The 55,104-nt window shown below is 70.6% G+C and carries 57 protein-coding genes and 2 pseudogenes (1 of these 59 running past the window's edge); 22 read left to right on the top strand and 37 right to left on the bottom strand.

Translation table 11 applies throughout. From position 1 onward, the window contains the following. Positions 1–259 carry the final stretch of a TetR/AcrR family transcriptional regulator gene (locus ACIRP7_RS38710; protein ID WP_403669500.1) on the top strand. The gene continues 338 nt to the left of window position 1, outside the view, so 259 of the gene's 597 nt are visible here — the last part of the coding sequence; its start codon lies beyond the left edge, outside the window; its stop codon occupies positions 257–259. A gap of 794 nt (positions 260–1,053) precedes the next feature. Here ACIRP7_RS38710 and ACIRP7_RS38705 read toward each other — a convergent pair. Next, positions 1,054–1,602, bottom strand: a complete 549-nt coding sequence (locus ACIRP7_RS38705; protein ID WP_403669587.1) for a M23 family metallopeptidase — start codon at positions 1,600–1,602, stop codon at positions 1,054–1,056. A 391-nt stretch (positions 1,603–1,993) separates the two neighbouring features. Between ACIRP7_RS38705 and ACIRP7_RS38700 the strand changes: the two genes are divergently transcribed. Next, entirely contained in the window at positions 1,994–2,626 is a 633-nt protein-coding gene (locus tag ACIRP7_RS38700; RefSeq protein ID WP_403669497.1) for an HAD family acid phosphatase, read from the top strand. 72 nt (positions 2,627–2,698) lie between these two features. Here the strand turns inward: ACIRP7_RS38700 and ACIRP7_RS38695 are convergent, their stop codons facing one another. Further along, entirely contained in the window at positions 2,699–5,224 is a 2,526-nt protein-coding gene (locus tag ACIRP7_RS38695) for an ATP-dependent Clp protease ATP-binding subunit (protein WP_352387958.1), read from the bottom strand. 430 nt (positions 5,225–5,654) lie between these two features. Here ACIRP7_RS38695 and ACIRP7_RS38690 point away from each other — a divergent pair, with 430 nt between their 5' ends. Next, positions 5,655–6,422 (top strand): SCO3374 family protein, encoded by a 768-nt coding sequence (locus ACIRP7_RS38690; RefSeq protein ID WP_403669495.1) that lies wholly within the window; start codon positions 5,655–5,657, stop codon positions 6,420–6,422. A 34-nt stretch (positions 6,423–6,456) separates the two neighbouring features. On the opposite strand, the gene ACIRP7_RS38685 is transcribed toward ACIRP7_RS38690, so the two are convergent. The 11 genes and pseudogenes from ACIRP7_RS38685 to ACIRP7_RS38635 form a co-directional block, all read right to left on the bottom strand. Next, complete coding sequence (locus tag ACIRP7_RS38685; protein ID WP_007383771.1) at positions 6,457–6,792, bottom strand: Lsr2 family protein; 336 nt, start codon at positions 6,790–6,792, stop codon at positions 6,457–6,459. A 222-nt stretch (positions 6,793–7,014) separates the two neighbouring features. Next, positions 7,015–7,563 (bottom strand): amino-acid N-acetyltransferase, encoded by a 549-nt coding sequence (locus ACIRP7_RS38680; protein ID WP_403669493.1) that lies wholly within the window; start codon positions 7,561–7,563, stop codon positions 7,015–7,017. Between the two features lie 9 nt (positions 7,564–7,572). Next, positions 7,573–7,965: a BlaI/MecI/CopY family transcriptional regulator gene (locus ACIRP7_RS38675; protein ID WP_403669491.1), complete on the bottom strand. Its 393-nt coding sequence runs from the start codon at positions 7,963–7,965 to the stop codon at positions 7,573–7,575. Positions 7,966–8,114: 149 nt separating this feature from the next. Continuing rightward, positions 8,115–8,288, bottom strand: a complete 174-nt coding sequence (locus ACIRP7_RS38670) for a hypothetical protein (RefSeq protein WP_403669488.1) — start codon at positions 8,286–8,288, stop codon at positions 8,115–8,117. A gap of 58 nt (positions 8,289–8,346) precedes the next feature. Continuing rightward, positions 8,347–9,039 (bottom strand): hypothetical protein, encoded by a 693-nt coding sequence (locus ACIRP7_RS38665; RefSeq protein WP_403669584.1) that lies wholly within the window; start codon positions 9,037–9,039, stop codon positions 8,347–8,349. Positions 9,040–9,186: 147 nt separating this feature from the next. Next, positions 9,187–9,300 (bottom strand): annotated as a pseudogene (locus ACIRP7_RS38660) (pantothenate kinase); the annotation flags it as partial. A gap of 106 nt (positions 9,301–9,406) precedes the next feature. Continuing rightward, on the bottom strand, positions 9,407–10,204 hold the full coding sequence (locus tag ACIRP7_RS38655; RefSeq protein WP_352387948.1) for a type III pantothenate kinase: 798 nt from the start codon (positions 10,202–10,204) through the stop codon (positions 9,407–9,409). 5 nt (positions 10,205–10,209) lie between these two features. Beyond that, a complete protein-coding gene (nadC, locus tag ACIRP7_RS38650) occupies positions 10,210–11,193 on the bottom strand; it encodes a carboxylating nicotinate-nucleotide diphosphorylase (RefSeq protein WP_403669485.1) in 984 nt (327 codons plus the stop codon). Between the two features lie 5 nt (positions 11,194–11,198). Further along, complete coding sequence (locus tag ACIRP7_RS38645; RefSeq protein ID WP_403669482.1) at positions 11,199–12,908, bottom strand: L-aspartate oxidase; 1,710 nt, start codon at positions 12,906–12,908, stop codon at positions 11,199–11,201. Continuing rightward, a complete protein-coding gene (panC, locus tag ACIRP7_RS38640; protein WP_403669479.1) occupies positions 12,905–13,897 on the bottom strand; it encodes a pantoate--beta-alanine ligase in 993 nt (330 codons plus the stop codon). The genes ACIRP7_RS38645 and panC overlap by 4 nt, the downstream gene beginning before the upstream one ends. Continuing rightward, the gene (locus ACIRP7_RS38635; RefSeq protein ID WP_403669476.1) at positions 13,894–14,823 is read right to left on the bottom strand and encodes a Rossmann-like and DUF2520 domain-containing protein; all 930 of its coding nucleotides are present in this window, start codon (positions 14,821–14,823) and stop codon (positions 13,894–13,896) included. Before ACIRP7_RS38635 ends, panC begins: the two co-directional genes overlap by 4 nt. 174 nt (positions 14,824–14,997) lie before the next feature. On the opposite strand from ACIRP7_RS38635, the gene ACIRP7_RS38630 reads away from it, so the two are divergent. Beyond that, positions 14,998–16,224 carry a threonine aldolase family protein gene (locus ACIRP7_RS38630; protein WP_403669473.1) on the top strand — a complete coding sequence of 409 codons (1,227 nt, stop codon included), beginning with the start codon at positions 14,998–15,000 and terminating at the stop codon, positions 16,222–16,224. A 30-nt stretch (positions 16,225–16,254) separates the two neighbouring features. On the opposite strand, the gene ACIRP7_RS38625 is transcribed toward ACIRP7_RS38630, so the two are convergent. Together ACIRP7_RS38625 and ACIRP7_RS38620 are read right to left on the bottom strand one after the other, a co-directional pair. Continuing rightward, positions 16,255–16,926 carry a response regulator gene (locus ACIRP7_RS38625; RefSeq protein ID WP_403669471.1) on the bottom strand — a complete coding sequence of 224 codons (672 nt, stop codon included), beginning with the start codon at positions 16,924–16,926 and terminating at the stop codon, positions 16,255–16,257. A gap of 81 nt (positions 16,927–17,007) precedes the next feature. Beyond that, positions 17,008–18,210 (bottom strand): sensor histidine kinase, encoded by a 1,203-nt coding sequence (locus ACIRP7_RS38620; RefSeq protein ID WP_403669469.1) that lies wholly within the window; start codon positions 18,208–18,210, stop codon positions 17,008–17,010. A 118-nt stretch (positions 18,211–18,328) separates the two neighbouring features. On the opposite strand from ACIRP7_RS38620, the gene ACIRP7_RS38615 reads away from it, so the two are divergent. Continuing rightward, positions 18,329–19,381: an SAM-dependent methyltransferase gene (locus ACIRP7_RS38615; RefSeq protein WP_403669467.1), complete on the top strand. Its 1,053-nt coding sequence runs from the start codon at positions 18,329–18,331 to the stop codon at positions 19,379–19,381. Here ACIRP7_RS38615 and ACIRP7_RS38610 read toward each other — a convergent pair. Beyond that, positions 19,346–20,497 carry an NADH-quinone oxidoreductase subunit D gene (locus ACIRP7_RS38610; protein ID WP_403669464.1) on the bottom strand — a complete coding sequence of 384 codons (1,152 nt, stop codon included), beginning with the start codon at positions 20,495–20,497 and terminating at the stop codon, positions 19,346–19,348. The two genes, ACIRP7_RS38615 and ACIRP7_RS38610, sit on opposite strands and share 36 nt — an antisense overlap. Before the next feature lie 31 nt (positions 20,498–20,528). Between ACIRP7_RS38610 and ACIRP7_RS38605 the strand changes: the two genes are divergently transcribed. Both ACIRP7_RS38605 and ACIRP7_RS38600 read left to right on the top strand, forming a co-directional pair. After that, positions 20,529–21,032, top strand: a complete 504-nt coding sequence (locus tag ACIRP7_RS38605; RefSeq protein WP_352387928.1) for a PH domain-containing protein — start codon at positions 20,529–20,531, stop codon at positions 21,030–21,032. Next, the gene (locus ACIRP7_RS38600) at positions 21,029–22,372 is read left to right on the top strand and encodes a PH domain-containing protein (protein ID WP_403669460.1); all 1,344 of its coding nucleotides are present in this window, start codon (positions 21,029–21,031) and stop codon (positions 22,370–22,372) included. Before ACIRP7_RS38605 ends, ACIRP7_RS38600 begins: the two co-directional genes overlap by 4 nt. 45 nt (positions 22,373–22,417) lie before the next feature. Here ACIRP7_RS38600 and ACIRP7_RS38595 read toward each other — a convergent pair whose 3' ends face one another. After that, positions 22,418–23,662 (bottom strand): hypothetical protein, encoded by a 1,245-nt coding sequence (locus ACIRP7_RS38595; protein WP_403669457.1) that lies wholly within the window; start codon positions 23,660–23,662, stop codon positions 22,418–22,420. 129 nt (positions 23,663–23,791) lie between these two features. Beyond that, positions 23,792–24,934: an alpha/beta hydrolase gene (locus tag ACIRP7_RS38590; RefSeq protein WP_403669454.1), complete on the bottom strand. Its 1,143-nt coding sequence runs from the start codon at positions 24,932–24,934 to the stop codon at positions 23,792–23,794. Between the two features lie 174 nt (positions 24,935–25,108). Here ACIRP7_RS38590 and ACIRP7_RS38585 point away from each other — a divergent pair, with 174 nt between their 5' ends. The 6 genes from ACIRP7_RS38585 (at position 25,109) to ACIRP7_RS38560 (ending at position 30,034) form a co-directional block, all read left to right on the top strand. Further along, positions 25,109–26,920 carry a phosphatidylglycerol lysyltransferase domain-containing protein gene (locus tag ACIRP7_RS38585; protein ID WP_403669581.1) on the top strand — a complete coding sequence of 604 codons (1,812 nt, stop codon included), beginning with the start codon at positions 25,109–25,111 and terminating at the stop codon, positions 26,918–26,920. A gap of 50 nt (positions 26,921–26,970) precedes the next feature. Beyond that, a complete protein-coding gene (folP, locus tag ACIRP7_RS38580; RefSeq protein WP_403669451.1) occupies positions 26,971–27,831 on the top strand; it encodes a dihydropteroate synthase in 861 nt (286 codons plus the stop codon). Next, the gene (locus ACIRP7_RS38575) at positions 27,828–28,331 is read left to right on the top strand and encodes a nuclear transport factor 2 family protein (RefSeq protein WP_403669448.1); all 504 of its coding nucleotides are present in this window, start codon (positions 27,828–27,830) and stop codon (positions 28,329–28,331) included. The genes folP and ACIRP7_RS38575 overlap by 4 nt, the downstream gene beginning before the upstream one ends. A 181-nt stretch (positions 28,332–28,512) precedes the next feature. Next, the gene (folB, locus tag ACIRP7_RS38570; protein WP_403669445.1) at positions 28,513–28,872 is read left to right on the top strand and encodes a dihydroneopterin aldolase; all 360 of its coding nucleotides are present in this window, start codon (positions 28,513–28,515) and stop codon (positions 28,870–28,872) included. Continuing rightward, positions 28,869–29,480 (top strand): 2-amino-4-hydroxy-6-hydroxymethyldihydropteridine diphosphokinase, encoded by a 612-nt coding sequence (gene folK / locus ACIRP7_RS38565; RefSeq protein WP_352387914.1) that lies wholly within the window; start codon positions 28,869–28,871, stop codon positions 29,478–29,480. Before folB ends, folK begins: the two co-directional genes overlap by 4 nt. Positions 29,481–29,548: 68 nt before the next feature. Next, positions 29,549–30,034, top strand: a complete 486-nt coding sequence (locus ACIRP7_RS38560) for a DUF3180 domain-containing protein (protein WP_403669442.1) — start codon at positions 29,549–29,551, stop codon at positions 30,032–30,034. Between the two features lie 12 nt (positions 30,035–30,046). On the opposite strand, the gene folE is transcribed toward ACIRP7_RS38560, so the two are convergent. From folE to dacB, 6 genes are all read right to left on the bottom strand, one after another. Further along, positions 30,047–30,652, bottom strand: coding sequence for a GTP cyclohydrolase I FolE (gene folE, locus ACIRP7_RS38555; RefSeq protein WP_403669439.1), 606 nt, complete (start codon positions 30,650–30,652; stop codon positions 30,047–30,049). 120 nt (positions 30,653–30,772) lie between these two features. Continuing rightward, a complete protein-coding gene (gene ftsH / locus ACIRP7_RS38550) occupies positions 30,773–32,806 on the bottom strand; it encodes an ATP-dependent zinc metalloprotease FtsH (protein ID WP_403669437.1) in 2,034 nt (677 codons plus the stop codon). A 185-nt stretch (positions 32,807–32,991) separates the two neighbouring features. Next, on the bottom strand, positions 32,992–33,552 hold the full coding sequence (gene hpt, locus ACIRP7_RS38545; protein ID WP_020122574.1) for a hypoxanthine phosphoribosyltransferase: 561 nt from the start codon (positions 33,550–33,552) through the stop codon (positions 32,992–32,994). A 52-nt stretch (positions 33,553–33,604) separates the two neighbouring features. Continuing rightward, entirely contained in the window at positions 33,605–34,654 is a 1,050-nt protein-coding gene (tilS, locus tag ACIRP7_RS38540; RefSeq protein ID WP_403669434.1) for a tRNA lysidine(34) synthetase TilS, read from the bottom strand. A gap of 193 nt (positions 34,655–34,847) precedes the next feature. Next, entirely contained in the window at positions 34,848–35,975 is a 1,128-nt protein-coding gene (locus tag ACIRP7_RS38535; protein ID WP_352387904.1) for a zinc-dependent metalloprotease, read from the bottom strand. Positions 35,976–36,040: 65 nt separating this feature from the next. Then, a complete protein-coding gene (dacB, locus tag ACIRP7_RS38530) occupies positions 36,041–37,681 on the bottom strand; it encodes a D-alanyl-D-alanine carboxypeptidase/D-alanyl-D-alanine-endopeptidase (RefSeq protein WP_403669430.1) in 1,641 nt (546 codons plus the stop codon). Positions 37,682–37,760: 79 nt separating this feature from the next. Between dacB and ACIRP7_RS38525 the strand changes: the two genes are divergently transcribed. Together ACIRP7_RS38525 and ACIRP7_RS38520 are read left to right on the top strand one after the other, a co-directional pair. Next, complete coding sequence (locus ACIRP7_RS38525; protein WP_059209164.1) at positions 37,761–38,252, top strand: inorganic diphosphatase; 492 nt, start codon at positions 37,761–37,763, stop codon at positions 38,250–38,252. Positions 38,253–38,352: 100 nt separating this feature from the next. Continuing rightward, complete coding sequence (locus tag ACIRP7_RS38520) at positions 38,353–40,023, top strand: threonine/serine exporter ThrE family protein (protein ID WP_403669427.1); 1,671 nt, start codon at positions 38,353–38,355, stop codon at positions 40,021–40,023. A 61-nt stretch (positions 40,024–40,084) separates the two neighbouring features. Here ACIRP7_RS38520 and ACIRP7_RS38515 read toward each other — a convergent pair whose 3' ends face one another. Then, positions 40,085–40,918 carry a DedA family protein gene (locus ACIRP7_RS38515; protein WP_403669424.1) on the bottom strand — a complete coding sequence of 278 codons (834 nt, stop codon included), beginning with the start codon at positions 40,916–40,918 and terminating at the stop codon, positions 40,085–40,087. A 134-nt stretch (positions 40,919–41,052) separates the two neighbouring features. On the opposite strand from ACIRP7_RS38515, the gene ACIRP7_RS38510 reads away from it, so the two are divergent. After that, the gene (locus tag ACIRP7_RS38510) at positions 41,053–41,418 is read left to right on the top strand and encodes a YbjQ family protein (protein WP_403669421.1); all 366 of its coding nucleotides are present in this window, start codon (positions 41,053–41,055) and stop codon (positions 41,416–41,418) included. A 27-nt stretch (positions 41,419–41,445) separates the two neighbouring features. On the opposite strand, the gene ACIRP7_RS38505 is transcribed toward ACIRP7_RS38510, so the two are convergent. Further along, a complete protein-coding gene (locus ACIRP7_RS38505) occupies positions 41,446–42,207 on the bottom strand; it encodes a MerR family transcriptional regulator (RefSeq protein WP_403669418.1) in 762 nt (253 codons plus the stop codon). Positions 42,208–42,323: 116 nt separating this feature from the next. Between ACIRP7_RS38505 and ACIRP7_RS38500 the strand changes: the two genes are divergently transcribed. Together ACIRP7_RS38500 and ACIRP7_RS38495 are read left to right on the top strand one after the other, a co-directional pair. Further along, positions 42,324–43,607, top strand: a complete 1,284-nt coding sequence (locus ACIRP7_RS38500; protein WP_403669415.1) for an ion channel protein — start codon at positions 42,324–42,326, stop codon at positions 43,605–43,607. 30 nt (positions 43,608–43,637) lie between these two features. Then, positions 43,638–45,044 (top strand): glutamate decarboxylase, encoded by a 1,407-nt coding sequence (locus tag ACIRP7_RS38495; protein ID WP_403669412.1) that lies wholly within the window; start codon positions 43,638–43,640, stop codon positions 45,042–45,044. Positions 45,045–45,107: 63 nt separating this feature from the next. Here the strand turns inward: ACIRP7_RS38495 and ACIRP7_RS38490 are convergent. From ACIRP7_RS38490 to ACIRP7_RS38470, 5 genes and pseudogenes are all read right to left on the bottom strand, one after another. After that, positions 45,108–45,802 (bottom strand): annotated as a pseudogene (locus ACIRP7_RS38490) (ATP-binding cassette domain-containing protein). An 80-nt stretch (positions 45,803–45,882) separates the two neighbouring features. Continuing rightward, entirely contained in the window at positions 45,883–46,524 is a 642-nt protein-coding gene (locus ACIRP7_RS38485) for a PadR family transcriptional regulator (protein ID WP_403669409.1), read from the bottom strand. Positions 46,525–46,542: 18 nt separating this feature from the next. Then, a complete protein-coding gene (locus tag ACIRP7_RS38480; protein WP_403669406.1) occupies positions 46,543–47,079 on the bottom strand; it encodes a DinB family protein in 537 nt (178 codons plus the stop codon). 113 nt (positions 47,080–47,192) lie between these two features. Beyond that, complete coding sequence (locus ACIRP7_RS38475) at positions 47,193–48,653, bottom strand: aldehyde dehydrogenase family protein (RefSeq protein WP_403669403.1); 1,461 nt, start codon at positions 48,651–48,653, stop codon at positions 47,193–47,195. A 141-nt stretch (positions 48,654–48,794) separates the two neighbouring features. Beyond that, positions 48,795–49,619: a helix-turn-helix domain-containing protein gene (locus ACIRP7_RS38470; protein ID WP_390000389.1), complete on the bottom strand. Its 825-nt coding sequence runs from the start codon at positions 49,617–49,619 to the stop codon at positions 48,795–48,797. Positions 49,620–49,984: 365 nt separating this feature from the next. Between ACIRP7_RS38470 and ACIRP7_RS38465 the strand changes: the two genes are divergently transcribed. After that, positions 49,985–50,485 (top strand): ATP-binding protein, encoded by a 501-nt coding sequence (locus ACIRP7_RS38465; protein ID WP_403669400.1) that lies wholly within the window; start codon positions 49,985–49,987, stop codon positions 50,483–50,485. A gap of 91 nt (positions 50,486–50,576) precedes the next feature. Here the strand turns inward: ACIRP7_RS38465 and ACIRP7_RS38460 are convergent, their stop codons facing one another. From ACIRP7_RS38460 to rpmG, 6 genes are all read right to left on the bottom strand, one after another. Further along, positions 50,577–50,819 (bottom strand): DUF397 domain-containing protein, encoded by a 243-nt coding sequence (locus ACIRP7_RS38460; protein ID WP_031042736.1) that lies wholly within the window; start codon positions 50,817–50,819, stop codon positions 50,577–50,579. A gap of 531 nt (positions 50,820–51,350) precedes the next feature. Beyond that, positions 51,351–51,572, bottom strand: coding sequence for an ArsR/SmtB family transcription factor (locus ACIRP7_RS38455; RefSeq protein ID WP_403669397.1), 222 nt, complete (start codon positions 51,570–51,572; stop codon positions 51,351–51,353). Between the two features lie 199 nt (positions 51,573–51,771). Further along, complete coding sequence (gene rpsR / locus ACIRP7_RS38450; protein WP_403669394.1) at positions 51,772–52,005, bottom strand: 30S ribosomal protein S18; 234 nt, start codon at positions 52,003–52,005, stop codon at positions 51,772–51,774. Further along, positions 52,005–53,183: a CobW family GTP-binding protein gene (locus ACIRP7_RS38445; RefSeq protein WP_403669391.1), complete on the bottom strand. Its 1,179-nt coding sequence runs from the start codon at positions 53,181–53,183 to the stop codon at positions 52,005–52,007. Before ACIRP7_RS38445 ends, rpsR begins: the two co-directional genes overlap by 1 nt. Then, positions 53,183–53,440, bottom strand: coding sequence for a type B 50S ribosomal protein L31 (locus ACIRP7_RS38440; RefSeq protein ID WP_403669389.1), 258 nt, complete (start codon positions 53,438–53,440; stop codon positions 53,183–53,185). The genes ACIRP7_RS38445 and ACIRP7_RS38440 overlap by 1 nt, the downstream gene beginning before the upstream one ends. 2 nt (positions 53,441–53,442) lie before the next feature. After that, the gene (rpmG, locus tag ACIRP7_RS38435; protein WP_403669386.1) at positions 53,443–53,607 is read right to left on the bottom strand and encodes a 50S ribosomal protein L33; all 165 of its coding nucleotides are present in this window, start codon (positions 53,605–53,607) and stop codon (positions 53,443–53,445) included. 62 nt (positions 53,608–53,669) lie between these two features. On the opposite strand from rpmG, the gene rpmB reads away from it, so the two are divergent. From rpmB to ACIRP7_RS38420, 3 genes are all read left to right on the top strand, one after another. After that, complete coding sequence (gene rpmB / locus ACIRP7_RS38430) at positions 53,670–53,906, top strand: 50S ribosomal protein L28 (protein WP_403669384.1); 237 nt, start codon at positions 53,670–53,672, stop codon at positions 53,904–53,906. A gap of 13 nt (positions 53,907–53,919) precedes the next feature. Beyond that, positions 53,920–54,225, top strand: a complete 306-nt coding sequence (gene rpsN / locus ACIRP7_RS38425) for a 30S ribosomal protein S14 (RefSeq protein ID WP_403669382.1) — start codon at positions 53,920–53,922, stop codon at positions 54,223–54,225. Between the two features lie 68 nt (positions 54,226–54,293). Next, entirely contained in the window at positions 54,294–54,794 is a 501-nt protein-coding gene (locus ACIRP7_RS38420; RefSeq protein WP_403669379.1) for a hypothetical protein, read from the top strand. Positions 54,795–55,104: the final 310 nt, after the last annotated feature.

Genomic DNA, 55,104 nt, shown 5'->3' with positions numbered 1-55,104 from the left:
GGAGAACCAGGCGACGGTCCGTGAACTGCGCGTCGGCGAGACCTTCAAGGAGCGCATGCAGGGCCTGCGCGAGATCATCGTCGACCCCGAGGCGGACCTCACCGACCAGGTCCGCTGCGTCAGCGCGATCTTCACCCTGCACGCCGGGATGTTCTTCCTCCAGGACATCGCCGGCGACCCGGAAGCCAAGCGCAAGGCCGTCCTGGAGGTCGCGACGGACCTGGTGACACGGGCGCACGGGGGGAGCGGGGAGGGGTAGGGGGTGCGATTCGGGGGCGGCGCGAGGGGCTGACGCCCTTGGTCGGAGCCCGAGGGGGCTAGGGGCTGACGCCCACAGTCGGGCCGAGGGCAACCAGAAGGACCTACGGTTCGGCTAAGGGCGACGCGACGAGCCGACTTCCGCGGTTCGGCCCGGAGACACCCGCTGAGGGCAACCGGACCGGCCGGCCTGCGGTCCGGCCGAGGGCGACGCGACAAGCTGACTTCCTCGGTTCGACCCGCAGGCACCACGAGAGCCCGACGTCCGCCCCCAGGGCAACCGGTCCGGCCGAGGGCGACGCGACGAGCCGACTTCCACGGTTCGGCCCGCAGGCACCACGAGAGCCCGACGTCCGCCCCCAGGGCAACCGGTCCGGCCGAGGGCGACGCGACGACCCGACTTCCACGGTTCGGCCCGCAGACGGCACGAGAGCCCGACGTCCGCCCCCCGAGGGCAACCGGCCCGGCCGAGGGCGACGCGACGACCCGACTTCCGCGGTTCAGCCAGGAGGCAGTAGGGGAGCCCGACACCCGCCGTCCGCTCCGAGGACAACCGGACCGGTCGGCCTGCCGTCCGGCCGAGGACAGCGCGACGGGCCGACACCCGCGGCCCGCCCCCTGGCCAGCCCCAACGCGCCCCCGCCCCCTCATGGCCGGCCCAACCCCCGCACGGCACACCCCCGCACAGCACGCCTCGCGGCTGCCCTCGCACCCGGAGGGAAGAACGCCCACCCCCGCAAGCCGCCCCCGCTCACCGACCCCGGCAGAACACACCCCGCGCGCCCGCCGTCAGGGTCAGACCTTGACTCCCTGGCCGCGCAGGAAGGCGACCGGGTCGATGGCCGAGCCGTAGTTGGCGGTCGTGCGGATCTCGAAGTGCAGGTGCGGGCCGCTGGAGTTGCCGGTGTTGCCGGACAGGGCGATGCGCTGACCGGTCTTGACTATCTGGCCGACCTTGACCTTGATCCGGGACAGGTGGGCGTACTGCGAGTACGTCCGGTTGCCGTGTTTGATCACGATGGCGTTGCCGTAGGCGGGACCGTCACCGGCACCGCCCGGACCCGCCTTGACGACGGTCCCACCGTGCGCGGCGACGACGGTCGTACCGCTCGGCACCGCGAAGTCCTGCCCGCTGTGGGTCGAGTGCCACATGCTGCCGGCCTGGGCGTAGCTCGCGCTGAGCGTGTACTTCTTCACCGGGTCGACCCAGGACGCCGAGGAGGACGCGGCGGAGGCGACTCCGGCCCCCAGCACAGCCGACGCCCCGACGGACGCGGCCATGACGGCCACGCGGGTGCGGAGCAGGGACGTACGGGAGGAGCGGTGGGAGACGCGCTGGAACATTCGGAACCTCATGAAGCCGGGGACAAGGGGAAACCACCCGACGCACGACGGCGGCCGGATGGCGCATCCCTTGGTAACCCCGGAGGCCGAATACCCCCAAACGGCGCAACTACGACGGAATGTAGTAATGGGGCGAGAAGGGGCATCCGCAAAGTCCCTTTCTTTACCGGAATCGCCTTGAATCTCGTCCTGGAGCTTCCACTATTCCGGCTAGTAAGGGACAAATCGCCTGTGCGGCAAGTCACCGGCGGCCTCAAGGTAAAAGCCTCGCCAAGTGACGCACGTCTCTGGCTTCCTACCAATCGGTAACCCTACGGTTCCTCTCGCGCCACCCTCGTCCCCGAACATGCACCAGACAACGGCATACGGACGTGAGAGGACCCCCACGACAATGAGAAGCCGACGCCCCTGGGCGCGCCGCGCAGCCGTAACCACCGTCTCCGCAGCCGCATTCGTCGCCCTGGCCGTTCCCGCCGAGGCCGCGACGGCCACCGCAAGCGCCCCCACGACCGCCACGGCCGCCGCCGCGGACGTCGACTACGCCACCTGGCAGTCCGACTGCCAGGCCGTGATGAACCAGGCACTGCCCTACCTGAAGACGCGTATCGCGGCCACCAAGCCCGGTGAGAAGCAGGCGATCGTCTTCGACATCGACAACACCACCCTGGAGACGGACTTCGGCTTCAGCTACCCCTCGCCGGCCAACAAGCCCGTCCTGGAGGCCGCGAAGTACGCCCAGGAGCACGGCGTTTCCCTGTTCTTCGTGACCGCCCGCCCCGACATCATCGCCTCGGCGACCAACTACAACCTCAAGTACGTCGGCTACCAGGTCGGCGGCCTCTACGTCCGCGGCTTCATCGACCTCTTCAAGGACGTGGCCGCCTACAAGACCGCCCAGCGCGTCGACATCGAGAACAAGGGCTACACGATCATCGCGAACATCGGCAACAGCGCCACCGACCTGTCGGGCGGCCACGCCGAGAAGACCTTCAAACTTCCGGACTACAACGGCCAGTTGTCCTGACCTGACACAACGCAAGAGGGGCCGGTGCTCCCAGAGCACCGGCCCCTCTTGTCGGCCCTGCGGCCGTGAGGCTTACGCCTCCTTGCTCAGGTTCGGCCCGGCACCGCCGGCCGCCTGCTCGATCGGCGGGACGTCCGGCAGCGCCGACTTCTCCTCGCCGCGGAAGGTGAAGGTCTTGGTCTCACCCTCGCCCTCGGTGTCGACGACCACGATGTGACCGGGACGCAGCTCACCGAAGAGGATCTTCTCCGAGAGCGTGTCCTCGATCTCGCGCTGGATCGTGCGACGCAGCGGCCGCGCACCCAGCACCTGGTCGTAACCCTTCGTGGACAGCAGCTCCTTGGCGGACTGGGAGAGCTCGATGCCCATGTCCCGGTCCCGGAGACGCTCGTCCACCTTGCCGATCATCAGGTCGACGATCTGGAGGATGTCGGCCTGGGTCAGCTGCGGGAAGACGACCACGTCGTCCACGCGGTTGAGGAACTCGGGCCGGAAGTGCTGCTTGAGCTCGTCCGAGACCTTGTTCTTCATGCGCTCGTAGTTGGTCTTCTTGTCACCCGAGGCCGCGAAGCCCAGGTTGAAGCCCTTGGAGATGTCCCGGGTGCCGAGGTTGGTCGTCATGATGATGACCGTGTTCTTGAAGTCCACGACCCGGCCCTGGGAGTCGGTCAGACGACCGTCCTCCAGGATCTGCAGCAGCGAGTTGAAGATGTCCGGGTGGGCCTTCTCGACCTCGTCGAAGAGAACCACCGAGAACGGCTTGCGCCGCACCTTCTCCGTAAGCTGGCCGCCCTCTTCGTAGCCCACGTATCCGGGGGGCGAACCGAAGAGCCGCGAAACCGTGTGCTTCTCGCTGAACTCCGACATGTCGAGGGAGATCAGCGCGTCCTCGTCACCGAAGAGGAACTCCGCGAGCGCCTTGGACAGCTCGGTCTTACCGACACCGGACGGACCGGCGAAGATGAACGAACCACCGGGACGCTTCGGGTCCTTGAGGCCCGCACGGGTACGACGGATCGCCTTCGACAGCGCCTTGACGGCGTCGACCTGGCCGATGACCCGCTTGTGGAGCTCGTCCTCCATGCGCAGCAGACGCGAGGACTCCTCCTCGGTCAGCTTGAAGACCGGGATGCCGGTGGCGGTCGCGAGGACCTCGGCGATCAGCTCGCCGTCGACCTCGGCGACGACGTCCATGTCGCCGGCCTTCCACTCCTTCTCCCGCTTGGCCTTGGCGGCCAGGAGCTGCTTCTCCTTGTCGCGGAGGGAGGCGGCCTTCTCGAAGTCCTGCGAGTCGATCGCGGACTCCTTGTCGCGGCGGACGCCGGCGATCTTCTCGTCGAACTCGCGCAGGTCCGGCGGCGCGGTCATCCGGCGGATGCGCATCCGGGAACCGGCCTCGTCGATCAGGTCGATCGCCTTGTCCGGCAGGAAGCGGTCCGAGATGTACCGGTCGGCCAGCGTCGCGGCCTGGACGAGGGCCTCGTCCGTGATCGAGACGCGGTGGTGGGCCTCGTACCGGTCGCGCAGACCCTTGAGGATCTCGATCGTGTGCGGCAGGGACGGCTCCGCGACCTGGATGGGCTGGAAGCGGCGCTCGAGGGCCGCGTCCTTCTCCAGGTGCTTGCGGTACTCGTCCAGCGTGGTCGCACCGATGGTCTGCAGCTCACCGCGGGCCAGCATCGGCTTCAGGATCGAAGCGGCGTCGATGGCGCCCTCGGCGGCACCCGCACCGACCAGCGTGTGCAGCTCGTCGATGAACAGGATGATGTCGCCGCGGGTGCGGATCTCCTTGAGGACCTTCTTCAGGCGCTCCTCGAAGTCACCGCGGTAGCGGGAGCCGGCGACCAGCGCGCCGAGGTCGAGCGTGTAGAGGTGCTTGTCCTTCAGCGTCTCGGGCACCTCGCCCTTGACGATGGCCTGGGCGAGGCCCTCGACGACGGCGGTCTTGCCGACGCCGGGCTCACCGATCAGCACCGGGTTGTTCTTGGTACGGCGGGACAGCACCTGCATGACCCGCTCGATCTCCTTCTCGCGCCCGATGACCGGGTCGAGCTTGGACTCACGAGCGGCCTGGGTGAGGTTCCGGCCGAACTGGTCGAGGACCAGGGACGTCGAGGGGGTGCCCTCGGCAGGCCCGCCGGCGGTGGCGGTCTCCTTGCCCTGGTAACCGGAGAGCAGCTGGATGACCTGCTGCCGCACCCGGTTGAGATCTGCGCCCAGCTTGACCAGGACCTGGGCGGCGACGCCCTCGCCCTCACGGATCAGGCCGAGCAGGATGTGCTCCGTGCCGATGTAGTTGTGGCCCAGCTGAAGGGCCTCGCGGAGCGACAGCTCCAGGACCTTCTTGGCACGGGGGGTGAAGGGGATGTGCCCGGACGGGGCCTGCTGGCCCTGCCCGATGATCTCCTCCACCTGCTGGCGGACCGCCTCGAGCGAAATCCCGAGGCTCTCAAGGGCCTTGGCGGCGACACCCTCACCCTCGTGGATCAGGCCCAGGAGGATGTGCTCGGTGCCGATGTAGTTGTGGTTGAGCATCCGGGCTTCTTCCTGAGCCAGGACGACAACCCGCCGCGCGCGGTCGGTGAACCTCTCGAACATCGTTAATCGCTCCTCAGAGCGGTCAGGCAGTGGGGGGAACTTCCCCTCCCTGTCCTTCCGCAGCTTAGTCCCGCAAGCGGGGACCGCTCATTCCAACTGCCGACACCGTCGATGGCCTCCTGACCCCGAACGCCGACATCTGCTCCAACCCGATGGTGCGAGACGATGTTCCCGCAGGCCAGGCAGTTACCCCAGTCGCCAGTACGCCGATGGCGAACGTGAGACGGCCTTTCCTGCGTGTCGCCCCCTCCCACTAGGGATGTCTTACCCGCTCGGACCGACACTCCATGCCGTACGCCCCCCGTCCCTCCGCTACGGGCGAACAACCTTGTGCCACCCCGCACCCCCGCACGCCCCCTCTTCGGCCACTCTTCGCGCACGCCGGTACACCCAGCGTAACTCTCGCGCCCTTCCGGCGGTTGCACTCGGCATGGTCGCCAGCCACCTCCCTCCGGCCGCGGATCTCACCGCGGTCCCGCTCCCCCGACGACCGCCCGACGGGGCGGCCTCCGGCGACGATCCGGTCCGCCGCTGGTACGAGAACGAACTGGGCTGGCCCACGGTGCCCGCGAGCGCCCCCGAATCTCCCGTACGACTGCTTCTGGGGCTGCGCTTCGACGTCCTGGACATTCCGGCGCAGGCGGGTCGCGCGGCCCTGCGCCATCTCACCGAGGCCTCTCCGGTGGCGCTGCGGGGCGACCGCATGCGGCTCCTGGTGGCGGCGGGCAGCGCGGAGGAGTTGCCGGGCCTGCTGGACTGGCTGGAGTGGGGCACGCTGGAACTCGACCTGCGGGCGCTCGGCAGTGGCTGCATGATGCGGGCACCGCGTCCGCCGGAGCCCGCGGTGGGCACACCCGGGGAGGTGCCGTCGGGGCGGCCCGCGCGTCCGGGGCCCGGCGCGGCCGCATCCCTTGTCCCGCCCTCACACCCGGAGCCGGGCGGACTCGTGACCCGGCCGTCGCCGACGGAGGCGAGCGGGGTCACCGGAGGCCTGCGGCCTCACGCCCCGGGGCGCCCGGGCGCCCTGCAGGGGGCCGCCGTATGGCTGCGGCCCCCCGAGCCTGGGCGCGAGGTCGAGTCCTCGCTGCCGACCATGTCGGCGCTGGGGGGCGATGGGGGCGCCCCCGATCTCGTACGCGTCGTGAACACGGTGGCGACCCAGTGCCACCGGCTGCGGCTGCGGCGCGCTCGGGCATAAGCCTTCGCGGCCCCGGCCTTCATGGACCTTTCGATCAGGCGTTGGCCTTCTCGTAAGCCTCGCGAATGCTCGCCGGAACACGGCCGCGGTCATTGACCTCGTAACCGTTTTCCTTGGCCCAGGCGCGGATCTGAGCGGTGTCCTGGCTGCCGCCGGAAGCCGCCCGCGTCTTTCCGCGCCCGCCCGAAGCACGGCCTCCGGTGCGGCGACCGCCCTTCACGTACGGGTCGAGAAGGCCACGAAGCTTGTCCGCATTGGCGGTCGTGAGATCGATCTCGTACGTCTTGCCGTCCAACGCGAACGTGACGGTCTCGTCCGCCTCGCCGCCGTCGATGTCATCGACAAGAAGGACCTGAACCTTCTGTGCCACCGGATTTCCTTTCATCCAATACTTGAGGGCCGGGGGTCTGCGGCGTCCGCCGTTTCGCCGTCCCCTGTTATATGCAGTACTGCAGTACGTCGGAAAGCAAACCGCTTTTGCCTGAAAAACACAAACCCCCGGGAGAGACCGACAGGGGCCGCCCCGTCCGGAAACATGCGCGTTTCGGACATAGGGAACCTGGGCAGGGCCGAGCGGCGGAATCCTTGGCGATCACAGATGCAGAAGCATCCGACTGTTGCCCAAGGTGTTCGGTTTCACTCGTTCGAGACCGAGGAACTCTGCCACGCCTTCGTCATAGGAACGCAGCAGCTCCGCGTAGACATCGGTGTCAACGGGTGTCTCACCGATCTCGACGAAGCCGTGCTTGCCGAAGAAGTCCACTTCGAAGGTGAGACAGAAAACGCGGCGAACACCGAGCCAGCGGGCCGTCTGCAACAACTTCTCCAGCAACTGATGCCCGACGCCGGCACCCTTCAGCCCGGGCTTCACGGCGAGAGTGCGCACTTCCGCGAGGTCTTCCCACATGACATGCAGGGCGCCGAAGCCGACCAGCTCGGCGTTGTCGTCGCGCTCGGCGACCCAGAACTCCTGGATGTCCTCGTAAAGCGTCACCGTCGCTTTGTCGAGCAGGATGCGGTCGCGGACGTAGGTGTCGAGGAGACCACGGATGCCGGCGACATCGCTGGTGCGGGCCCGCCGGACCGTGATGGCTTTTGCGGTGACTTCGGGGTTCTCGGCGGAGGGACTCTTCGCGGACATGAGCGGACGCTATCGCCCGCCGTCCCGCGATGCGGAGTCGGGGTTCTCCACGGACGGCCCCTCGACCATCCGTACGGCGTCCTGCAGTGCCAGTCGCTGTTCCTCGCTCATCATCCCGAAGAAGGCGACGAGAGCGGCGGCGGGGTTGTCACTCTGGGACCAGGCGTCGTTCATGAGTGCGGCGGCGTAGGCGGCCCGTGTGGAGACCGCCTCATATCGATAGGCCCGGCCTTCCGCCTCACGGCGCACCCAGCCCTTCTGATGGAGATTGTCCAAAACGGTCATCACCGTGGTGTAGGCGATGGACCGTTCCTGCCGAAGGTCTTCCAGGACTTCTCGAACGGTGACCGGGCGGTTCCACTTCCACACCCGCGTCATGACCGCGTCTTCGAGTTCTCCCAATGGGCGAGGCACAGCTCAGCACAATAGTGGGAGATCCGGCTATCGGCGTGACGGACGTGCTCTTTCGACGTCAAACAGCAACAAAAAGGGCGTACGACTCCGAAAGCGCGGTGGCTCGGAGAGTCGTACGCCGATGAGGGCGCGGCAGGTCAGTCGGCCTGCTTGGTCGTCTTGGTCGCCTCCGCGCGCGCGAGCGCTGCGTCGACGGCCGCGTCCTCCTTGGCCTTGTTGGCCCCGCCCTGGGTCTTCACGATCACCCGGATCAGGCCGATGAAGAACACGGCCATGACGACCGGGGGCACGAGCGCGGAGACATAGTCCATGCGTCCAGGGTAGCCACGCACGCACGGACAACCCGGGCGGGGTGCGGACTGTGCCGTGTCAGCCCGCGGCCAGGTGCTGGGGCGGGTTCGACGGGGGTTGGGCCGGCTTGCGGCGCGGGAAGACCTCGCCCGGGGTGGGGATGGGGCGGGAGGGCTTCGGGGCGGCGGGGGCCGGTTTCTCCGCGGGCTTCACCGGGTGCTTGGCCGGCTCCTTCCGCGGTGCGCGCTGCGGCTCCTTGGCGTCCTGTTCCGCAGGAGCGCCCAGGACGCCCCCACGAGGGACACCGGACGGGCCTGCGGCCAGGCCCCCGGGCAGCGCCAGGAGGCGCGTACGGGAGGCGGGGACCACCGGGGCCACCGGGGCGCGCCGGGTGCTCGTGGCGCCCGCGAGACGGGCTCGCACGTCCCGTTCGGCCAGCATCTGGCAGCGAATCAGCAGCGCCGCCGCGACGGGGTTGCCGCGCAGCGCCCGGAGGGCGGCGAGATCGTCGGGGTCGGGCCGGTACCCGGCGCCCAGCGCCTCCTCCAGCAGGGTGAGGTAACCGGCGGCGGTGCCGGGCAGTGCGGCGCGGTACCGGGCGAGGTCGGCCACCAGGAAGGCACGCAGCCGGGCCCCCTCGCGCACCGCCTCGTCGAGGGACTCGGCGAGGCGGTGGCAGTCCTTGATGTCCTCGGCCGAGGCAGGGGCGGGGTGAAGGGCGAGGGCGAGAGCGCGGCGGAGCACACGCAGCTCCTCCACGCCGAACGCCATGCCGCCGCGGGATCCGTATGGCGTGGGCATGCGGCGACAGTACGCGCTAATCAGACAAACTCGTCATAGCGGACGGGTGTGGCGTGAGGAGGCCACCCGCCCGGACGCGCGGCGGCCGGGAAGCGGGGCCGCCGGACAGCCGGGCAGTCACATGCGGGACACGTTCCGCTCGTACACCAGCCGCAGCCCCACCAGGGTCAGCCAGGGCTCGTGCTCGTCGATCACCGACGACTCCCCCAGCACCATCGGCGCGAGCCCGCCAAACTCGTCATAGCGGACGGGTGTGGCGTGAGGAGGCCACCCGCCCGGACGCGCGGCGGCCGCGGAGCGGGGCGGCCGGACAGCCGGGCCTCCGGCCGCCGGGCAGTCACATGCGGGACACGTTCCGCTCGTACACCAGCCGCAGCCCCACCAGGGTCAGCCAGGGTTCGTGCTCGTCGATCACGGACGACTCCCCCAGCACCATCGGCGCGAGCCCGCCCGTGGCGATCACCGTCACCTCGTCCGGGTCCTGCGCGAGCTCCCGGGCCATCCGGCCCACCACGCCGTCGACCTGTCCGGCGAAGCCGTACACGATCCCGGACTGCATCGCCTCGACCGTGTTCTTCCCGATCACGCTCCGGGGCCGGGCCACCTCGATCTTCCGCAGCTGCGCCCCCTTCACACCGAGCGCCTCCACGGAGATCTCGATACCGGGCGCGATGACCCCGCCGACGTACTCCCCGCGCGCGGACACCGCGTCGAACGTCGTCGCCGTACCGAAGTCCACGACGATGGCCGGTCCGCCGAACAGTTCGACGGCCGCCACCGCGTTGATGATCCGGTCCGCGCCGACCTCCTTGGGGTTGTCGGTGAGGATCGGCACCCCCGTCTTGACCCCCGGCTCGACCAGCACGGCCGGCACGTCGCCGTAGTAGCGGCGCGTCACCTCGCGCAGCTCGTGCAGCACGGACGGCACGGTCGCGCAGATCGCGATCCCGTCGATGCCGTCGCCCAGTTCGTCCCCGAGGAGCGGATGCATGCCCATCAGGCCCTGCAACAGGACCGCCAGCTCGTCCGCCGTCCGGCGCGCGTCCGTGGAGATCCGCCAGTGCTCGACGATGTCCTCGCCGTCGAACAGCCCGAGGACGGTGTGCGTGTTGCCTACGTCGATCGTGAGGAGCATCGCGACTACTCCGCCTCGCGCAGATCGAGACCGATGTCGAGGATCGGCGAGGAGTGGGTGAGCGCCCCGACGGCGAGGTAGTCGACGCCGGTGTCGGCGTACGCGCGCGCATTCGCGAGCGTCAGCCGCCCCGAGGCCTCCAGCGCGGCCCGGCCGTCCACGAGCGCCACCGCCTCCTCGCACTCGCCGGGCGTGAAGTTGTCCAGCAGGATCAGGTCGGCGCCCGCGTCCATGACCTCCCGCAGCTGGTGCAGGGTGTCGACCTCGACCTCGATCGGCACGTCCGGGAAGGCCTCCCGGACGGCCTTGAAGGCCTGGGCGACGCCACCGGCGGCGACCACGTGGTTGTCCTTGACCAGCGCCGCGTCGGACAGCGACATCCGGTGGTTGACCCCGCCCCCGCAGCGCACCGCGAACTTCTCCAGCGACCGGAGCCCGGGGGTCGTCTTGCGGGTGTCCCGCACGCGTGCCTTGGTGCCCTCCAGAGCGTCCGCCCACGCGCGCGTGGCGGTCGCGATGCCGGAGAGCCGGCACAGCAGGTTCAGGGCGCTGCGCTCGGCGGTGAGGAGGTCACGCGTGCGGGTGGTGACCGACAGGAGCTTCTGCCCGACCTCCACCCGGTCGCCGTCCTCGACGTGCCGCTCGACCTCGAACTCGTCCTCGCAGACCACCGAGACGACCGCCTCGGCGACCCGGAGGCCGGCCACGACGCCCGCCTCGCGCGCGACGAAGTCGGCGGTGGCGACGGCGTCCTCGGGGATGGTCGCGACGGTCGTCACGTCCACGCCGTGGTCGAGGTCCTCCTGGATGGCGACGTTGGCGATGTCCTCGACCTCCACGGGGTCGAGCCCGGCGTCGGCCAGGAGCTGCGCGAGCGCGGGGTCGAGCCCGCATTCCAGGTATTCCTCGTCGCCGCCGTCGGCGGTGCCACAGGCACAGCCGTCGCCGCAGCCGCCGGACGGGGCGAGGGGAAGGTGGTCGGTGCTCACTGGTGTCACTGCTCCTGAGGGTGCTGCCGGGTCGGGGGGAAGTCTGCGGTATCGGTGGTGCGTACGGCGAGGGTCCGGTCCGGATTCAGCTGTACGACGATGTGGCGGCGCCATGCCGTGTCGTCCCGGTCCGGCTTGTCCTCGCGCCAGTGGCAGCCGCGCGTCTCCTCGCGCTGCAGGGCCGCGGCGGTCAGGACACGGGCCACGCACAGGAGGTTGGTGGCCTCCCAGGTGTCGACGCCGGGTTCGGCCGTCTTGCCGTTCTCGGCGAGGGCGTCCCGGGCGTCGGTGTGCAGCCGCTGCAACTGGTCGGCGGCCGTGGCGAGGGACTCGGCGGAGCGCAGTACGCCCGCGCCCCGGGTCATGATCCGCTGGATCGCGAACCGTGTCTCGGGGGCGAGCAGCGGGTGCGCGGGCCTCTCGGACCGCTCGACGGGGGCGGGCACGCGCGCATGGAGGCCGGCGCGGCTCCCCGTGATGTCGGCGGCGATGCGCTCGGCGTAGACCAGACCCTCCAGGAGGGAGTTGGAGGCGAGCCGGTTCGCGCCGTGCACACCGGTGCAGGCGACCTCGCCGCACGCGTACAGGCCCGGGACGGTCGTACGGCCCCGGGAGTCGGTGCGCACGCCGCCGGAGGCGTAGTGGGCGGCCGGTGCGATCGGGATGGGCTCGGTGACCGGGTCGATGCCGTGGGCGCGGCAGGCGGCGAGGATCGTCGGGAAGCGGTGCTCCCACATGTCGGCGCCGAAGTGCCGGGCGTCGAGGAACATGTGCTCGGCGTCCTGCTCCTGCATGCGCCGTGTGATGCCCTTGGCGACGATGTCGCGGGGCGCCAGCTCGGCCAGTTCGTGCTGCCCGGTCATGAAGCGCACGCCGTCGGCGTCGACCAGGTGGGCGCCCTCGCCGCGCACGGCCTCGGAGACGAGCGGCTGCTGTCCCTCGGCGTCCGGGCCGAGGAACAGCACAGTGGGGTGGAACTGCACGAACTCCAGGTCGCTGACCTCGGCGCCCGCGCGCAGGGCGAGCGCGACGCCGTCGCCGGTGGACACGGACGGGTTGGTGGTCGCGGAGAACACCTGGCCCATGCCGCCGGTCGCGAGGACGACGGCGGGGGCGTGCACGGCACCCACGCCGTCGTGCTGGCCCTCGCCCATGACGTGCAGGGTGACGCCCGCGGTGCGGCCGTCGGCGTCGGTCAGCAGGTCGAGCACGAGCGCGTTCTCGATCGTGCGCAGTCCCCGCGCGCGTACGGCCTCGACGAGTGCCCGGGAGATCTCCGCGCCGGTGGCGTCACCGCCCGCGTGCGCGATGCGGCGGCGGTGGTGGCCGCCCTCGCGGGTGAGCTCCAGGTCGCCCGCCTCGGACTCGTCGAAGTGCGCGCCCGTCTCGATCAGGCGGCGTACGGCGTCGGGTCCCTCGGTGACGAGGATGCGGACGGCTTCCTCGTCGCACAGTCCCACGCCAGCGACCAGCGTGTCGTCCAGGTGCTGTTCGGGGGTGTCGCCCTCGCCGAGGGCCGCGGCGATGCCGCCCTGCGCCCAGCGGGTGGAGCCGTCGTCCAGGCGGGCCTTGGTGACGACGACGGTCCTCAGCCCCCCGGCCTCGCAGCGCAGGGCCGCGGTGAGGCCGGCGACGCCGGAGCCGACGACCACGACGTCCGCGTCGATGGACCACCCGGGGGCGGGGGCGTGCAGTCGTATGCCTGTGCTGGTCACGCGGCGGCTCCGAAGGTCAGGGGGATGTTGTCGATCAGCCGGGTCGTCCCCACCCGGGCGGCGACGGCGAGGACGGCCTCGCCGGTGAAGTCGTCCCCGATCTCGGTGAAGTCGGACGGGTCGACGAGCGCGAGGTAGTCCAGGGCGAGCGGCGGGTCCTGGCGCGCGGCGTCGTCGAGGATCAGGCGGGCGGCCGCGCGGACGGCCGAGGGGGCTCCGGGCAGGGCCTTCGCGACCGCGTGCGCGTCGGCGGCCGCGCGGGACTCGCCGAGGGCGCTCAGGGCCTCGGCACGCGCGTGGGTGGCGGGCACTTCGCGGGCCCGGGCGCGCAGCGCCTCCTGTGCCGCGTGCCGGTCGCGGCCGGCGAACAGGGCGCGGGAGAGCGCGAGTGCCGTGCGCCGTTCCCGCGGGCCGAGGTAGCGGTTGCGGCTGGAGAGGGCCAGGCCGTCGTCCTCGCGCACGGTGGGCACGCCGACGATCTCGACGCCGAAGTTCAGGTCGCGCACCATCCGGCGGATCAGGGCGAGCTGCTGGGCGTCCTTCTGGCCGTAGAGGGCGATGTCGGGGCGGGTGAGGTGGAGCAGTTTGGCGACGACGGTGAGCATGCCGTCGAAGTGGCCGGGGCGTGAGGCGCCCTCCAGGCGCTCCCCCATCGGGCCCGCGCTGATGCGCACCTGGGGCTCGCCGCCGGGGTAGACCTCGTCGACGGAGGGCGCGAAGACGGCGTCCGCGCCGGCGGCCTCGGCGATCTTGAGATCGGCGTCCAGGGTGCGCGGGTAACGGTCGAGGTCCTCGCCCGCACCGAACTGGAGGGGGTTCACGAAGACCGTGACCACGACCTCGCCGTCCGGCCCGGCGATCTCGCGCGCGGTGCGGATCAGCGTGGCGTGGCCCTCGTGCAGGGCGCCCATGGTCATCACGACGGCCCGGCGGCCCACGCGCGTGCGTGCGTGCAGTTCACCGGCGGTGCGCAGCAGGGTCGTGGTCATCGGGCGTCTCCCTCGGCACCGTTGGTCCCGGTGGCGAGTACCCCGAGGAGGTCCTCGGCGAGCTCCGGCTTGAGCAGGCCGTGGGCGAGCGCCCGGTCGGCGGTCGCGCGGGCCATCGCCAGATACCCGGCGACGGTCTGCGGGGCGTGCTCGCGCAGTTCCGTGATGTGCGCGGCGACGGTGCCGGCGTCCCCGCGCGCGACGGGTCCGGTCAGGGCCGCGTCGCCGGAGCGCAGGGCGTTGTCGAGGGCGGCGCCGAGCAGCGGGCCGAGCATCCGGTCGGGTGCCTCGACACCGGCCGAGCGCAGCAGCTCCATGGCCTGGGCGACCAGCGTGACCAGGTGGTTGGCGCCGAGGGCGAGGGCCGCGTGGTAGAGCGGGCGCATCTCCTCGTCGATCCACTCGGGCTCGCCGCCCATCTCGATGACGAGGGCCTCGGCGGCCAGCCGCAGTTCCTCGGGGGCGGTGACGCCGAAGGAGCAGCCCGCGAGGCGCTGGACGTCCACGGGGGTGCCCGTGAAGGTCATCGCCGGGTGCAGGGCCAGCGGCAGCGCTCCCGCGCGCAGGGCGGGGTCCAGGACTTTCGCGCCGTAGCGCCCGGAGGTGTGCACGAGCAGTTGCCCCGGCCGTACCGCACCGGTCTCGGCGAGGCCCTCGACGAGACCGGGCAGGGTGTCGTCGGGGACGGTGAGCAGCACCAGGTCGGCGCGCTGCAGGACGTCCGCGGGGGTGACCAGCGGGACGTCCGGGAGCATGAGCGCGGCCCGCCGCCTGGAGGCGTCGGAGACTCCGGAGACGGCCACCGGACGGTGTCCGGCGAGCTGGAGGGACGCGGCGAGCGTCGGCCCCACCCGGCCGGCGCCGACGACGCCGACGGTGAGCCGCGCGGGGCGGTCCTTGCTGTCTGGCTGTTGGACTGTAGTCACGCGACGGCGGCCTTCCCGTTCCAGTCCGCATCTGGGTACCGGACGATTTCTCGTCATGTTAACGCGATCGGTTCGAGGGGCGTCCGGTTGTCCACAGGCTGTGGGTTTCCGTGTGGGCCGGGGAGCGCGAAAACCCGGGTGCCCGCGCCCGGGGCCCCACGAGATGATCCGCGCATGAGTGACACAGCGGAGCAGAGCGCGGAGCAGGCGGCGGACGAGGCCCGGTCGGAGCGGCTCACGGAGGAGGAACGGCTCCTGCGCCGCCGCGCACGGCGCATCAGCGCCTACCACAGCGCAGGGCGCACACTGGCGCGTCTGGGACTGCTCGCGCCCCTCCGCGAGCGCCTGGCACTGCTCGACGAGGCGCACACGCTCTACGATCTGGACGAGCCGGGCGACCTCTACGGGAACGGCATCGTCGAGGCCCTGGAGGAGAAGGTCGCAGGACTCCTCGGCAAGGAGGCGGCCGCCTTCTTCCCGACCGGCACGATGGCCCAGCAGGTGGCGCTGCGCTGCTGGGCGGGCCGTACCGGCAACCCCACCGTCGCCCTGCACGCCCTGGCCCACCCCGAGGTGCACGAGCGCGACGCGTTCAGGGAGGTCTCCGGTCTGCGCCCGGTCCGTGTGACGAGCGAACCGCGGCAGCCCACGGCCGACGAGATACGCGGCTTCGAGGAGCCCTTCGGGGCGCTGATGCTGGAACTGCCCCTGAGGGACGCCGGTTTCGTGCTGCCCACCTGGGAGGAGCTCACCGAGGTCGTGGAGGCGGCACGGGAGCGGGACGCGGTGGTGCACTTCGACGGGGCACGCCTGTGGGAGACCACCGTCCACTTCGGCCGCCCCCTGGCCGAGATCGCGGACCTCGCGGACAGCGTCTATGTGTCGTTCTACAAGTCCTTCCAGGCCTTCGGCGGAGCCGCCCTCGCCGGCCCCAGAGCCCTGGTCGAGGAGGCGAAGACCTGGCGGCACCGCTACGGCGGCGCGGTCTTCCAGCAGTTCCCGACCGCCCTGTCGGCCCTCGCCGGCCTGGAACACGAACTGCCCCACCTGCCCGAGTACGTGACCCACGCGCGCGTGGTGGCCGCCGCGCTGCGCGAGGGGTTCGCGCAGGCCGGGGTGCCGTGGGCGCGGGTCCACCCCGAGGTGCCGCACACGTTCGACTTCCAGGTCTGGCTGCCGTACGGCGTCGACGAGCTCTCCGAGGCGGCGATCCGGCAGTCGGAGGAGACGGGGACAGCCCTGTTCGTCCAGCCCTGGGACGCGAAGGGCCCGGGCCTGTCCATGACCGAGGTCTACGTCCGTGCCGCCGCCCTGGAGTGGACGGCGGCCGATGTGAAGGCGGCGGCCGCCGACTTCGTCGCCCGGCTGCGGGAGGTCGGCGGCCAGGAGGCCGGCGGCTAGGGAGTCGGCGGCCCGTGTCCGGGCTGTGTCTCAGGCCTGGCCGCCCGCGCGCACCAGCCCCGTCTCGTAGGCGAGGACCACCACCTGCACCCGGTCCCTGAGGCCGAGCTTGGTCAGGATGCGGCCGACGTGGGTCTTCACCGTCGCCTCCGACAGCACCAGCCGGGCCGCGATCTCGCCGTTGGAGAGGCCCTGCGCGACGAGCACCATGACCTCGCGTTCGCGGCCGGTGAGCCGCTCCAGCTCCTTGTGCTGGGGCTCCTTGCCGGTGGCGGGCAGCATCGGCGCGAACCGGTCGAGCAGGCGCCGGGTCGTCGAGGGGGCGACCACGGCGTCACCGCTGTGCACCGAGCGGATCGCGGTGAGCAGTTCGCCGGGGGGCACGTCCTTGAGCATGAAGCCGGAGGCGCCCGCCTTCAGCCCGGAGAAGGCGTACTCGTCGAGGTCGAAGGTGGTCAGGATCAGCACCTTCGGCGGGTCGGGCTCCGAGCAGATGCGGCGGGTGGCCTCCACACCGTCGAGCTTGGGCATGCGCACATCCATCAGGACCACGTCCACGGCGGTCGAGCGCAGCACCTGGAGGGCCTCCACGCCGTCGCCCGCCTCCGCGACGACCTCCATGTCCGGCTGGGCTGCGAGCACCATCCGGAACCCGGTGCGCAGCAGCACCTGGTCGTCGACGAGCATCACGCGGATCGTCATCGGGCCTCTTCCGTTTCCTCGGGGTCGTACGGCGGGTCGCCAGGGGGCGTGACAGGTGTCAACAGGGGGCGTGCGTGGGTGTCAGTGCGCTGGTTTGAGCGGCAGCAGCGCACTGATGCGGAATCCTCCGCCGGGGCGGGGGCCCGCGTCCAGGGTGCCGCCGACCATGCCGACGCGCTCGCGCATGCCGATCAGGCCGTGGCCGGCTCCATCGGCGCCGCCCTCCTCGTACAGCTCGTGCGGGGCGCCCTTGCCGTCGTCCTCGACGAGCAGGCCGAGACCGTCGTCGAAGTAGACCAGGCGCACGCTCGCGCCCGCGTTCGGGCCGCCGTGCTTGCGCGTGTTCGTGAGCGCCTCCTGCACGATGCGGTACGCGGTGAGCTCGACGCCGCTGGGCAGCGGCCGCGGCGTGCCCTCGATCTTGAAGTCGACGGGGAGCCCGGAGCCGCGGCACTGCTCGACGAGGTCCTCGATCTGCTCGACGTCGGGCTGCGGGACGTACTCGCCGCCCTCCTGGTGCTCGCCGGTGCGCAGCACGCCCAGCAGGCGGCGCATCTCGGCGAGCGCCTGGCGGCCGGTGGAGGAGATGGTCTCCAGGGCCTTCTTGGCCTGGTCGGGCGCGGCGTCGAGGACATAGGCGGCGCCGTCGGCCTGGACGACCATGACCGACACGTTGTGCGCGACGACGTCGTGCAGTTCGCGGGCGATCCGGGCGCGCTCGGCGGCGACGGCGACCTTGGCCTGTGCCTCGCGCTCCTTCTCTAGGCGGGCGTTGCGCTCCTCGAGCTGCGCGAAGTAGGCGCGGCGGGTGCGGATCGAGTCGCCGAGGACCCAGGCCAGGGCGAAGGGCACGGCCTGGAAGACCATGAGGGCGACATTGCCGAGGCCGCTGGTGTTCTCGTTCCACCAGCGCATCTGCGCCACGGGAGCGGCGCACAGGCCGACCGTCAGCGCCAGCCGGGAGGCCCAGCGGGTACCCGTGGCGGCCACGGTGTAGACGATCACCAGGAAGGCGAAGTCGGCGGGCGTGGTCTCCACGTCCAGCACGACCTGCGCGAGACCGAGCCCAATGGCCAGCAGCAGCATCCGCTCCGGCATACGCCTGCGCAGCGCTGTCACCAGGCACAGCAGCAGGACGATCGGAATGATCGCCAGGGGGGACTCGGTCCCCCGGGACTCCCCACGGGTGGTTTCGCTCGCGAGCGAGATCCCGAGCAGGAAGACGGCCCAGAAGACGTCGACCCCTGTCGGGTGCCTGCGGAGGAAGTCATAGAGGCGTTGCACGTAACCCAGCGTAGGGAAGCGGGATGTGTGCAGGGGTCAACCGGAGGACCGATCCGTACCGCTCGCGCGTACTCCCCAAGGTGGAGGCCCCGTTCCCCGGTGCGCCTAGCCTGACGACGTGACCGATGACACGACGGGCGGCTGGACCGGCTGGCGGGCCGCCACCGAGGCCGCGCTCTACGGCCCGGAGGGCTTCTATCGCAGGCCGGAGGGGCCCGCCGGACACTTCCGTACGTCCGTGCACACCTCCCCGTTGTTCGCACGGGCCGTGGCCCGGCTGCTGTGCAGCCTCGACGAGGCGCTGGGCCGGCCCGCCCGGCTCGACTTCGTCGACATGGCCGCGGGGCGGGGCGAGTTGGCCACCGGTGTCCTCGCCGCGCTCCCCGCCGAGGTGACCACACGCACGCGCGTGTACGCCGTCGAGGTCGCCGACCGCCCGGCCGCCCTCGATCACCGGATCGAGTGGCTGTCCGAGCCGCCGAAGAACATCACGGGGCTGCTGTTCGCCAACGAATGGCTGGACAACGTACCCGTGGAGATCGCCGAGACGGACTCCTCGGGCGTACCTCGACGGGTGCTCGTACGACGCGACGGCCGCGAGCGTCTCGGGGAACCCGTGGCCGGTGCGGAGGCCGAGTGGCTGGACCGGTGGTGGCCGCTGCCGGCCGAGGAGGGACTGCGGGCCGAGATCGGCCTGCCCAGGGACGAGGCGTGGGCGTCGGCGGTCGCCACGGTGGAGCGGGGGCTCGCGGTCGCCGTCGACTACGCCCACACGGCGTCCTCGCGCCCCCTCTTCGGGACGCTCAGCGGCTTCCGGGACGGGCGCGAGACGGCACCCGTACCGGACGGGTCGTGCGACCTCACGGCCCATGTGGCGCTGGACGCGTGCGCACTGGCCGGAGGGCGCGTGCGGAGCCAGCGCTATGCCCTGCGCACCCTGGGCATCGCGGGCGCACGCCCCTCGCTCTCGCTGGCGTCCACGCACCCCGCGGAGTACTTGCGCTCCCTCGCGCGCGCCGGAGAGGCCGCCGAGCTCACCGCGGCGGGCGGGCTCGGCGACTTCGGCTGGCTGCTCCAGCCGGTGGATCTGCGCGTCGGTTTTCCGGACGCATCCCCGCGCGACCCGCTCGCGGACCTACTTGTCGATGTCCCCGACCACGAAGAACAGTGAGCCCAGGATCGCCACCATGTCCGCGACCAGCGTGCCCGGCAGCAGCTCGACCAGCGCCTGGATGTTGTTGTACGACGCCGAGCGCAGCTTCAGCCGGTACGGGGTCTTCTCGCCCTTGCTGACGAGGTAGTAGCCGTTGATGCCGAGCGGGTTCTCGGTCCACGCGTACGTGTGCCCCTCGGGCGCCTTGAGGACCTTGGGCAGGCGCTGGTTGATCGGCCCGGGCGGCAGCTCGGCCAGCCGGTCGAGGCAGGCGTCGGCGAGGTCGAGGGCGTTGTGGGTCTGCTCCAGGAGGACCTCGAAGCGGGCGAGGCAGTCGCCCTCCTGGCGGGTCACCACCTTCAGGGTGTCCTGGAACTCCCCGTAGGCGAGGTACGGCTCGTCGCGGCGCAGGTCGAAGTCGACGCCCGAGGCGCGCGCGACGGGCCCGCTGACGCCGTACGCGTGGACGGCCTCGGGCGCGAGGACGCCCACGTCCCGGGTGCGGCCCCGGAAGATCTCGTTGCCGAGCACCAGGTCGTCGAAGCGGTCCATGCGCGAGCGCACGGCGGAGACCGCGGCCCGCGCGCGTGTGCTCCAGCCGGCCGGAAGATCCTCCTTGAGGCCGCCGACGCGGTTGAACATGTAGTGCATCCGGCCGCCGGAGACCTCCTCCATGACGTTCTGGAGGACCTCCCGCTCCCGGAACGCGTAGAAGACCGGGGTGATGCCGCCGAGCTCCAGCGGATACGAGCCCAGGAACATCAGGTGGTTCAGCACCCGGTTGAGCTCGGCGAGCAGCGTGCGCGTCCACACCGCGCGCGTGGGGACCTCCATGCCGAGCATCCGCTCCACGGCGAGGACCACGCCCAGCTCGTTGGAGAAGGCCGACAGCCAGTCGTGGCGGTTGGCGAGCATGATGATCTGGCGGTAGTCGCGCGCCTCGAAGAGCTTCTCCGCGCCACGGTGCATGTAGCCGATCACCGGCTCCGCGCTCAGGATGCGCTCGCCGTCCAGGACCAGCCTCAGGCGCAGGACGCCATGGGTGGACGGGTGCTGCGGTCCGATGTTCAGCACCATGTCGGTGCTCTCCGCGGCGCCGCCGATGCCGACCGTGGTCTCCGTCGTAGGAGTCATGGACACAGTCTCTCCTACGTACGCTGGCCCCATGGAGACGGGGAGCGGGCACGACACTGAGGTCGCCGGCGACGAACCGGTGTGGACCGGGCTGCCGCGGGGGCTGCTGCGGATGCGGCGGCTGTTGCTGGTGGTGTGGCTGGGACTGCTCGCGGTGGCCCTGGGGCTGCTGCTCGGGCTGTTGTGCGGGCCCGTGTGGGCGGGCTTCGCACTGTTGCCGCTCGCCCTGATGGGCTGGGGCTGGGTGCTGCTCGGCCGCAACTGGCGCTCCTGGCGCTATGCCGAGCGCGCCGACGACCTGCTGATCAGCCGGGGCGTGCTGTGGCGCGAGGAGACCGTCGTGCCGTACGGCCGCATGCAGCTGGTGGAGGTCACCTCCGGGCCGGTGGAGCGGCACTTCGGGCTGGCCAGCGTCCAGTTGCACACCGCCGCCGCAGCGACCGACGCGACCATCCCCGGTCTCGTCCCGGCCGAGGCGGAGCGGCTGCGCGACCGGCTCACCGAACTCGGCGAGGCCCGATCGGCGGGCCTGTGACAGCGCCGGGCGTCGACGACGCCGTAGCGGAGAAGCCGGAGCAGGAACCCGTCACCGAGCGGCGGCTGCATCCCATAACGCCGCTCAGGCGGGCATGGGCGCCGGTCGCCGTCGTCATCGGGTGGGCCGTGCACGACCCCGACCAGGCGCAGCGCCAGCTGACCCGGCTGACGACCACCACGCTGCTGATCGCCCTCGCCGTCATCGTCCCGGCCGCCGCCCTGTACGGCTTTCTCACCTGGTGGTTCACCCACTTCGCGGTGACCGACAGCGAACTGCGCATAAGGACCGGCCTGTTGTTCCGGCGCACCGCGCACATCCGGCTGGAGCGGATCCAGGCGATCGACGTCACCCAGCCGCTCCTCGCGCGCGTGGCGGGTGTCGCCAAGCTCCGGCTGGACGTCGTCGGCACCGACAAGAAGGACGAACTGGCCCTCCTCGGGGAGGGCGAGGCGCGGGACCTGCGCGCGGAACTCCTCGCGCGCGCCGCCGGGTTCGCCCCCGAGACCGCGCACGAGGTCGGCGAGGCACCGGCGCGCGAGCTGATGCGCACGCCGCCACGTGATCTGGCGCTCTCCCTCGTGCTGACGGGCGCCACCTGGGGCACGCTGGTCGCCACCCTCGTCGTTCCGTCGCTGCTGTGGATGGCCACCCACAGCCTGTGGACGGTCCTCGCGACCGCCGTACCGCTGCTCGGCGCGGCGGGGGCGAGCAGCGTGGGGCGGTTCGTCACCGAGTACGACTGGACGGTGGGCGAGTCCCCGGACGGGCTGCGCATCGACCACGGCCTCCTGGACCGCACCCACGAGACGGTGCCGCCGGGGCGCGTGCAGACCGTACGGATCGTGGAGCCGCTGCTGTGGCGGCGGCGCGGGTGGGTGCGCGTCGAGCTGGACGTCGCGGGGTCGTCCAACTCCGTGCTGGTGCCGGTCGCCCCGCGCGAGGTCGCCGAGGCGGTCGTCGCGCGTGTGCTGCCGGGGGTGACCGTGCCCCCGCTGCAGGCGCTGTCGCGGCCCCCGCGGCGGGCCCGCTGGTGCGTGCCGCTGTGGTGGCGCGGCTACGGACTCGCCGTCACGGACGCGGTGTTCGCCTCCCGTCAGGGGCTGCTGCGCCGGCGCCTGTCGCTCGTCCCGCACGCGAAGGTCCAGAGCGTACGGCTCACGCAGGGGCCCTGGGAGCGGCTGTGGCGGGTCGCCGACGTGCAGGTGGACACGGGAGCCAACAAGACCGTCACGGCCCGCCTGCGGGACGCCCAGGAGGCCGCGGAGCTGCTCGGGGCGCAGGCGGAGCGGTCACGGACGGGACGGAGAGGGGCACGGCCCGACCGCTGGATGGTCTGACCGTGCCCCGCGAGCATCTGTACGTCCGTCAGGAGACCGCGTCCGTCAGGAGACCGCGCTGCGCAGTCCCTGTACGTCGATCTGTTCCGTCTCGTCGTGGGCCGTCAGGTCGATGACCTGGCCGACGCCCCGCGACTCCTCGCCGGCCGGCTTGAACTCGGCCTCCGCCTCGGCCTTGTGCAGGGCGAGGGCCTCCTGGCCGACGACGTCGGCGAGGTCCTCGTTCTGCACGGCCTCCAGGGCGTCCCGCGAGGCCCCCGACTTGGTGCCGAAGAAGTCGAACCCGCCCTCGACCCGCGGGCGTCGCACGGGAGCCGCGGGTGCGACCGCCACGGCGGTCGGCGCTATGAAGTGCCCGGCGGGCCGCTGCTGCGGCTGGGCGGCGGCTCTCGCCGTGGTGGTGGCGGCCGCACGCTCATGCACGTCGGCCGCCTCGGGCTTCCCCCGCGCCTCGTCCTCCTGCGCGGCCTCCGCCTCGGTGCCGGCGGGTTCCGCCGCGGCGGAACCGGCGTTCGCCGACTGCCCCTTGTCGACCTCGGGATCGGCGTCGTCCTTGGCCTTCGTCCCGATGGCCCCGTCGCCGCCCTCGTCGAGCCGCTTCAGCGCCGCGTTCGCCCGCAGGAACAACCGGGACCCCTCCGGGGAGAAGATCGCGGGCCGCTCCGGCTTCTCCTCGGAAGCCTCCGAAACCTCCGCGGTCTCCACGGCCTCCGAAGCCTCCACCCCGTCCGCGGCCTCCACGGCATCCGAAGCTTCCGTCTCGGGCCCGTCCTCGGCAGCCACCGCCACGGTCTGCGCGTCGGCCGGCTCCGCCGGCGGCAGCGCACGTGCCGGGGCGGCCTCTATCTCCAGCAGCCGGCGGCCCTCCAGGGCGCTCGCACGCTCGGTCTCCGCCGTGGCGTACCGCCGCAGCAGCGCCGCGTGTTCGTTGCGCAGGCCCGCCAGCTCCGCGCGCTTGGCCCGCAGCCGCTGCTCCAGCTTGACGCGCAGCTCCCGCGACTCCTCGAGATCGGTCTCGAGTTCGGCGACCCGCTCCTCGTGCCGCCACTCGTCGCTCGCACGCGCGCGTGTGAGGTCGGCGACCTGCTTGCCCGCCTGCGCGTCCCAACGGCGCATGACGGCCGCCCCGACGACCGCGACCGCCGCGGCGAACGCGGCTATGACGCGCAGCACGGCCTGTTGCGAGAACACCCAGGGGCCGAAGGCGCAGACGAGGGAGACGCCTGCGATCGCCGACGGAGGCAGCAGCCTGTGCAGAGGCGGGGAATGGCGGTGACGTCCACGTGGCATGGCCAGAAACTTACCGCGAGTAGGCGAACCATGGTGCCCCGCCCCATAAAAACACCGCCACCCCGCTGCCTTCACACGACATCAGGAATCCGAAGAGCCACCGAATTCCGCCTATTGATCACTCATCGCTCACTCGTCGCTCGCCGATCGGCCACTCAGCCGCTCACTGACCCACTCCAGGGTCGCCGGGATCTCGCGCCGCCAGGTGTTGAAGTTGTGCCCGCCGCTTTCGAGGATGATCGACGAGATGCGGGTCGTTTCCGTCGCCTTCACCCGCTCGATGAACTTCAACGTCTCCTTGTAGTTCGCCTCGCCCACCCTGCTGCTGCTGACGAGCAGTGAGGTGTCGGGGGCGGGCAGGTGCTTGAGGCACCACCACAGGTCGGCCCGGCCGCGCAGTGTCTTGTCGCCGTGGAACAGGTCGCCCGTGGTGGCGTCGACGGGCGCCTTGTAGTACGGGGACAGGCCCGCCCCCGCGGCGTACACCTTGGGGTGGTGCATGGCGAGCTTGAGCGCGCAGTAGCCGCCCGTGGAGTCCCCGATGATTCCCCAGCTCCCCGGTTCCGTGCGCACCCGGTAGTGCGCGGTCACCGCTTCGGGAAGGTCCTTCGCGAAGAACGACTCGGTCTGCGGACCGTCCGGAACGTCCGCGCACTCGGTGTCGCGCGGCGGCGCCACCGTCGGCCGCAGCATCACCAGGATCATCGGCTGCATACGGCCGTCCTTGGCGAGTTCCAGAGCCGTGCGCGGATAGTGGAGTTTGTCCACCAGCGCTCTCGCGGTGCCCGGATAACCGGTGAGCACGACGGCGGCCGGGAAGGTACGCGTTTGATAGCGCGCCTGGAAATACTCCGGCGGCAGATAGACGTACGCGGGACTGGCGATGTGGCTCGTGGGGCCGACGATGTCGACCTTCTGTATCTGCCCGACCGACGACGGCCGAAAGCCGCCCCTGCCGGGCACGTCCCCTATCTCGGTCACCTTCAGGGGCCCGCTCGACCGGACGCCCGGGGTGTGGTCGACCACCACGCCCTGGTCGGTCTCCTGGCCGAACAGGTCGGCCCAGGAGGCGTAGAACCCGAAGGCATGGTTGGCGGCGAGGCCCGCCGAGACGAAGAGCATGAACTGCGTCGCGAGCAGCAGCCCGATGCGGCCGCCGACGGACCGCCAGCCGCGGCGCGCCAGTCGTGGCCAGAGCCACACCGTGCCGGCGAACAGCGCCATGGCGGCCAAAACCGTCGCCACCAGCGTGTTGTTGCTCGTGAGACCCATTGCTTGCTTTCGCTTTCCTCGGCCTTTGAAACGGCTTTGAGGAGGTGAGTGAACCTCTCCTCCCGAGACACCGTCCTAGAGGGCGCAATGTCGCCGGATGCCCGAATCGGAGCTCCGGATCCAGAGTCACTCGCAGAACCATGGGATGCGATGTCTGTCAGGACAGATGAGGAAATGTCGGGCGGGGTTCCGATCCGATCAACACGGTTGCGGCGTGCACTGCACGGACCGCGCCCCGAGGCTGTCCCCGTCCTCGTCGCCAGAGCCTGCGCGCTCGTGGGCCTTCTGGACGTCGCCGCCGGCGTCTTCCCGCGCTTCCGGCACAGCCGTATGCACACCATGGCCGAGGTACTGCCCGGTGCGCTCGGCCCGTTCGCGGCCGCGCTCTCGCTCAGCACCGGCGTGCTGTTGCTGCTGCTCGCCCACGGCCTCAGGCGGCACAAGCGCCGAGCCTGGCGGGCGGCCGTGGTGCTGCTGCCGGCGGGCGCACTGGCGCAGTTCACGTACCGCCACTCCCTCGTCGGGGCGGCCATCTCGCTCGCCCTGCTGGCCCCGCTGCTGCGCCACCGCGACCAGTTCAGGGCACTGCCCGACCCGCGCAGCCGCTGGCGCGCACTCGCCAACTTCGTACTCATGGGCGCCGGTTCCCTCGTCCTCGGGCTGATCATCGTCAGCGCCCATCCGAACCGCATGGTCGGAAACCCGAGCCTGGCCGATCGCATCACGCACGTCCTGTACGGCCTCTTCGGCTTCGAAGGCCCGGTCGACTACCAGGGCGACACCTCGTGGACCGTCGGCGCCTCCCTGGGCGCCCTGGGCCTGCTCACGGCGATCACGACGATCTACCTCGCCTTCCGTCCCGAGCACCCCGCCGCACAGCTCACCGAGGAGGACGAGTCCCGCCTCAGGGCGCTCCTGGCCAAGCACGGCGGCCGCGACTCCCTCGGCCACTTCGCGCTGCGCCGCGACAAGGCCGTCGTCTTCTCGCCCAGCGGGAAGGCGGCGGTGACCTACCGCGTCGTGTCCGGGGTGATGCTCGCCAGCGGCGACCCGATCGGTGACGTGGAGGCCTGGCCGGGTGCCATCGAGCGCTTCATGGACGAGGCCAGGGCGCACTCCTGGACGCCCGCCGTCATGGGCTGCTCGGAGACCGGCGGCGAGGTCTGGACCCGCGAGACCGGCCTGGACGCCCTCGAACTGGGCGACGAGGCGGTGGTGGACGTCGCGGATTTCTCGCTCGCCGGCCGCGCGATGCGCAATGTCCGCCAGATGGTCAAGCGCATCGAGCGGGCCGGTTACGAGACCCGCGTACGGCGCGTCCGTGACCTCGGGCAGACGGAGCTGGAGCGGGTGAGGCAGGCCGCCGAAGACTGGCGCGGCACCGACACCGAGCGCGGCTTCTCGATGGCCCTGGGCCGCATCGGCGACCTCGCCGACGGCGACTGCCTCATCGCCACCGCCCACAAGGCCGACGACCAGCCCGGTCCCTACGGCGATCTCAAGGCGATCCTGCACTTCGTTCCGTGGGGCGCGGACGGCGTCTCCCTGGACCTGATGCGGCGGGACCGCTCGGCGGACCCCGGCATGAACGAACTGCTCATCGTGGCGGCCCTCCAAGCGGCCCCGAAGCTCGGCATCACGCGCGTGTCCCTCAACTTCGCGATGTTCCGCGCGGCGCTGGCACGCGGCGAGAAGATCGGCGCGGGGCCGGTGCTGCGCGCCTGGCGGGGCCTGCTGGTGTTCCTGTCCCGCTGGTTCCAGATCGAGTCGCTGTACAAGTTCAACGCGAAGTTCCAGCCTCGCTGGGAGCCCCGCTTCGTCGTGTACCGGGCCTCCGGAGACCTGCCGCGCATCGGCTTCGCCGCCATGCAGGCCGAGGGCTTCGTCAACCTCGCCCTCCCGCTGCCGCGCTTCCTGCGCCGCCGCACGCACACCGCACGCGCGTGTGCCCACGCGGTCGCGGAACGGGACGTCAGAGCGGCCTGACCCGCAGGCCGCGCGGTACCCCCGCTCCCTGCTGGGCCTAGGCTGAACGCATGAGCAAGCAGAGCGGACGCGGGCGCGTCGCCGGCCTTCCCCCTTGGGACCGCTGCGCGGTCATGGGAGTCGTGAACGTCACCCCCGACTCCTTCTCCGACGGCGGCCGCTGGTTCGACACCGCGGCCGCCGTCAAGCACGGCCTCGCCCTCGTCGAGGAGGGTGCCGACCTCGTCGACGTCGGCGGCGAGTCCACCCGCCCCGGCGCCACCCGTGTCGACGAGGCCGAGGAACTCCGGCGCGTCATCCCCGTCGTCCGCGGCCTCGCCGCCGAGGGCGTCACCGTCTCCGTCGACACCATGCGCGCCCGTGTCGCCGAACAGGCGCTCGCCGCCGGCGCGGCCCTCGTCAACGACGTCAGCGGTGGCCTCGCCGACCCCGCGATGATCCCGGTCGTCGCCGACGCGGGCGCCCCCTTCGTCGTCATGCACTGGCGCGGCTTCCTGGAGGGCGGCAACGTCAGGGGCGTCTACGCCGATGTCGTCGCCGAGGTCGTCGACGAACTCCGCGCGCGCGTGGACGCCGTCCTCGCGGGCGGCATCTCCCCCGACCGTGTGATCGTCGACCCGGGGCTCGGCTTCTCCAAGGACGCCGAGCACGACCTGGTCCTCCTCTCCCACCTCGACCGCCTGCTCGGCCTCGGCCACCCCTTGCTCGTCGCCGCCTCCCGCAAGCGCTTCCTCGGCCGTGTCCTCGCCGGGCCCGAGGGCGCCCCCCCGCCCGCGCGCGAGCGCGACGCCGCCACGGCCGCCGTCTCCGCCCTCGCCGCACACGCCGGCGCGTGGGCGGTGCGGGTGCACGAAGTGCGTGCCACGGCCGACGCGGTGCGAGTCGCCCGTGCCGTGGAGGGAGCCCGGTGAGCGCCCCCCACACCGACGTGGAACAGGTGGAAGCCGCCAACACCGCCTTCTACGAGGCGCTGGAGCGCGGCGACTTCGAGGAGCTGTCCTCGTTCTGGCTCACCCCTGCCGACCTGGGCGTCGACGAGACCTACCACGACCCGGCGGACGTCGGCGTGGTCTCCTGCGTGCACCCCGGCTGGCCCGTGCTGACCGGGCGCGGCGAGGTCCTGAGGTCGTACGCGCTGATCATGGCGAACACGGACTACATCCAGTTCTTCCTCACGGACGTGCACGTCTCCGTGACCGGCGACACCGCCCTGGTGACCTGCACCGAGAACATCCTCAGCGGTGGCCCGGCGCCCGAGGGCGGCGAGGAGCTCGGCCCGCTCGTCGGGCAACTGGTGGTCGCCACGAACGTGTTCCGCCGCACCTCGGAGGGCTGGAAGATGTGGTCCCACCACGCCTCGCCGGTGCTGGCCGAGAACGGCGAGGCCGAGGACGAGGAAACTCCTTCCTGACCCGCCCGGACCAAGAAGTGGTTGGGATCACGACCCCCCGGGTATGGGCGGCTACCAGCCTGTGAGCAGTGGTCCCGTGGCCCGGCCCTGTCAGTGCTCGCAGGTAGATTCGTTCGAGGCCGGGGTACCGCCCGCACACGGTACGGACCGGCCGTCACCGACGATTGCAGGAGTGATTCGCGTGGATCGTGTCGCGCTGCGCGGCCTGAAGGCCCGCGGGCACCACGGAGTGTTCCCCGAGGAGCGCAAGGAGGGCCAGACCTTCGTCGTGGACCTCGTCCTCGGGCTGGACACCCGGCCGGCCGCCGCCGACGACGACCTGACGAAAACCGTGCACTACGGCATCGTGGCGGAGGAGGTCGTGGCCGCCGTCGAGGGCGAGCCCGTCAACCTCATCGAGACGCTCGCCGAGCGCATCGCCCAGGTCTGTCTGAAGCACCAGCGGGTAGAGGAGGTCGAGGTCAGGGTCCACAAACCCGACGCACCGATCACCGTGCCCTTCGACGACGTGACCGTCACCATCACCCGGAGCCGAGTATGACCGCGTCCTTCGCCGCGGGTCACAGCGACCCGACCGTACAGCCGGTGCCCGCCTCCGTCGTGCAGCGGGTGGACGCCGCCGACGTCACCCTCCACAACCCCAAGCGCGCCGTGCTCTCCCTCGGTTCCAACCTCGGCAACCGTCTGGAGACCCTCCAGGGGGCCGTCGACGCCCTGGAGGACACGCCCGGCGTCCGCGTCAAGGCCGTCTCCCCGGTCTACGAGACCGAGCCGTGGGGCGTGGACGCCGACAGCCAGCCGTCCTACTTCAACGCGGTCGTCGTGCTGAAGACCACGCTCCCCCCGTCCTCCCTGCTGGAGCGGGCCCACGCGGTCGAGGAAGCCTTCAACCGGGTGCGGGACGAGCGCTGGGGCCCGCGCACCCTCGACGTCGACATCGTGACGTACGCCGAGGTGGTCTCCGACGATCCGGTCCTCACCCTGCCGCACCCCCGCGCCCATGAGCGCGCGTTCGTCCTCGCCCCCTGGCACGACGTGGACCCCGAGGCACAATTGCCCGGCCACGGCCCGGTCGCAGCACTCCTCGACACCGTCACGCGAAACGGCGTGGAACCCCGCAAGGACCTGGAACTCCGGCTGCCCGAATAGCCGTTAAGGTCAAGACGACCACAGTCCGTGGGACCGCCCAAGGACCTCGGGGGAGCTGAAGGGGCACCGTGAAAGAGCTGCACATCAGGCTGCTGGCCGGCGTGTTCGCCGTGGCCGGGCTCCTGTCCTGGGCGGGCGCCCGCCTGTGGAACTCGGTCGGGACCCTGCCCAGCGTCCCGCTGGCCGCCCCCATCGTCCTCGCCCTGATCGCCGTGGTCCTGATGGCCACGGCGCTCTCTCTGCGCGCCCGCCTGAAGGCCCAGCGCGAGCGCGTCCCCGAGGCGAAGGGCGTCGACCCCCTGATGGCGGCCCGCGCGGTCGTCTTCGGCCAGGCCAGCGCGCTGGTCGCCGCCCTGGTCTCCGGCATGTACGGCGGCACCGGCGTCTTCCTCCTGGAATCCCTCGACATCCCCGCCCGCCGCGACCAGGCCATCTACGCCGGCTTCTCGGTCCTCGCGGGCATCGCGGTGATAGCGGCGGCAATCTTCCTGGAGCGGGTGTGCAAGCTGCCGGAGGACGACGACCGCAACACCGGGGCCCCGTCGGCGGCCTGACAGGCCGAGCCGTCAGCGCGCCAGGATGAGGCTCATCGCCTCGTTCCGCGTCGCCGCGTCCCGCAGCTGACCGCGTACGGCCGAGGTGAGCGTCTTGGCGCCGGGCTTGCGGATGCCCCGCATCGACATGCACATGTGCTCGCACTCGATGACGACGATCACGCCCCGCGGCTCCAGGATCTCCATCAGGGAGTCCGCTATCTGAGTGGTGAGTCGTTCCTGCACCTGCGGCCGGCGGGCGTAGACGTCCACGAGCCGAGCCAGCTTGGACAGCCCCGTGATCTTGCCGGTGGTGGCCGGAATGTATCCGACGTGCGCGACGCCCCGGAACGGCACGAGATGATGCTCACAGGTCGAGTACACCTCGATGTCCTTCACGAGCACCATCTCGTCGTGCCCCAGGTCGAACGTCGTGGTCAGCACGTCCTCGGGCTTCTGCCACAGCCCCGCGAATATCTCCCGGTAGGCCCGCGCCACCCGCCCCGGCGTCTCCCGGAGCCCCTCGCGGTCCGGATCCTCGCCGACCGCGATCAGCAGCTCGCGTACGGCGTTCTCGGCGCGCTTCTCGTCGAACTCGCCGATGGAGCCCTCGCCGTCGAGCGTCACGGGGTCGGTCATCTGGTGCCTCGTTCCTAGAGTTCTCGCGGCCGAAAAACGCCGCGGCCCCCCAGGCTAAAACCTGGGGGGCCGCGGCATCCATTCCGGGCCCGGTGAGACCACCGGCGCGAAAGGTGAGCGTCAGCTCTCGGGGCGCTCCTCGGGAACGGCATCCGTGGCCTGCTCCGACGCGGTGGCCTTGGCGGTGCTGATCGCCGGGGTCGCGCCGTTGGCACCGTTCGTCAGTGCGAGCTCCCGGGGGGAGAGCACCGGCGGACGGGTGGAGGGCGTACGCCGGGAGGAACCGGTCCAGGCCGGCCGCGGCGGACGCTTGACGATGGGAGCGAAGATCTCGGCGATCTGCTCCTTGTTCAGCGTCTCCTTCTCCAGCAACTGGAGCACCAGCTGATCGAGGACGTCACGGTTCTCGACCAGGATCTCCCAGGCCTCGTTGTGCGCCGTCTCGATGAGCTTCTTGACCTCTTCGTCGACCAGCGCGGCGACCTCTTCCGAGTAGTCACGCGGGTGCGACATCTCGCGGCCGAGGAACGGCTCGGTGTTGTCGCCACCGAACTTGATGGCGCCGAGACGCTCGGTCATGCCGTACTGGGTGACCATCGCGCGGGCCGTTGCCGTGGCCTTCTCGATGTCGTTCGCGGCGCCGGTGGTCGGGTCGTGGAAGACCAGTTCCTCGGCAGCGCGGCCGCCCAGCATGTAGGCGAGCTGGTCGAGCATCTCGTTGCGGGTGGTCGAGTACTTGTCCTCGTCCGGCAGGACCATGGTGTAGCCGAGAGCACGGCCTCGGGAGAGGATCGTGATCTTGTGGACCGGGTCGGAGTTCGGGGAAGCCGCCGCGACCAGGGCGTGTCCGCCCTCGTGGTACGCGGTGATCTTCTTCTCCTTGTCCGACATGATCCGGGTCCGCTTCTGCGGGCCCGCCACCACGCGGTCGATCGCCTCGTCCAGCATGTGGTTGTCGATGAGCTTCCCGTTCGACCGGGCCGTGAGCAGCGCCGCCTCGTTGAGGACGTTGCTCAGGTCCGCGCCCGTGAAGCCCGGCGTCCGTCGGGCGACGGCCGACAGGTCGACGTCCGGAGCGACCGGCTTGCCCTTCTGGTGGACCTTGAGGATCTCCAGACGGCCCTGCATGTCCGGGCGGTCGACCGCGATCTGGCGGTCGAAGCGGCCGGGACGCAGAAGGGCCGGGTCGAGGATGTCGGGCCGGTTCGTCGCGGCGATGAGGATCACGCCGCCCTTGACGTCGAAGCCGTCCATCTCGACGAGCAGCTGGTTCAGCGTCTGCTCGCGCTCGTCGTGACCGCCGCCGAGGCCGGCGCCGCGATGGCGGCCGACCGCGTCGATCTCGTCGACGAAGACGATCGCCGGGGCGTTCGCCTTGGCCTGCTCGAACAGGTCACGGACTCGGGAGGCACCGACACCGACGAACATCTCGACGAAGTCGGAACCGGAGATCGAGTAGAACGGCACGCCGGCCTCGCCCGCGACGGCGCGCGCGAGCAGGGTCTTGCCGGTGCCGGGGGGGCCGTACAGCAGTACGCCCTTGGGGATCTTGGCCCCGACCGCCTGGAACTTCGCCGGTTCCTGGAGGAACTCCTTGATCTCCTGGAGCTCCTCGACGGCCTCGTCCGAGCCGGCGACGTCCGAGAACGTCGTCTTCGGGGTGTCCTTGGTGATGAGCTTCGCCTTGGACTTCCCGAAGTTCATGACCCGGGAGCCGCCGCCCTGCATCTGATTCATCAGGAACAGGAAGACGACCACGATGAGGACGAAGGGGAGCAGGGAGAGCAGGATCCCGACGAAGGCGTTCTGCTTCGTCGGAGAGACGGTGTACCCGTCGGGGATCTGCTTGTCCTGGAACTTGGTCTGCAGCGTGTTGGCGATGGTCACGCCCTGGTCGCCGATGTAGCTCGCCTGGATCTTCGAGCTGCCTTCGACCTTTTCGCCGTCCTTGAGCTCGACCTTGATGGTCTGCTCGTCGCCGGTGGTCAGCTTGGCTTGTTGGACCTTGTTGTCGGTGATCGCCTGGACGACCTGGCCGGTGTCCACCGTCTTGTAGCCGCCGGACGAGCCGACGACCTGCATCAACACGACCACGGCAAGGACGGCCAGCACGATCCACATGACCGGCCCACGGAAGTATCGCTTCACGTCCATCCATACGGAGCGGTGTCGCCCCGTCCCTCCTGCCATAGTGAGTTTGATAAGACAGTTCTTCTGACGGTACCCCAGCATTGTGGACCGAAGCCGCACGGGAGTGGCTGACGAACCCGTCTGCTCCCTCCAACGGCGCGAAACCCGCTGGGGTTCCCGATCGTCTTACAGGGCTTGGGCTATCTGGCTCAGCCGCCGTAGACGTGGGGCGCGAGCGTACCCACGAACGGGAGGTTGCGGTACTTCTCGGCGTAGTCGAGACCGTAACCGACGACGAACTCGTTGGGGATGTCGAAGCCGACCCACTCGACGTCGATGGCGACCTTGGCGGCGTCCGGCTTGCGCAGCAGGGTGCACACCTTGAGCGACTCCGGCTCGCGCGAGCCCAGGTTCGACAGCAGCCAGGACAGGGTCAGGCCGGAGTCGATGATGTCCTCGACGATCAGGACGTGCCGGCCCTTGATGTCGGTGTCGAGGTCCTTGAGGATCCGCACCACACCGGAGGACTGGGTGCCCGCGCCGTAGGACGACACGGCCATCCAGTCCATGGTGACGGGGGTGGACAGCGCCCGGGCGAGGTCGGCCATGACCATCACCGCGCCCTTGAGGACGCCGACGATCAGGAGGTCCTTGCCCGCGTACTCCGCGTCGATCTTCGCGGCGAGCTCCACGAGCTTCGCGTCGATCTCTTCCTTGGTGATGAGTACCTCTTTGAGGTCGGCACCCATGTCTTTCGCGTCCACCCGCATCACTTTCGGTCGTCCCACGAGCCGCCCGTCGCCCCCTTCAGGAGGCAGGGATTCAGCCTTGCCGAATCACCAGTCTGCCACCCTGCCGCTGGGCGACGACCTTGCCCGGGAGATTGATGACTCCCTGGCCGCGCCAGCCGGTGATCAGCCGGTCGACTTCCTCGATGTGGCGGGCGAACAGCGATCCGGCCGGGGCGCCTGCCTCGATGGCCGCCCGGCGCAGGATGCGGCGGCGCACGGCGGGCGGCAGCGCGTAGAGCTTGGCGCACTCCAGGAGGCCGGCGGCATCGCGTACGGAGGCCTCGGCCTGGCGGGCCCAGCTGTCGAGGGCGTCGGCGTCGTCGCGGGAGAGCTGGGCCGTACGGGCGAGGGCCTCGACGACTCCTTTGCCGAGGGCCTTCTCCAGGGCGGGCAGGCCTTCGTGGCGCAGCCGGGAGCGCGTGTAGGCGGGGTCGGTGTTGTGCGGGTCGTCCCACACGGGCAGCGACTGGACCATGCAGGCCTTGCGGGCGGTCTGCCGGTCGAGTTCCAGGAAGGGGCGCCGGTAACGGCCGTCGGCCCCCGAGACCGCGGCCATGCCGGACAGCGAGCGGATGCCGGAGCCGCGGGCGAGGCCGAGCAGGACGGTTTCGGCCTGGTCGTCGCGGGTGTGGCCGAGCAGGACGGCGATCGCGCCATGGCGTTCGGCCGCGGCGTCGAGGGCGGCGTAGCGGGCGTCCCGCGCGGCGGCCTCGGGTCCGCCTTCGCGGCCGACGCTCACGGCGGTGGACTCGACGGGGTCCAGGCCGAGTTCGCGCAGCCTGAGGACGACTTCCTCGGCGCGCAGGTCGGAGCCGGGCTGGAGGCCGTGGTCGACGGTGATGCCGCCGGCGCGGATGCCGAGCTTGGGAGCCTCGAAGGCGAGGGCGGAGGCGAGGCCCATGGAGTCGGCACCGCCGGAGCAGGCCACGAGCACGAGCGGCGACGGCGGGCGCTGCCCGGCAGAAGCATGATGGGCGTCAGAGGCGTGATGGGCGTCAGAGGCGTGATGGTCGTTGAGGAGGTCGTGGAGGACGCGGCGGACCGCCAGGCGTATCGCCGCGACCGCAGGATGGGGACCCATGTCCGGTTCCCTTCATGAAGTTTTCGGGGGGTGAGCCCGAGGTTCGGTCACTCAGAGTGTGTAGATGGTGACAGAACCGGGGCGTTCCCCGAGCATTGCACGCCTACCCATCGCTCACGGTCCCTCGGACGGGTGATTGAAGGGGCGTTCGCCTGCCGTCGGCCGGATTCCTCTCACGACGTCCGTACGCGGTTCACGACTCGGCCTTGCGGTGCACCCGCGCGACCCAGTCCGCCGGTTTGGCGATCTCCGTCTTGGTCGGGAGTGTGTTCGGGGAGGTCCACACGCGGTTGAAGCCGTCCATGCCGACCTGGTCGACGACGGCCCGCACGAAGCGTTCGCCGTCGCGGTACTGCCGGAGCTTGGCGTCCAGGCCGAGCAGCTTGCGCAGGGCCATGTCCAGGCGGGAGGCACCCTTGGCCCGCCGTTGCTGGAACTTCTCACGGATCTCGGCGACGCTCGGCACGACGGCCGGGCCCACTCCGTCCATGACGAAGTCGGCGTGGCCCTCAAGGAGGGACATCACGGCGGTGAGGCGGCCGAGGATCTCCCGCTGGGCGGGGGTCTGCACGATCTCCACGAGCGAGCGCCCGCCGTCGTCCTCGTCCTCGCCCTCGGGCCGTCCGCCGGCGAGCGACTGGGCGGCCTCCCGGATGCGCTCCAGGACCGTCATGGGGTCGACCTCGGTCTCCCCCAGGAACGACTGGATTTCGCCCTCCAGGTGGTCGCGCAGCCAGGGCACGCCCGTGAACTGGGTGCGGTGCGTCTCCTCGTGCAGACACACCCACAGGCGGAAGTCGTGGGGCTGGACGTCGAGTTCGCGCTCCACGTGGACGATGTTCGGGGCGACCAGGAGGAGTCGGCCGCCGCCGTTCTCCCCGGCCGGGAGTTCGCGGGTGGCCGGGGCGAAGGTCTCGTACTGGCCGAGGACGCGGGACGACAGGAACGACAGCAGCATTCCGAGTTCGACGCCGGTCACCTTGCCGCCGACGGCCCCGAGGACCGCGCCGCCGGGGGTGTTGCCACGCCGCTCCTGCATTTTCTCCAGAAGCGGTTTGAGGATCTCCCTGAACCCGGCGACGTTCGCCCGGACCCAGCCGGGACGGTCGACGACGAGGACGGGTGTGTCGTGGACGCCTTCCGTCCCCATCCGGGTGAAGCCGCGGACGTGTTCCTCCGAGGCCTTGGCGTGCCGGCGCAGTTCCGCGACGACGGCCCGGGCCTCGTCGCGGCTCACGTCGGGGCCCGGCCGTACCAGTCGGGTCGCGGTCGCCACCGCGAGATTCCAGTCGACCATCTCGGCACCACCGATGCTCGTCATGCGTCAACCGTACGTGAGCGCTCCCGCTTGGGGCAGGCCGCGCGGGCGGGGAAGCGGACGCCGGGTCAGCCGCAGCCGCAGGCGGCCAGCGCCGAGGCCGTGCGGTCCAGCGCGCTCTGCGCCGCCCCCGGGTCCGTCGTGTCCGAGGCCAGGAAGGCGAAGGCCAGCAGCCGGCCGTCCCGGTCGACGACCGTCCCCGCCAGGGTGTTCACGCCGGTCAATGTGCCCGTCTTCGCCCGTACGACGCCTGCCGCGCCGTCGGTGTAACGGCTGCTCAGAGTGCCGGTGAAACCGGCCACCGGGAGGCCGGTGAGGACGGGACGCAATTCCGGGTGGGCCGGGTCGCCCGCCTTCACCAGGAGGGAGGTCAGCAGGTTCGCCGTGAGCCGGTCGGCGCGGTCGAGTCCGCTGCCGTCGTGGAAGTCGGCGCCGGCCAGCGGGAGTCCGAGTTTCCGCAGCCGGTCACGAATTGCTTTGCCGCCGCCCTCGAAGTCGGCGCGCTGCTTGTCGGCCAGGGCGGTCTGGCGGGCGAGGGCCTCGGCGATGTCGTTGTCGCTGTTGGTCAGCATGCGTTCGACCAGGGCGGACAGGGGCGGTGAGGAGACCTCGGCGAGGTCCTCGGCGCGGCCGGTCGCCTTGGAGGGGCCGGGGGACGTCGTCCTGATGCCGTCGTCCCCGAGGAACCGCGCGAACGCGCGGGTCGCGTCCGTCGCCGGGTCGCTCACGCGCGCGACGGGGCCGCTCGCGGAGTCGTCGGTGCGGGCCTCGTCCACCATCAGGGCGCTGACCGGGGCCACGTTGTCGTTGACCCCGATCGGGTGGATCTCGGGGCCCGCGTAGCGGGTCTTGTCGTAGGAGAGCGTGACGGTCGTGATGTGCCGCTTCTTGAGGGCGGCGGCGGTCTCCCGGGCCAGTTCGCGCAGGCTCGCCCAGCCTCCCCCGTCGTCCGCGCGGGCGGTGAGCGTGGGGTCGCCGCCGCCGACGAGGACGAGTTCCCCGGTGTCGGATTCCAGGGCCGCGCGCGTGGTGAGGCGGTGGTCGGCGCCGAGGGCGGACAGGGCGGCGACGGCGGTGGCGATCTTCGTGGTGGAGGCGGGGGTCAGCGCCGTGTCGGCGCCCGTGCCGTAGAGCCGCTTGCCGTCGGCGACGTCCACGACGACGGCCGTGCGGCGGGTGCCGAGGGCCGTGTTGCCGAGGAGCGGCCCCAGGACGTCGGCGAGGGCCTTGCCGGTCGGCGCGGACTTCACGGTGACGACGGCCGGGCCCAGGCCGGTGAGGACGGACGCGGCGCTCGGGGCGGGACGCGGGGCCGTGGCCGACGTACCGGAATCACCGCCGTGATCTGCGCCACCCGGTTGCTCCAGTGCGACCGCCCGGTCCCGCTCGGCCGTACGCTGACCCGAGGAGTCCCACGGACCGGCGGCGGTCGCCACGGTGGCGGCCAGCGCCAGACCGGCGCCGGCGGCACCGGCGGTGTACTGCCAGGTCTTGGCGGTCTTCGGCCTGCTCACCCCGGCAAGCCGTGTGACCTGCGGTTTCACAGCTTCGACGGTCCGTGCGAGATACGGCCGTACGGTGTCCGTGGCCCGGGTCAGTCCTGGTCGTACGGCGTCCGCGGCGCGTGCCAGACGCGGTCGTACGGCGTTCGCGATCCGCGTCACCCGCGGTCCCGCGGCCCGCCAAGGCCTCAGTTCAGGCACGACCAACAGCCCCTTTCGCGATCACACACCTGCGTGAGGGACACTTAACCACCAGAACTATGTGTTGATCATGGAGGAGTCACCGGTGGAGTTCGACGTCACGATCGAGATCCCGAAGGGTTCGCGGAACAAGTACGAGGTGGACCACGAGACCGGTCGGATCCGCCTGGACCGTCGACTCTTCACCTCGACCGCCTACCCGACCGACTACGGCTTCGTCGAGAACACCCTCGGCGAGGACGGCGACCCGCTGGACGCGCTGGTCATTCTTGACGAGCCGACGTTCCCGGGCTGCCTCATCAAGTGCCGTGCGATCGGCATGTTCCGCATGACGGACGAGGCGGGCGGCGACGACAAGCTGCTGTGCGTCCCGGCGACGGACCCGCGTGTCGAGCACCTGCGCGACATCCACCACGTCTCCGAGTTCGACCGCCTGGAGATCCAGCACTTCTTCGAGGTCTACAAGGACCTGGAGCCCGGCAAGTCCGTCGAGGGTGCCGACTGGGTCGGCCGCGTCGACGCCGAGGCCGAGATCGAGCGGTCCTACAAGCGCTTCAAGGACTCGGGCGGCCACTGAGCCTGTGTCACGGACGGGCCGCACGCACACGCGTGCGGCCCGTTCGTATGCCCGCGCATACTGAGGCTTACGGAATGTGTCGTTCAGGGAGCGTTACTCAGTGACGGAGGCGGAGCACCGCAAGCCGCAGTCGGACGAGGCCAGGAGTTTTTACGACTCCGAGATCACGTCCGAGTTCGCCCTTCCCGACGGGCTCGCCGTGCCGAGAACCGTCGTCGGCGGCGAGCCGGAGACCACGTCGGAGTTCGCGGTGCCGAAGGGACTGGACGTCCCGCAGCCGTCGGTGGCGGAGCCGGAGGGGTCGGCGTTCAGTACGCCCCGCACCTACAGCGCGAAGGACGCGCCGCCCGCGTTCACCCCGCCGGCCGGCATACCGGTGGTCAGTCTCACCAAGGACGTGCCCTGGCAGGACCGGATGCGCACGATGCTGCGGATGCCGGTGGCCGAGCGGCCCGCCCCGGAGCCGGCGCAGAAGACCGAGGACGATGCCGGCCCGGCCGTCCCGCGCGTGCTCGACCTGACCCTGCGGATCGGCGAGTTGCTGCTCGCGGGCGGTGAGGGCGCCGAGGACGTGGAGGCGGCGATGTTCGCCGTCTGCCGGTCCTACGGCCTGGACCGCTGCGAGCCCAACGTCACCTTCACACTGCTGTCGATCACGTACCAGCCGTCGCTCGTGGACGACCCCGTGACGGCCTCCAGGACGGTGCGGCGGCGCGGCACCGACTACACGCGCCTCGCGGCCGTGTTCCAGCTCGTGGACGACCTCAGCGACCCCGAGACGGCCATCTCCCTGGAGGACGCCTACCGGCGGCTCGCGGAGATCCGCCGCAACCGGCACCCGTATCCGACCTGGGTGCTCACCTCGGCGAGCGGGCTGCTCGCGGGCGCGGCCTCGATCCTGGTCGGCGGTGACCTGCTGGTGTTCGTCGCGGCCATGCTGGGCGCGATGCTCGGCGACCGGCTGGCGTGGCTGTGCGCGGGGCGGGGGCTGCCGGAGTTCTACCAGTTCACGGTCGCCGCGATGCCGCCCGCCGCGATCGGGATCGCGCTGACGCTGGCCCATGTGGACGTGAAGGCGTCCGCGGTGATCACCGGTGGGCTGTTCGCGCTGCTGCCCGGGCGGGCTCTGGTGGCGGGCGTCCAGGACGGCCTGACCGGCTTCTACATCACCGCGTCGGCCCGGCTCCTGGAGGTCATGTACTTCTTCGTGGGCATCGTGGTGGGCGTGCTCGTGATGCTCTACGTCGGGGTGCAGCTGGGGGCGCATCTCAACCCCGACGAGGCGCTGTCGACGGTTTCGCGGCCGCTGTGGCAGATCGCGGCGTCGATGCTGCTGTCGCTGACGTTCGCGGTGCTGTTGCAGCAGGAACGATCCACCGTGCTGGCCGTCACGCTGAACGGCGGTGTCGCGTGGTGTGTGTACGGCGCGATGCACTACGCCGGCGAGTTCTCCCCGGTCGCCTCCACGGCCGTGGCGGCGGGGCTGGTCGGGCTGTTCGGGCAGTTGCTGTCCCGGTACCGGTTCGCGTCCGCGCTGCCGTACACGACCGCGGCGATCGGGCCGCTGCTGCCGGGTTCCGCCACGTACTTCGGGCTGCTGTCGATCGCCGGGAGCAAGGTCGACGAAGGGCTGGTGTCCCTGTCGAAGGCGGCGGCTCTGGCCATGGCCATCGCCATCGGGGTCAACCTGGGGTCGGAGATCTCCCGGCTGTTCCTGAGGGTCGGTTCCGCGGGGAAGCGGCGGGCCGCGAAGAGGACGCGGGGGTTCTGAGAGCCGGTGACCGCGGGCTCGTCGTGGTCGGCCGCGCAGTTCCCCGCGCCCCTTGGAAGTGTCAGTAGCCCTCGTTGTAGGGGTACTGCTGGTTCTGCTGCCCGTACTGCTGCTGGTTGCCGTATCCCTGGGGGTACTGCTGGGCGCTGGGCTGCTGCTGACCGTAGTACTGCTGAGGCGGCTGCTGCTCGTCGCTCGACGGGATGCGGCGGAGCTGGGTCGTCGCGTCGTCCATGGGCTGGTACGGCTGCTGGGGCGGGGCCTGGGCCGCCGCCTTCTTCTTCTTGGAGCGCTCGCGCAGGTACTCGATGAGGATCGGGACCACCGAGACCAGGACGATCAGGATGAGGATCGCCTCGACGTTCTTCTTGATGACGTCGATCTGGCCGAGCCAGTAGCCGGCGAGGGTCACGCCCGTGCCCCAGGCTGCGCCGCCGATGATGTTGTACGTCAGGAAGGTGCGGTACTTCATCCGGCCGGCGCCCGCCACGATGGGGGCGAAGGTGCGCACGATCGGCACGAAGCGGGCCAGGACGATCGCCTTGGGGCCGAACTTCTCCATGAACTCGTTCGCCTTCTCCAGGTTCTCCTGCTTGAAGAGCCTGGAGTTGGGGCGGCTGAAGAGCCTCGGGCCGAAGAACTTGCCGATCATGTAGCCCACCTGGTCGCCGAGGACGGCGGCCAGCACGATGAGCGCGCACACCAGCCACAGCGGCTGGCTGATGAAGTTCCCCTCGGCCACGAAGAGACCCGCCGTGAACAGCAGGGAGTCACCCGGCAGGAACGCGAAGAGGCCTGACTCGGCGAAGACGATCAGCAGGATGCCGGGGAGGCTGAAGGTCTGGATCAGATAGTCGGGGCTGAGCCACTCGGGGCCGAGCGCGAGCGTGGTCACGGGATTGTGGCTCCTGCGTGTGGGGATCGGGGCGGGGACTGGCTGCCCTCAAGTATCAACGCAGCCGTGGTGGCCCAGGTTCCATGGGCGTCCTCAGGATGCACTGTGCGCCGTCCGGGACAAAGCTGTGAGCCATGGGTATTGACGAATACGGCGGCGGCCAGGGGCCTCGGCCCGACGTGCTCGTGGTGACGACGAACGACGTGCCCGGTCACCGGGTGCAGGAGGTGCTGGGTGAGGTCTTCGGGCTGACCGTGCGCTCCCGTCACCTCGGCAGTCAGATCGGCGCCGGGCTGAAGTCGATGGTCGGCGGCGAGCTCAAGGGGCTCACCAAGACGCTGGTGCAGACCCGCAACCAGGCCATGGAACGGCTCGTCGAGCAGGCACGCGCGCGTGGGGCGAACGCCGTGCTGATGTTCCGCTTCGACGTGACCGAGGCGGCGGACCTCGGCACGGAGGTGTGCGCCTACGGCACGGCGGTGATCCTGACCCGGGAGTGACCCGTACGGGGTCCCGGGCCAGGACGGTCACGAGGTGCGGCGGGCGGCGTTGGCGAGGATCGCGTCCTTGAGGTGCTCGGCCAGGCCCTCGCGCATCGAGTCGTAGTACGCCGTGAAACGCTCGTCGGAGACGTACATCTCCGCGAGACACGTGTGCATCTCGTACGGGCACTCGAAGTACCAGGTGCTGATGTGCCGACGGTGTTCCTCGGCCATGTCCATGGCGCGTTCGCCGGTCGGGGGTTCACCGGCGGCCATCAGGGCCGTGTAGCGCTGCTCCCAGTCGTTCACCGCGGCGGTGATGCGCTTCCAGTCGTCCTTGGTGTAGCGGGCCGCGCGGCGCTGCGACTCGGCGTAGATCTCCGTGCCGCCCCACCGCTGTTCCGCCTCCTCGGCGTACTGCTCGGGGTCCTTGTCGCCGAACACCTCGAACTTCTCCTCCGGCGTGAGATCGATTCCCATCGTGCGTGCCTCCATGGCGTGCTCCACGGCCGCCGCCATCTTCTGCAACTTCTCGATCCGGGCGGTCAGCAGCTCGTGCTGCCGGCGCAGGTGCGCGCGTGGGTCCGTGGCCGGATCGTCGAGCAGGGCGGCGACCTCGTCGAGCGGGAAGCCGAGCTCCCGGTAGAACAGGATCTGCTGCAGCCGGTCGAGGTCGGCGTCGCTGTAGCGCCGGTGGCCCGCGTGGCTGCGCTCGCTGGGCACGAGCAGGCCGATGTCGTCGTAGTGGTGCAGTGTGCGCACGGTGACGCCGGCGAAGCCCGCGACCTGTCCCACGGAGTAGCTCACTTCGTCCGCTCCCTTCTCGGTACGCGCTCCACGGTGGCTCCTCACGCCACGTGAGGTGCAAGTCCGTAGGGACACCTCCGGATGTTCCGCCCGTTTCGTCCGCTTATCGTGAGTTCGTGGCCCAGGACACCGCGCAGCAGGCATCCGCCGCCCCGGCGACCCCGGCGCGCGCCCTGCTGCCGCTGATCCTCCCCGCTCTCGTCGTCGGGGTGGCCGCGAGTCTGCTGTTCCTCGGGGTGAGCGCGGCGGCCGAGCAGCTCCAGCACGTGCTGTGGCGGAACCTGCCGGACGCACTGGGGGTGGGCCGGTACTCCGTGCTGTGGATGCTGGTCATGCTCACCGCAACCGGGGTGGCCGTGGGTCTGGTGGTGTGGAAGGCGCCCGGGCACGCCGGTCCGGATCCGGCGACCACCGGTCTGGACGCTCCCGTGCTGCCGCCTGCCGTGCTGCCGGGGCTCCTCCTGGCGACCGCGCTGATGCTCGCGGGCGGGCCGAGCCTGGGGCCCGAGAACCCGATCATCGCGGTGAACGTGGGGCTCGCCTTCTGGCTGGGGCGCAGGCTGATCCCACGGATGCCGCGCGCACTGTGGCCGGTGCTGGCGGAGGCGGCGACGATCGGCGCGCTGTTCGGGACGCCGGTGGCGGCGGCGCTGGTGATCTCCGAGGCACTGGCCGGCCGGCAGCTCAAGGGTGCTCTGTGGGACAACGTCTTCGGCCCGTTGGTGGCGGCCACGGCCGGCGCCTTGACGACCACTCTGGTGGCCGAGCCGAGTTTCGACCTGCATCTGCCCGCGTTCGGGCTGCCCGGCTGGGGCGACCTACTGGCGATGCTGGTGATCGCGTCGGCCGCCGCGCTGCTCGGCATGGCGGCCGTGCTCGCCCTCCCGTACGTCCACGGCGCGTTCGCGCGGTTGCGGCACCCGATGCTGATGCTGCCGGTGGGCGGGCTCGTCCTGGGGCTGCTGGCGGCCGTGGGCGGCCATCTGACGCTCTTCAAAGGGCTCGACGAGATCGGGGAGCTGGCTGCCGATCCCGACGGCTGGTCGGCCGGGCAGTTCGCCACCATGACGGTCGTGAAGCTGGCCGCGCTGCTCGTCGCCACCTCCTGCGGCTTCCGGGGCGGGCGGATCTTCCCGGCCGTGTTCGTCGGCGTCGCCTTCGGGCTGTGCGCGCACGCGCTCGTGGACGCCGTGCACCCGGCCGTCGGCGTGGCGGCCGGAGTGCTGGGCGTGTTGCTCGCCATCACCCGACAGGCCTGGGTGAGTCTGTTCGTCGCCGCCGTGCTGGTGGCCTCGCCCACGATCCTCGCGCTGCTGTGCACCGGCTCCCTCGCGGCCTGGCTGCTGGTGACGGGGCGGCCGCAGATGCAGTTGCGCGAGGACGGAACCCCAGTCCGCTGACCCACGTTGATCCCTTCAGGAGGCACACCCATGCCACTGCACAAAGGACCAGAGAAGCCCGACGAGCGCCCGTTGTCCGTCAATCCCTTCTACGGCGAGGCCGATCCGGTCGGCGGCATGACCGAGGCCCCTCCCAAGCACCGGCTCGCCACCGCTCCCCTGCCACCGTCGACCGCCTACCAGGTGGTCCACGACGAGCTGATGCTCGACGGCAACTCCCGGCTGAACCTCGCCACCTTCGTCACGACCTGGATGGAACCGCAGGCCGGGATCCTGATGGGTGAGTGCCGGGACAAGAACATGATCGACAAGGACGAGTACCCGCGCACCGCCGAGCTGGAGCGCCGCTGTGTGGCGATGCTCGCCGACCTGTGGAACGCGCCGGATGCCTCGGCGGCGGTGGGCTGCTCGACGACCGGGTCCAGTGAGGCGTGCATGCTCGCGGGCATGGCGCTGAAGCGGCGCTGGGCGCAGCGCAACGCCGACCGGTACCCGGGTGCGCGGCCCAACCTGGTCATGGGGGTCAACGTCCAGGTCTGCTGGGACAAGTTCTGCAACTTCTGGGAGGTCGAGGCCCGTCAGGTGCCCATGGAGGGCGACCGCTTCCACCTCGACCCGCAGGCCGCCGCCGAGCTGTGCGACGAGAACACCATCGGGGTCGTCGGCATCCTCGGCTCCACCTTCGACGGCTCCTACGAACCCATCGCGGACCTCTGCTCGGCTCTGGACGCCCTCCAGGAGCGCACCGGTCTGGACATCCCCGTGCACGTCGACGGCGCGTCCGGCGCCATGGTCGCGCCCTTCCTCGACGAGGACCTGGTGTGGGACTTCCGGCTGCCCCGTGTGGCATCGATCAACACGTCCGGGCACAAGTACGGGCTGGTCTATCCCGGGGTCGGCTGGGCGCTGTGGCGGGACAAGGAGGCCCTGCCCGAGGAGCTCGTGTTCCGCGTGAACTACCTGGGCGGCGACATGCCGACCTTCGCGCTGAACTTCTCCCGCCCCGGCGCCCAGGTCGTCGCGCAGTACTACACCTTCCTGCGGCTGGGCCGCGAGGGCTACCGGGCCGTGCAGCAGTCCACGCGGGACGTGGCCCGGGGCGTCGCCGACCGCGTGGAGGCACTCGGCGACTTCCGGCTGCTGACCCGCGGCGACGAACTCCCGGTGTTCGCGTTCACGACGGCCCCGGACGTCCAGGCGTACGACGTCTTCGACGTCTCCCGGCGGCTGCGTGAGCGGGGCTGGCTCGTGCCGGCGTACACCTTCCCGCCGAACAGGGAGGACCTGTCGGTACTGCGGGTGGTGTGCCGCAACGGCTTCTCCGCCGACCTTGCCGAACTGTTCGTGGAGGACCTGGAGCAGTTGCTGCCCGAACTGCGCCGGCAGTCGCACCCGTTCACCAGGAACAAGGAAGCGGCGACCGGCTTCCATCACTAGGGCCCTGGGCCCGGCGGACGCGGCAACGCCGCTGGGGCCCGAGACCAACCGGCTCCAGCGGCTCTAGCGGCTCAGCCCGGCGAACCTGCGGACCGCCGGCCGAAAGAAGACCGCCAGCAACACCACCGCCGCCCACACGTGCCCCGGTTCGCCGCCCGGGCCGCCCACCAGGTCCCGGACCGCCGTTGCCGTCTGGGACATGGGGGTTCCAGTCGACGACCGTGCCCAGCCGGCCGGGCCATGGAGTCGGGGGTCGCGAACGCGTTGGACAGGAAGCCGACCGGCCAGACCAGGATCTGCACGGCCTGCACCATCTCCGGTGTGCCGGCGACCATCGCGAGGTGGATGCCGATCCAGAGCATCGCGAAGCGGAAGAGCAGCAACAGGCCCACCGCGGCCAGGAGTTCGTCGGCACGCACGCGCGCGTGGCGGGCGCCCAGGTGGTAGAGGCGGCCGGCATCTCCAGGATCTGGCGGCCGCCGAGCTCCTCGTCGAGGGCCGCGTGCTGGCCGAGCAGGCCGATGCGCAGCCGTACGTCATAGGCATCGCGCTCCACGTCATGGCCCGCCACCTCGGCGCGGCCCTCGTCCGGGCGCAACAGCCTGGACAGGACGCGGACCAAGGTGGTCTTTCCCGCGCCGTTGGGGCCGAGCAGGCCGTGGACGCTGCCGCGCGCGACCCTCAGGTCGAGCCCGTCCAGGGCGGCCTTGTCGCCGTACCGCTTGCCGCAGGCCTTCCGCGACGATCACGTCGGTCATCGGGCACCCTCCAGGACCAGGATCTAATCAAACTTGACTACCTTCAAAGCAACGCCGCCAACCACACTCGTCAAACCTGATTAGCCAGAGTCCCCGGGATGCGGCTCCCCCGTCGCGTACGGGTTCTCCTCGCCCTCGGCCAGGACACCGACGAACGGGTCGCCCTCCCCCGCGAAGGTGTACGCCCCGCCCTCGATGCGGGCGATGAGCCCCTGGGTCCACTCGGCCTCGGCGTCGGCCGTGTGGAGCCAGAGGTTCATGATCTCGCCGATGTGGCCGAGCTGTTCCGGACCGTCCTCGGGGACGTAGTGCTCGGTGACCGAGGACCGCCACGCCTCGATCCCGCGGATCCGCTCCTTGAGCAGCGCCACGGCTTCGGCGCGCGGCAGTTCGACGATGAAGCCGATGGCGGCCGACTTGACGTCCATCTTCTGGTCGTACGAGGTCAGCGCCTCGCGCACCAGCCGGAAGCACTCCTCGGTGCCGGCCTCGGTGATCTCGTACTCCGTGCGCGGGGGACCGCCCGCGGTGGACGGCGCCGTCTCGTGCTCGATCAGCAGTCCCTGCTTCGCCATCTGTTTCAGGGCGTGGTAGATCGAGCCGGGCTTGGCGTTGGACCACTCGTGCGCGCCCCAGTACTCCAGGTCGTTGCGCACCTGGTAGCCGTGGGCCCGCCCGTGCTGGCGGACCGCGCCGAGCACGAGAAGTCGGATCGCTGACATGCGGTCCAGGTTATGGCCTCACTTTTCGGCGAGCGCCACCAGCTCGAACGCGGTCTTCCCGTCGAGGGACTCGCGGATGATGTCGGCGTGCCCGGCGTGGCGAGCCGTCTCACGGATCAGGTGCAGCAGCACCCAGCGCACGGAGACCCGGCCCTCGGGCGGGAACCAGGGCTGGTCCGGGAGCGGGAAGGTGTCGTCGAGGCTCGGCACCGAACGGGCGAACGCCTCCGTCTCGGCGGCCACCTTCTCCCAGTACGCCAGCTGCGAAGCGACGGTCTCGTCGCCGACCAGGGCGAAACACTCGTGCCAGTTCGACGGCTCCCGGCGTACGGCCGGCTCCTCGCCCTTGGCGCGGGCGATCCAGCCCTGCTCGGTCTCGGCGACGTGCTTGATCAGCCCGGCGAGGGAGAGCTCGCTCGCGCTGGGCCTGGTGGCGGCCTGCTCGTCCGTCAGTCCGAGCACCGACCGCCGGATCCCGCCGCGCTGTTCCTCCAGGAAGGCCAGAAGCGCTCCGCGCTCGTCGCCGTACTTCTCCGCGGGAACGTGAGTGACCATGACAGCCGCCTTTCGTCGGACTCGGGGGCCTTCCCCCGACACCCACGAAGCTACGGCCCCTTCAGGACAGGTGCTGTCCTGAAGGGGCCGTGGCGGCGGTCGTTCTCGGCGGATCAGAAGGGGAAGGCGCTGCGGCCGTGCTGGACCGAGATCCACTTGGTGGTGGTGAAGGAGTCCAGCATGGTGTCGCCGTTCAGGCGGCCGATGCCGGAGTGCTTCTCGCCGCCGAAGGGGACGATCGGCTCGTCGTGGACGGTGCCGTCGTTGACGTGGAACATGCCGGTGTCGATCTGCTTGGCGAAGGCGACACCGCGCTCGATGTTCGCGGTGTGGACGGCGCCGCTGAGGCCGTACGGGGTGTCGTTGACCAGGCGGACGGCCTCCTCCTCGCCGTCGAAGGTGACGAGGAGGGCGACCGGGCCGAAGAGCTCCTGCTTGAGGAGGGGCGAGTTCGCCGGGAGGTCCGTCAGGACGGAGGGCTCGACCAGGTTGTCCGTCCTGGTGCCGTGGATCAGCGCGGTCGCGCCCTCGGCGAGCGCCTGCTCGACGGCGCCCGAAATGGCCTCCGCCTGCGAGGAGTTGATGACCGGTCCGATGACCGTCTCGGGGTCGCGCGGGTCGCCGGCCTTCAGCGTCCGCACCTTGGCGACGAACTTCTCGGTGAACTCCCCGGCGACCGTACGGTCGACCAGGACGCGGTTGGCGGCCATGCAGACCTGGCCCTGGTGGACGTAGCGGCTGAAGACGGCGGCGTCGACCGCGTAGTCGAGGTCGGCGTCGTCGAGGACCACCAGGGCGCTGTTGCCGCCCAGTTCGAGGACCGAGCGCTTGAAGTTGGCGGCGCAGACGGTGGCCACGTGGCGGCCGACCTTGTCGGAGCCGGTGAAGGAGATGACCTTCGGGACCGGGTGCTCCAGGAAGGCGTCGCCGATCTCGGCGATGTCGGTGATGACGACGTTGAGCAGACCGGCGGGCAGCCCGGCGTCCTCGAAGATCTTCGCGACCAGGGAACCGCCGACGATTGGCGTGTTCTGGTGCGGCTTGAGGACGACGGCGTTGCCGAGCGCGAGCGCGGGGGCGACCGACTTGATCGACAGCAGGAAGGGGAAGTTGAAGGGGCTGATCACGCCCACGACGCCGACCGGGACGCGGTAGACGCGGTTCTCCTTACCGTCCACCGGCGAGGGGATGATCCTGCCCTCGGGGCGCAGCGACAGGTTGATCGCCTCGCGCAGGAACTCCTTGGCGAGGTGGAGTTCGAAGCCGGCCTTCAGGCGGGTGCCGCCGAGCTCCGCGATGATCGCCTCGGAGATCTCCCCCTCGCGCTCCTCGATCAGCCGGAGCGCCTTCTCGAACACCGCGCGGCGGGCGTAGGGATTGGTCTCGGCCCACTTCTTCTGCGCGCGGGCGGCGGCCCGGTACGCCTCGTCGACCTCATCGACCGTGGCTATCGTGATCGACGCCAGCTTCTCGTCGTCGTACGGGTTGAAGTCGATGATGTCCCAGGAGCCGGTGCCCGGGCGCCACTCACCGTCGATGTACTGCTGGGCCAGGTCGGTGAAGTACGACGACATGTGATCCCCAAATCACTAGCAGACACACGATCAACGTCACGGTCTGATCACACGTCATCGTACGTGCGCGATACGCCAGTTGGGCACACTGAGCAAACTTCCGGGGAGAACCCTCGGGGGGTCGGTGGAGATCCCGCGCGCTCAGGAGAGCTGGAGGAGGCCGCGCAGCAGATCCCGGCTCTCGCCAGGGCCGGGGCTGTCCTGCTGGAGTTCCTTCATCGCCTTCTCGTACTGCGTGACGTCCTCGCGCTTGTCCAGATAGAGCGCGCTGGTGAGCTGCTCCAGGTAGACGACGTCCGTCAGGTCGGACTCGGTGAAGCTGAGGATCGTGAAGGCGCCGCTCTCGCCGGAGTGCCCGCCGAAGCCGAACGGCATGATCTGCAGCCGTACGTTGGGGCGTTCGGAGATGTCGATGAGGTGCTGGAGCTGACCGCGCATCACCTGGCGGTCGCCGTACGGGCGGCGCAGGGACGCCTCGTCGAGCACCACATGGAACTCGGGGCCGCCGTCGTCGGCCAGGTACTTCTGCCGCTCCAGGCGCAGCGCGACACGCTTCTCGACGTCCGCCGCGCTCGCGCCCTTCATGCCGCGCCGCACCACTGCACGTGCATACGCCTCGGTCTGCAGCAGGCCGTGGATGAACTGCACCTCGTAGACGCGGATGAGGGAGGCCGCGCCCTCCAGACCCACATAGGTGGGGAACCAGCTCGGCAGGACGTCGGAGTAACTGTGCCACCAGCCCGCGACGTTGGCCTCGCGGGCGAGGGAGAGGAGCGAGGCCCGCTCCTGCTCGTCCGTGATGCCATACAGCGTCAACAGGTCTTCCACGTCACGCGTCTTGAAGCTCACCCGGCCCAACTCCATCCGGCTGATCTTCGACTCGGACGCGCGGATCGAGTAGCCCGCCGCCTCGCGCGTGATGCCCCGGGCCTCACGCAGCCGCCTGAGTTGCGAGCCGAGCAGCATCCGCCGCACCACCGATCCGGGCTCTCCCGCGCTCACGTTCGCCAGCCTCCCCAACGTCTTCAGGGGCCGAAGTCTGCCACTAAAACACTCCGAGCAGTACTCGTCCGATTACAGATATGGAAAGAAGCCAAAGATTCTGCGCAGCACCGAGACAGGTAGAGAGGAGGAAGAGGCAAGAACCTGTAGAGAAGATGGCGGAAAAAATGGCCAACAAGCGGTACGGGTAGGGCTAATTCGGTCACGTGCACGTGCATCTGCACCTTGCATCTGCATCGCTCATCCGAAACCATGGTCCCGCGCAACCGCTGCATCGCAACGACCGCGAGTTCCCGGGAGTGCCTCGCATGGGGATGAATGGATCGACCATGCTCGAGCCGTTACGGCAGGGCCTTCCGCCGCTGGATCCCGCGGCCGTGTCCGACGCCGCCTCCTGTTCCCTGCCCGCCCGCTACGAAGCGGTGGGCGACGCACGGAGGTTCACTCGCAGAACGCTCGACCAGTGGGAACTGAGCGACCACTTCGACGACATCTGTCTCGTCGTTTCCGAACTGGTCACCAACGCGCTGCGGCACGCGATGCCGGCGAACAGCGTGCACACGGTGGAGCACAATCCGCCCGTGCGGCTGCACTTGATGCGGTGGACCGGACGACTGGTCTGCGCGGTGCGCGATCCCAGCCAGGAGAGTCCGGTCGCCCGCGATTCCGAGGACTTCTCGGCGGAGTCGGGACGCGGACTGTTCCTCGTCGACTCCTTCAGCGACAGCTGGGGATGGCATCCGATGGCGGGAACACTGGGCGGCAAGTTGGTCTGGGCGCTGTTCCGGCTCCAGCCGCACGCCGGGCCGACCGCGGGTTCCACCGAGTGATGCACCGCGACGCTTTACGAGGCCACGATTCTACGCGCGTTACACGCTGCGCTGTGGCGCTCACCCCCGGTCACCTGTAGGTGGCCGGGGTTCAGCCCGCTATCAGGTGGTCGAACTCGCCGTCCTTGATGCCGAGAAGCATCGCCTCGATCTCCGCGCGGGTGTAGACGAGCGCGGGGCCGTCCGGGAAGCGGGAGTTGCGAACGGCAACTCCGCCGTCCGGAAGGCGCGCGAACTCCACGCAGGAACCCTGCGAGTTGCTGTGCCGGCTCTTCTGCCAGGCCACCCCGCGCAGATCCGTGGCCGTCATGCCGTTGTACACGTCGAGGTCCACAGGTCGCTCCCCGGTGGTGCGGTGGCCCTTGTGGCCAGTGATGCAGTGGTCAACTGGTCCGGATCATAGCTCTGTTCACGTGCAGATGCATGAGCAGATGCACGTGCACGCGGGGTGTTCCCGTGGTTACAGATGTGACGCCGGGGGCGCTTGATACGTTCCATTGTGTGCCCCGGTGCCCGCGTCACATGCGTCCGCCAGTCCCCGTCCATGATCGTCCGGGCCATCGGCTGAGCGGGATCGTCGGGATCGAATCCCTCGTGCACTAGGAAGAGACGCGTACCGGGCCCTTACTGTTCCACGTTCCATGTGACGGTCCGGTGCGCGGAGTTGGCCGGATCGGGGTCGGGTCACCGGAGGCTCGGCGTCCGGTGCGGCTCGAAGGAGGGAAACTCCACGTCGCCGGTGCCGGAGAGGTGAGCTGGGCGGCGGGACGGAGGCCGTGGTGAATTGGAGTCCCGCCTTGAGCCGGCACGCCTCCGGCTCTTGCATCTGCCGCTGCATGAGCAGTTGGGGCTCGGTGAGGGCACGTCAGACCTTGGCGGGCGGGGCCGCCTCCAGTCGATTGATGTGCTGCCGGCCGGAGTGCTGCCCGGAGACGAGGCCGGCCTCGCACAACGCCCTCAGGTGCTCGGACAGGCTCGGGCGCCGCATGGCGAAGTGGCCGTCGGCCAGAGCCTGGACGGGCTGCGGCCCACCGTTATGCACCAGTCGCCGCACCTCGCGGCCTACGGCGCTCGCGAGTGTGGGCAAGACGCGGTCCGGCGTCAGCGCCGGTGGTCCAGGCCTCGACGGTCTGGTGCGGTCACGTCGGCCTTCCTCGCAGGCCGCGTCGAGGTCGGGCGTGGCCAGCATGACCCTCCGGGCCGAGCTGGGCTCGGCGGTGACGGTCAGACCGAGGACGTCGGTGATTCCCTGCGCGTCGACCGTAGGGAATCACCGACCTGGCTGCTCACCTGCTGGAGTAGGGCAGCAGTGCCATCTCGCGGGCGTTCTTGATGGCGCGGGCGAGCTGTCGCTGCTGCTGGGCCGACACGCGGGTGACGCGGCGGCTGCGGATCTTGCCGCGGTCGGAGATGAACTTCCGCAGCAGGTCGGTGTCCTTGTAGTCGATGTAGGTGATCTCGGCCGCGTCCAGCGGATTGGGCCGGTTCTTGGCGGGCTTGCGGTCGGGCTTGCGAGGCATCAGACCTCCAGGAGGGTGTCGAAGGCGGGCGGCAGGCGTTTCCAGGCGTCGCGCCCCGCGGTGTACTCGGCGTCGGTCAGCAGGCAGGACTCCAGGAGACGTTCGAGTCCGTCGCGGTCGAGGCCGGGCGAGGTGAAGACGAGGTGCTGGCAGCAGTCACCGTGCTCGGGGTGCCAGTCCGTCGCGGCGGCCGCCCGGCGTACCGGCGGGACCATGTCCCAGGCCGCGTCCGGGAGCGAGGCCAGCCACGGCCCGGCGCTCTCCACGCACAGGGCACCGCCCGCCGCGTCCCAGTGCAGCAGCACGTCAGGCTTGTCGGCGAGCCAGAACCGGCCCCGACTGCGGGCGGCCGCGCAGGTGATGTCCTCCAGCGCCTCGTACAGCCGCTCCGGGTGGAAGGGCCGACGCCGGTGCCAGACGAGCGTGGCGACACCGTGCGCCTCGGCCTCGGCGGGCAGCAGGGCACAGGCGGGATGCTGGGCCGCCGCGGCGGCCTCCACGTCGAACCCGGCGAGGGCGGCACGGGCGAGGGATGAGTGCGCGCGGTGCCGTACCGGATGGCGGGTGCCCGCCTCGTCGGTCGGTTCGCCGTCACGGATCGGCACCCGGTGGGCCGTCGGGTGGAGTTGGGTGAGGAGTTCGTGGTCCTCCTCGTCGGCCTCCGGGGAGTCGAGGACGGCGAGGACGGGGGCGTACTCCAGCTGGCGGGCGAAGGTGTCGGCGACCGTGCGCTGGTCGGTGGCGGCGGCGGCGAGGCCGCGGTCGGCGAGGTCGTCGCCGTTGCCGAGGAAGGGCAGGACGAGGGCCGGGTCGACCGCGGTGATCACGCCGGTGACCGTGAGCCCGGCGGCCGCGACCACCTCGGCCATCGCCTTGGGCTCGACGGAGTCCCACAGCTCGACGACCGCGAGGCGGAGCGTCCCGGCCGCGTCCAGGCGGCGCAGCTCCGGGACCAGGTCCTCCCGGAGCGCGCAGCAGGCGCAGTCGTTGACCAACGGTGTCTCGCCTGCGGACAGGATGCCGGTGGCGTCGCGGACCGTCCGTACGACGGTGCCGGCCGCCGCCGTCGCCAGGTCGTGGTGGAGGACGGCGCTGCCCGGCACGTCGGCGAGCAGCTGCCCGACGGCCGCCTTGCGCGCGTCGGCGTGCAGCCCGCCGACGATCACGACGGAGAGCATCAGCCCTGCTTTCCGTACCGGCGCTCGAAGCGCTCCACGCGGCCTGCGGTGTCCAGGACGCGGGCCGTGCCGGTGTAGAAGGGGTGGCTGACGTTGGAGATCTCGACGTCCACGACCGGGTAGGTGTGGCCGTCCTCCCACTCGATCGTCTTTCCGCTCGCCGTCGCCGAAAGGGTCGAGCGGGTGAGGAAGGCGTGGTTCGCGGCACGGTCACGGAAGACGACCGGGCCGTAGGACGGGTGGATTGCCTCGCGCATGGTCAGCGCTCCTCTCGGAAGTCGACGTGGCGGGCGACGACCGGGTCGTACTTCCGCAGGGTCATTCGGTCCGGGTCGGTGCGCCGGTTCTTGCGGGTCACATAGGTGAAGCCGGTCCCGGCGGTGGACCGGAGCCTGATGACCGGGCGGAGTTCGTTGCGTGCCATGCTGCTATCTTACTGAAAATGAATTCCATTTACATCCCCGCTCCGAGAGAGGTGCATCACCCGTGTCCGCCCACTGCATGCTGACCGGCGCCCAGCCGGGCTTCGGCAACCGCATCTCCCACTCCCACCGGCGCACTTCGCGCCGCTTCGACCCCAACATCCAGTCCAAGCGCTACTGGCTGCCGAGCGAGGGCCGGTACGTGCGGCTGCGACTGAGCACCAAGGGCATCAAGACCGTCGACTCGATCGGCGTCGAGGCGGCCGTGGCGCGGATCCGCGCGCACGGTGTGCGGATCTGAGGGGAGCACCGGTATGGCGAAGAAGAGCAAGATCGCGCAGAACGTGAAGCGTCAGGAGGTCGTCGCGCGGTACGCCGTACGGCGGGCCGAGCTGAAGGAGATCATCCGCAGGCCGTCGTCCACGGACGCCGAACGGCTCGCGGCGCGGGAGGAGTTGCGGCGGCAGCCGCGGGACGCGAGTGCCACGCGCGTGCGTAACCGGGACCAGGTGGACGGGCGGCCGCGCGGCTACTTCCGGGCCTTCGGACTGTCCCGGGTGGGACTGCGGGAGCAGGCGCACGCGGGCTGTCTGCCGGGTGTCCGCAAATCGTCCTGGTAGCACTCACGGGTACCCGCTGGTAGCTTGCTGCGGTCGTCTGGCCGACCGCTACAGCTTGGGAGCTTCCAGTGACTTCGGCGATCTTCTCGCGCACCGTGTCGGGTCGGCGGGCCGGGCTCGTGGCCGCGGCTCTGGTGGGCACGCTCGCCCTGACCGCGTGCAGCGGCGGGGGCTCGGACGACGACACGTCGCCCAGCTCCAACGCGCCGGTGTCGCCCTCGGCCTCCCCTTCCGGCGACACCGGCGGTACGTCGTCCTCGGCGTCCGGCAAGGTCGCGGGCAACTGGCTGGCCACCACCCGCGGCAAGGCGGTGGCGCTTCTGGTCAACGGCGACCGGGCCGGGCTCTTCGTCACCGGCGGCACGGTGTGCAGCGGTACCGCGAGCTCGGACACGATCCGCCTCAAGTGCTCGGACGGCACCACGGACCGGGCCGACGGGACGGTCGAGTCGGTGGACAAGACCACGCTCAAGGTGAAGTGGACGGGCGGAATCGGCACGGAGACCTACACCCGCGCGGAGGGCAACAATCTGCCGAGCGGGCTGCCTTCGGCGGGGCTCGGGTCGTAGGGGGCGTCGGGTCGCAGGCGGCCTCGGGTCGTCGACGGGCCTCGGCGCAGGCGGGCCTCGGTCTCAGGCGGGCGACGGATTCCAGGTGCGCGGCGGATTCCTGGCGGTCGCGGATCTCAGGCGGTCGCGGACCGTAGGCGAGCCTCGGGTTCGTAGAAAAGCCCCGCTCTCAGGCGAACCCCGGATTCCAGGCGGTCGCCGATCTCAGGCGGCCGCGGATCTCAGGCGGCTGCGGACCGTAGGCGAGCCTCGGGTTCGTAGAAAAGCCCCGCTCTCAGGCGAACCCCGGATTCCAGGCGGTCGCCGATCT

Source organism: Streptomyces sp. NPDC102270 (assembly GCF_044766405.1).
GTDB lineage: Bacteria > Actinomycetota > Actinomycetes > Streptomycetales > Streptomycetaceae > Streptomyces.
The sequence above is the reverse complement of the archived record's forward strand: the minus strand, read 5'-3'. Positions and strand labels throughout refer to the sequence as shown.

What these genes read in the sequence shown, in the direction of transcription:
- ACIRP7_RS38705 (WP_403669587.1), bottom strand. Translation starts at nt 1,602, where the DNA reads ATGTTCCAGCGCGTCTCCCACCGCTCCTCCCGTACGTCCCTGCTCCGC.
- ACIRP7_RS38700 (WP_403669497.1), top strand. Translation starts at nt 1,994, where the DNA reads ATGAGAAGCCGACGCCCCTGGGCGCGCCGCGCAGCCGTAACCACCGTC.
- ACIRP7_RS38695 (WP_352387958.1), bottom strand. Translation starts at nt 5,224, where the DNA reads ATGTTCGAGAGGTTCACCGACCGCGCGCGGCGGGTTGTCGTCCTGGCT.
- ACIRP7_RS38690 (WP_403669495.1), top strand. Translation starts at nt 5,655, where the DNA reads ATGGTCGCCAGCCACCTCCCTCCGGCCGCGGATCTCACCGCGGTCCCG.
- ACIRP7_RS38680 (WP_403669493.1), bottom strand. Translation starts at nt 7,563, where the DNA reads ATGTCCGCGAAGAGTCCCTCCGCCGAGAACCCCGAAGTCACCGCAAAA.
- ACIRP7_RS38670 (WP_403669488.1), bottom strand. Translation starts at nt 8,288, where the DNA reads ATGGACTATGTCTCCGCGCTCGTGCCCCCGGTCGTCATGGCCGTGTTC.
- ACIRP7_RS38665 (WP_403669584.1), bottom strand. Translation starts at nt 9,039, where the DNA reads ATGGCGTTCGGCGTGGAGGAGCTGCGTGTGCTCCGCCGCGCTCTCGCC.
- ACIRP7_RS38655 (WP_352387948.1), bottom strand. Translation starts at nt 10,204, where the DNA reads ATGCTCCTCACGATCGACGTAGGCAACACGCACACCGTCCTCGGGCTG.
- panC (WP_403669479.1), bottom strand. Translation starts at nt 13,897, where the DNA reads ATGACCACGACCCTGCTGCGCACCGCCGGTGAACTGCACGCACGCACG.
- ACIRP7_RS38630 (WP_403669473.1), top strand. Translation starts at nt 14,998, where the DNA reads ATGAGTGACACAGCGGAGCAGAGCGCGGAGCAGGCGGCGGACGAGGCC.
- ACIRP7_RS38625 (WP_403669471.1), bottom strand. Translation starts at nt 16,926, where the DNA reads ATGACGATCCGCGTGATGCTCGTCGACGACCAGGTGCTGCTGCGCACC.
- ACIRP7_RS38610 (WP_403669464.1), bottom strand. Translation starts at nt 20,497, where the DNA reads ATGACTCCTACGACGGAGACCACGGTCGGCATCGGCGGCGCCGCGGAG.
- ACIRP7_RS38605 (WP_352387928.1), top strand. Translation starts at nt 20,529, where the DNA reads ATGGAGACGGGGAGCGGGCACGACACTGAGGTCGCCGGCGACGAACCG.
- ACIRP7_RS38595 (WP_403669457.1), bottom strand. Translation starts at nt 23,662, where the DNA reads ATGCCACGTGGACGTCACCGCCATTCCCCGCCTCTGCACAGGCTGCTG.
- ACIRP7_RS38590 (WP_403669454.1), bottom strand. Translation starts at nt 24,934, where the DNA reads ATGGGTCTCACGAGCAACAACACGCTGGTGGCGACGGTTTTGGCCGCC.
- ACIRP7_RS38585 (WP_403669581.1), top strand. Translation starts at nt 25,109, where the DNA reads ATGTCGGGCGGGGTTCCGATCCGATCAACACGGTTGCGGCGTGCACTG.
- folP (WP_403669451.1), top strand. Translation starts at nt 26,971, where the DNA reads ATGAGCAAGCAGAGCGGACGCGGGCGCGTCGCCGGCCTTCCCCCTTGG.
- folK (WP_352387914.1), top strand. Translation starts at nt 28,869, where the DNA reads ATGACCGCGTCCTTCGCCGCGGGTCACAGCGACCCGACCGTACAGCCG.
- folE (WP_403669439.1), bottom strand. Translation starts at nt 30,652, where the DNA reads ATGACCGACCCCGTGACGCTCGACGGCGAGGGCTCCATCGGCGAGTTC.
- ftsH (WP_403669437.1), bottom strand. Translation starts at nt 32,806, where the DNA reads ATGGACGTGAAGCGATACTTCCGTGGGCCGGTCATGTGGATCGTGCTG.
- hpt (WP_020122574.1), bottom strand. Translation starts at nt 33,552, where the DNA reads ATGCGGGTGGACGCGAAAGACATGGGTGCCGACCTCAAAGAGGTACTC.
- tilS (WP_403669434.1), bottom strand. Translation starts at nt 34,654, where the DNA reads ATGGGTCCCCATCCTGCGGTCGCGGCGATACGCCTGGCGGTCCGCCGC.
- ACIRP7_RS38535 (WP_352387904.1), bottom strand. Translation starts at nt 35,975, where the DNA reads ATGACGAGCATCGGTGGTGCCGAGATGGTCGACTGGAATCTCGCGGTG.
- ACIRP7_RS38510 (WP_403669421.1), top strand. Translation starts at nt 41,053, where the DNA reads ATGGGTATTGACGAATACGGCGGCGGCCAGGGGCCTCGGCCCGACGTG.
- ACIRP7_RS38495 (WP_403669412.1), top strand. Translation starts at nt 43,638, where the DNA reads ATGCCACTGCACAAAGGACCAGAGAAGCCCGACGAGCGCCCGTTGTCC.
- ACIRP7_RS38485 (WP_403669409.1), bottom strand. Translation starts at nt 46,524, where the DNA reads ATGTCAGCGATCCGACTTCTCGTGCTCGGCGCGGTCCGCCAGCACGGG.
- ACIRP7_RS38480 (WP_403669406.1), bottom strand. Translation starts at nt 47,079, where the DNA reads ATGGTCACTCACGTTCCCGCGGAGAAGTACGGCGACGAGCGCGGAGCG.
- ACIRP7_RS38475 (WP_403669403.1), bottom strand. Translation starts at nt 48,653, where the DNA reads ATGTCGTCGTACTTCACCGACCTGGCCCAGCAGTACATCGACGGTGAG.
- ACIRP7_RS38470 (WP_390000389.1), bottom strand. Translation starts at nt 49,619, where the DNA reads ATGCTGCTCGGCTCGCAACTCAGGCGGCTGCGTGAGGCCCGGGGCATC.
- ACIRP7_RS38465 (WP_403669400.1), top strand. Translation starts at nt 49,985, where the DNA reads ATGCTCGAGCCGTTACGGCAGGGCCTTCCGCCGCTGGATCCCGCGGCC.
- rpsR (WP_403669394.1), bottom strand. Translation starts at nt 52,005, where the DNA reads ATGCCTCGCAAGCCCGACCGCAAGCCCGCCAAGAACCGGCCCAATCCG.
- ACIRP7_RS38445 (WP_403669391.1), bottom strand. Translation starts at nt 53,183, where the DNA reads ATGCTCTCCGTCGTGATCGTCGGCGGGCTGCACGCCGACGCGCGCAAG.
- ACIRP7_RS38440 (WP_403669389.1), bottom strand. Translation starts at nt 53,440, where the DNA reads ATGCGCGAGGCAATCCACCCGTCCTACGGCCCGGTCGTCTTCCGTGAC.
- rpmG (WP_403669386.1), bottom strand. Translation starts at nt 53,607, where the DNA reads ATGGCACGCAACGAACTCCGCCCGGTCATCAGGCTCCGGTCCACCGCC.
- rpsN (WP_403669382.1), top strand. Translation starts at nt 53,920, where the DNA reads ATGGCGAAGAAGAGCAAGATCGCGCAGAACGTGAAGCGTCAGGAGGTC.